We start from the raw sequence: 57,671 nt of genomic DNA, 5'->3' as shown, positions 1-57,671 counted from the left end.
ATTAATATAATAACTCATATCATCGCTACTTAAAGGTAAATCTTCGTTTAAAATTTGAGCATATCCAGATATAACAGCTATTGGACTTTTTAATTCATGAGAAATAGAAGATATAAATTCTCTTCGTAATTCTTCATTTTTCTTTTCATCTTCAATAAGAGTTATTAATTTAGAATTTTTATTTTTTAATTCAGTTAATGTAGTATTTATTTTATTTGAAAGTATGTTTACACTAGTGGCCAAATCACCAAGTTCATCTTTAGTTTTAACAATTATTGGGTCAGAAAAATCTAAATTACTTATTTTTGCAGTTTTCATTGTTATATCTATAATTGGTTTAGTAAATTTTCTTGCAAAAATTGAAGTAAGTAAAATTATTATAAATGTTATTGGTATAAATATATTTAAAAGCAATGTAACAGATTTTATTGCTGCATCATCTATAAAGTTAATAGATATTTGAACAGTAATTTCGAAATCATTAATAGTGCTAATTATAGATAAAAAATTTACACCTGTAGATCTATCATGGATAATTTCTTCAATCATACCATTTTCTAATGTAGTACTTTCAACTACCTGAAATCGATTTAAATGATTGCCCATACCTTGTCCGTTACCATTTTTGTGAGTTGAAAACACAGTTTTTCTAGAAGATAAGTTATTAATTTTAATTTCAACATTATATTTATTTGATATAGAAGGAATAACATTTTCATAGCTAATTGAACTACTATTTTTTAAAGTGTTTTGGATTTCAATACTTGCATTTTGCATATCCAATAGGCGCTCTTTCTTAAAATATGTTTTAAATGTTAATCCATAAATTAAAATACCACATAAAAATATAGTTAAAATTAATAGTATTCCAATTATTAATTTTTGTTTAATAGACTTCATTATTATTCACCTAATTTATAGCCATACCCTCTAATAGTCTGTAGATATGTAGAGTAAGCTCCAAGTTTATTTCTTAAACGATTAATATGTGTATCAACTGTTCTTGTATCACCAAAATAAGTATCACCCCAAATACGAGTTAATAGAGTATCTCGACTTATAACTATATTTATATTTTTTAAGAAATATAATAATATAGCATATTCTTTAGGATTTAAATCAACATTAATATCATCAAGTTTAACTGAATGTGTAGCTTCATCAATAGATATACCTTTAAAAGTTAATAAATTATTATTACTTGGCTTTAATAAACGTTTAATTCTAGCTAGTACTAGTGCAATATTAAAAGGTTTAGTTATATAGTCATCAACACCAATATCAAATCCAAAAAGTTCATCTAAATCACTATCCTTTGCAGTAAGCATAATTATAGGGACATTTGATGTTTTCCTAATTTCTTTACAAACAATCCATCCGTCATATACAGGCATCATAACATCTAATATGACTAAATCAACTTGATAATTCTTAAAACTTAATAAAGCATCTTCACCATTATTTGCAGTTATTACACCATAACCGTTAAACTTTAAATAATCAGATAATAATTTTAAAATTCTTTCATCATCATCTGCAATTAAAATATTCATAACATACACCACCTTAAATACAAAAATTAGATTTTATAACAATTATATAGGAAACTTAACTTTATTAATAATAAAAAATATCGTAAATAAAGCTAAAGTTTTTATATTTTATTTTAAACAAAATGAAAGTATATTATTAAATTTAGATAAATATAATTAAATTTGGTTTTATATACTTAATTTACAACAATATCAAAAGTTAAATTTTACAAGTAATATATTTACAAAATTTATATAGTAGTTTATAATTATACCTAGATTTACTATGTATAGAATAACAAGGTATAGGAGGTGATATTATGGCTATTAATAAAGAACTCATGAAAGGAAGTACATCAATACTTATATTAAGTCTTTTAAATCGAAAAGATATGTATGGATATGAGATGATTAAAGAGATTGAACTTCGGTCAAAAGGTGTTTTTTCATTTAAAGAGGGTACACTGTATCCAATACTTCATGCTTTAGAAAAAGAAAGTTTTATAGAGTCTTATTGGGAATTGAGCGAAGGGGGAAGAAAGAGAAAATATTATAAAATTACTGATGAAGGTAAAACAAGCCTTAAAGAAAAAGAAAATGAATGGAAGTTATTTAGTTCAACAGTAAATGGTGTTTTATGGGAGGGGATTGTATGTCATTAATAGATGACAAGAGAGTTTATGAGTATTTAGAAAATGTCTGTAGATTGATTAAAAATAAATCTGTACATGAAGACATAAAAGATGAATTATTATGTCATATAGAAGATAGAGTTGAAATAGAAATTTCATCTGGAAAATCTATAGATGAATCTATTGAAATTGCAATTTGTAATATGGGGGATTTTAAAACTGTTGGTAAGGAACTTGGGAAAATACACAAATCTACACCAGATTGGTTATTATTAATTATCACAGGAATGCTGATAACTTTAGGAATGGTAAGTTTAGCAATGCCAGATAATAATTATAATAATCTAAGTGAAAATTTTTTTATTAGAAGTTTATCATATGGCATATTAGGTTTATTAGTATTAATTGTATTACAAAAATTTGATTATAAAAGTTTAAAGAAACATTCTGTAAATATTTATATAGGTACATGGGCTATATTAATTTTAACAGTATTATTTTCTACTTACATAAGTAAATTTATAATACTTCATAAAATAGCTTTTAGTTTTATAAATATGTCTCCATTTGTCTTTGTAATTGCATTATGTGGGGTATTCGATAATTATAATTGGAATAATAAAGAATGTTTAAAATGCTTAATTATGTCACTTATGCCTGCTCTATTTTTTATACTTATTCCATCACTTCCAAATGCAATGATATATAGCATATCTATTATGACAGTTGTTATAGTAGCAGGCATGAAAAAAATATACATTTCTTTATTAGGTGGATTTTCTGTTATTCTTTTCTACTTAATGGTGTGGTCACAACCATATAGAATAAGCAGGATTTTTACTTTTTTAAATTATGATCAAGATATAAATGGTCAGGGTTATATTTATAACACAATAGCAAAACTTATAAAATCTTCAAAATTTATAGGTCAAGGTAACATTAGTATATTAGAAACACTACCAAATGCTAAAATAGATTTTGTACTTATTTATATCTTATCTACATTTGGGTGGATTGCTGCTATCTCTTTAATAATATTAGTACTTGCATTCATAATGAGAATTGGAATTGTATACTTTAAAATTAAAAACAAATATGGGAAATTACTAATTATTGGATTGTTTATGTTATTCCTTGTTCAATTTTCAATAAGTATATTAATGAACCTATGCTTATTTCCTATTTTAGGCGTAAATATGCCATTCATAAGTTATGGTATAGCAAACCTTTTCATTAGTATAATTTCAATTGGTATAATAAGTAGTATCTACAAATGGGAAAATGTCAAAGTAGTCGTTGATGAATAAAAGATTAATATAGAATTTAGGTGAAACTATGAGTAATACATTAAATTATTATAATTCTTATTTTGATGAGTATTATGATAAAACAGTTGGTATAGATATGATTAATTTATATGATAAATTTTTAAGATATATGAATTATGGTGGTGATATTTTAGATTTAGGTTGTGGTTCAGGTAGGGATAGTTTTTTCTTTAGTAAAAAAGGCTATAATGTTACTGCAATTGATGGGAGTGAAAATCTTGCAAGGAAAGCTTCTAAGCTTTTAGGTAAGGAAGTTAAGGTATGTAAGTTTAAAGATTTGGATTTAAATAAAGAGCAATTTGATGGGGTTTGGGCATTAGCATCATTACTTCATGTTAGTAAGGATAGTATTGTAGATGTTATTAATAATGTTAGCCATGGTTTAAAAGATGGTGGAGTTTTTTATATGTCTTTTAAGTACGGTGACATTGAATATATAGATTGTAATGATAGATATTTTAATTGCTATACAGAAGACAGCTTTAAAGATGTTTTAAAAGAAGTTAAAAGCTTAAAGATTATAGAAATGTATAAAACAGAGGATAAAATGCTAAATAGAGATAATTTAGTTTGGCTAAATGTTTTATGCATGAAAAACAATAATTAAGATGAAGCCATATTAGTTTATGGCTTTATTTTTTTATGGATAGTATAATGTAAATAATTAGGGGGGATTTATATGAAAAGTAAATGCTATTTTACTTTATCAGTATTATTAATAATAAGTTCAATAATATTAATCTTTGTAGGATTAAAGATTAAATTAACAATTACATTTATTTCATTATTAGGGCTATTTATAGGGGTTATTATGTTAATGCATTGGAGTACAATAAGTTATGAGTGGGTATGTGATGAGTGTAACGAGAAATTCAATATTTCTTTAAAGGATAATGTTTTTGGAGTTAATGGAGGAGTTAACTATAAAAGGTTACATTGTCCTAAATGCAATAAATATACTATGTGCAAAGGAATTAAAAAAGAATAAGAATTTAAATTTATATAAATATGAGGTTAGTATATGGTGATAAATAAAATTTTAGAAACTAATGAGGAATTAATTATAGAAAAGGAAATAGAAATAGGTTCTAATCGTAATGTTAGTACTGGAGATAGAAATTATCTTTACTATAAACTTAAAGAGAGCTTTAAAAGTGCTAAGTCTATTGATATTATAGTTTCTTTTTTGATGGAGTCAGGTGTTAAACTTATTTTGAAAGATTTAGAAGAAGCTCTTAGTAGAAATGTAAAAATTCGAATTTTAACAGGAAATTATCTGAATATAACTCAGCCAGAAGCGTTATATCTTTTAAAAGATAAGTTAAAGAATAGAGTTGATTTAAGATTTTACAATATAAAAAACAAGTCATTTCATCCAAAGTCTTATATGTTTCATAATGATCTAGATAGTGAAATTTATATAGGTTCATCAAATATTTCAAGAGGAGCGTTAACTTCTTCTATAGAATGGAATTATAGATTTTTAAAGTCAGAGCATAAAAGTGATTATGAAGAGTTTCAAAATACATTTGACGATCTTTTCTTTAATCATTCAATTATTATAGATGATGAAGTTTTAGAAAGCTATTCTAAAAGCTGGGTTAGACCGCATGTGTATAAAGATTTAGATAATAGTAGTAAAGAAATGAAGGTTATAGATATTGTGGAGCCAAGAGGTGCTCAAATAGAGGCATTGTATTCTTTAAATAAATCTAGATTAGAAGGGTTTGACAAAGGTCTTGTTGTTGCAGCTACAGGTATTGGAAAGACATATTTGGCAGCTTTTGATTCTAAGAAATATGAAAGAGTTTTGTTTGTTGCGCATAGAGAGGAAATAATAAAACAAGGTGCTGAAAGTTTCAAAATAGTAAATAAAACAGATGATATAGGATTTTTTTATGGTGATAATAAGTCTACAAATAATAGAATAGTTTTTGCTTTGGTTCAAACTCTAGGTAAGAGTGAATATTTGAATTCAAACTATTTTGAAAGAGATTATTTTGATTATATAGTTATAGACGAATTTCATCATGCTACATCAAATAATTATAAAAATATTATAGAGTATTTTACACCTAAGTTTATGCTTGGGCTTACAGCAACACCAGAAAGACTTGATTCAAAAGATGTTTTTGCAATTTGTGATTATAATACAGTTTATGAAGTTAGGCTTAAAGATGCAATAAATAAAGGATGGTTAGTACCTTTTAGATATTATGGAATTTATGATGAGACTGTTGAATATTCAAGTATAGAACTTAAAAATGGAAAATATAATGATAAACAATTAGAAGAAGCTCTAATGATTAATAAGAGAGCTAATCTTATTCTAAATAATTACTTAAAATATAATTCAAAGTCTGCTATTGGATTTTGTACTAGTAAAAGCCATGCAAAGTATATGGCAGATTATTTTAATTCTAATGATGTAAAATCATTAGCTGTTTATAGCGGAAGTTGTAGCGTTCCAAGGGAAGAAGCTCTTAATAAACTTAAAAGTGGAGAAATAAAAGTTATATTTTCAGTGGATATGTTTAATGAGGGATTAGACATTCCATCTATAGATATGGTTTTATTTTTAAGACCAACACAATCTCCAACTATTTTCTTACAACAGCTTGGAAGAGGACTTAGAAAATATAAAGATAAAAAGCACTTAAATGTATTAGATTTTATAGGAAATTATAAAAAAGCAAATTTAATACCATTTTTACTTACAGGAAAAGACAAAGTAGAAAGTGGTAAAACTAGAAGTAATCCCATGACTTATGGTTATCCAGAGGAGTGTGTAGTAGATTTTGACTTTAGACTTATAGATATTTTCAAGAAAATGGCTGAAAAAGAAATATCTATAGCAGAGAAGATAAAAGAAGAGTTTTATAGAATAAAAGAAGAGATTGGACATAGACCAAGTAGAGTAGAGTTCTTCATTAATATGGATAGTGATATTTATGATAATTTAAAAACTAAAGCTAAGATAAATCCACTTAATAATTATATGGAATTTTTATATGAAAATAATGAGCTTAGTGAGGAAGAACTTGAATTATATAACACAATAGGACGAGAGTTTATAAATATGATAGAAACTACATCTATGAGTAAATCATATAAGATGCCTCTATTTTTAGCATTTTATAATTCTGGTAATATAAAAATGAGTATTAATGAAGAAGATGTATATGAAAGTTTTAAGGCTTTTTATGAAAAGGGAAGTAATAAAGTAGATATGTTAAAAGATAAAGGAACAGCTGATTTTGAAAGCTGGGATAAAAAAAGATATATAAAGTTAGCAAAAGACAATCCTATAAAAGCACTTTTAAAAACTCATAGTGACTTTTTTAGAAAAGATGATAATTGTGTATTAGGTTTTTATAGTGATATGAAAATATTTATTAGCAATGAAACATTTAAGAAACATTTTAAAGATGCTATAGATTTAAGAACTTTGAAATATTATGAAACAAGACATAATATAAAAAATAAGTAAAAGGAGGATGCTTTATGAAGATTTATGATAAGCTTGTGAGAGATTTGATTCCAGATATAATAAGTAAGGATGATTCTGTGTGTGATATAAAAATTTGTGATAAAGATGAGTTGTCAAAACGATTAGAGGATAAGCTAAAGGAGGAGGTTAGTGAGTATTTAGAAGATAAAAATCTAGAAGAACTTGCTGATGTTATGGAGGTATTGTTTGGACTTGCACATAGTTTAGGTTATAGTGAAGAAGACCTAATGAAGAAAAGGGAAGAGAAGTTAGCTTTAAGAGGTGGATTTAAGAAGGGGATAATTCTTAAAAGCGTAAGTAAAAAGTAGTGTTAATTTTTTAGGGGGCTATGGGGATGGTTAATATTAAAGTAGTCGATGAAAGTAATTACAAAGCATGTTTCAATATTAAGGTTAAATATGAACAAGAAAAATTTATAACAAATCATATAGAATGCTTAGCAAAAGCATATGTTTATAGAGAATTCGTTTATCCATTTGCTATTTATAATGATGATTTGGTCATTGGATTTGTCATGATTAGATTCAATAAGGAATTTAACAATTATTTTATTTGGCAATTTATGATTGATGAAAAATGTCAAGGTAAAGGATATGGAAAACAATCTATGAATAGAGTTTTAGAATGGATTAAGTCTGATGGGAAAAGTAATGAAGTAGTTATAACTTACATTGAAGGTGATGACATAGCTAAGAACCTATATACAAGTTTAGGTTTTAAGGAATTTCAAAATTTTGATGGTGAAGTTGATATGATTAAAAAAATAGCTAGGTAGAAAATATTCTACCTAGCTATTTTAGATGTGTCGAATAATAAAAAATAATAAAAAAAGCGACAATAAAATTTTAAAAATAGTTTAATACGAAAAATATCAATATAATTTATGAAGACAACTTAAAGGAAATAATAAGTTTGATAAAAAAACCGTATATTCTTATTAAAAGAAATAATTGCAAAAAAAGTGATAAGCAAGCTCTATTGAAAATGATTATCATTGATGATATATTTGTTTTATGGTTAATTTTAATTGTGATTTAGAATAGTTTGAAAGTATATTTAAATATTAGTAATGATATTATTAAAGACATAAATGACTTAGGAATTGAAGATGTATGTAGGAGGTAATAGAAATGATTAGCAATAATATCATTGATATTAGAGATGTTAAAGAAAATCAACTAGATATTGTTGGAGGAAAAGGTGTAAATCTTGGAATAATGATATCAAACAATATACAAGTTCTAGATGGGTTTATAATAACAGCTTATGCTTACAAAAATTATCTTGAATATAATGGTATATTAAAGGATATAGAAGAAAAAATAAATAAATTTAATGAAAATGATATTGAGTTAGAACTAGAAAAAATTAGAGAAAATATCTTAAATGGAGAATTCTCGAATAATATAAAACAAGAAATACTGAAAAAATATGATAGATTTAGCATACCAATTCATGTTGCTGTAAGATCATCAGCTACTGCAGAGGATTTACCAGAGGCAAGTTTTGCAGGGCAGCAAGAAACATATTTAAATGTTACTAAAAAAGAAGAGTTACTTTTATCAATAAAGAAATGTTATGCATCTCTTTGGAGTAATAGATCCTTTCTTTATAGAACTAATAATAATTTTAATCATCTTGAAGTTTCCATTGCTGTGGTTGTTCAGGAAATGGTAAACTCTGAGGCCTCAGGGGTTTTATTTACAGCAAACCCGAGTACAGGAAGCAATGAAATGATTATTGATGCTTCATATGGATTAGGTGAAGCTATTGTATCAGGAAAAGTTAATCCAGATAATTATGTACTTGATAGTGATGGAAAAGAAATTCATACAAAAATAGGGAATAAAAAAATATCTATTGTATACTCTGAGAATGGAACAAAGGAAATAGATAATTCAAATAAAATGAGAGAAGAAAGATGTCTTAGTAAGGACAACCTAAAAGATTTATTTAGTGTATCAATGAATATTAAAAAATTATATAAAAAGCCAATGGATATTGAGTGGGCCATAAAAAATAACAGAGTTTATATTTTGCAGGCAAGACCAATAACTACTATAAAAAAAGTTAAGAAACCACAAAAAAAGTATTCTGACAAGGAAAAGAAATATTTAAATAATATGATTGAACATTTTCCTGTTCATTGTTATCCACTGGATTATGAAATTGCAATGATACTACAAAATATGAAGTTTGAGTTATTTAAGGAAGTTGGGATAAATTTAAAGAGTCCAATTTATATGGATAATGATGGAATTATACAGATGAATAAAATTAAGTTTAATTTAAATTTTAAAATTTTAAAATTTTAAAATTTTAAAATTCCCTAGTGTTTATAGAGATTATAAGAATAATCTTAAAAATATGGAGGAAGGAGAAAAGATTTTAAATTTTTGTAATATAGAAATAAATAGAGTTGAAAAAGAACTTTATAGTAATAAATGCTATTCATTATCAAAAATTAATGAGTATATAAATTTCATCATAAAAATTCATAAAAAAATAGCATATGCACGTTTTAGATATTTTCTTTTTCCAGCAGTAATTGTTGGTGAAAATTTAGAAAAAGAAATTAAAAAAATTAATAAGTCATACACTGAATATGATTTGTTATCAAATTTAAATTATATTACTCTTGATGTAAATAAAAAAATAGATAAAATTGTATTACAAATGGCTAAAAACAAGGTCTTGGTGGATGATATAAAAAGTGGAATTAATTATGAATATTTAAAGTCACACTACCATAAAGAATCAATTATAATAAAAGATTTTTTAAAACAGTATGGATGGAAATCTGATTATTGTTGCATTCCATTTTCATCTACATCATGGAATGAAGATCCCAATAGATTATTAAAAATTTTAAAAATATCTATGTCGTCATTAGAAAATGAAAGTAATGATAGTAATTATAAAAAATATGAATATATTCTTAAAAATTTAAAAGCTAATAATAAAATAAATAAGTTTAATAAACTTAATAATGAGATTTCTTATTATAGATTGGCACATGTAAGAAGAGAAGAAAGTCAATATACTTGGGAAAAAGGGTTTGGACTGTTAAGATGGTTGTTAACTAGTATAAGCCAAATAATGAGTATTCCTTATGAGGATTTGCTATATTTAAGATTAAATGAATTACAAAAAGTGTTGGTAGCAGAAGAAATAAGTAAAAAATATAAAGATATAATTTCTCATAGAAAATCACTTAGAAGTCAAGCAGAGATTACTTGGGAACAGTTATCAATAGATGCTTTTAGATATGATGATAAGAATGTTTTTCATGGAGTTAGTGGTAGTTTAGGAAAAGTTAGAGGTAAGGTTTGTATTGTAAATAATCATAATGATTTTAGTAAATTAGAAAAAGGAGATATACTTGTATGCCCATATACTGACCCAGAATGGACTCCGTTATTTAAAGTAGCAAAAGCCGTAGTTTCAGATACTGGAGGTGCACTTTAACATGCAGCTATTGTAGCTAGAGAATATGGTATTCCAGCAGTATTAGGTGTTGGTAATGCAACTTCAAATTTAATTGATGGTGAATATATTGTAGTTGATGGTGATAATGGAATTATAAAAAAAATTATGGAGGAGTAACATGAGAGGTAATGATAAGTATTTAAAATTTACTAAAGAATCAATACCTAAATTAATAATACAAATGGCTATTCCTTCGACTCTTGCTATGTTTGTAGGCATAGCTTATAGTCTTGTAGACACATATTTTGTATCTAAAATAAGTACTGATGCTATGGCAGCAGTAGGACTAGCATTTTCATTTATTAGTGTTATTCAAGCATTAGGACTTTTATTTGGACATGGATCTGGTAACTATATTTCTAGAATGGAAGGTGCAAAGAATAGAAAAGAGTCATCTAAAATGGCAATAACAGGTCTTATAGTATCATTTTTTATTGGACTTGTAATTATGATACTAGGGAATGCATTCATAATAGATTTAGTGTATTTTTTAGGTGCAACTAAAAAGTTAGAATTTTTAACAAGAGAATATCTGCAAATCTTATTAATAGGAACACCTTTTATGATAGCATCATTAACAATGAATAATCAGTTTAGATTGCAAGGGAATGCAGGGCTAGGAGCAATAGCTATTATGCTAGGAGCAGTTAGCAATTGTATATTAGATCCAATAATGATTTTTGGATTAGATTTAGGTATTAAAGGAGCTGCATATGCAACCATAATTGGTGAAATAATAGGATTTTTAACATTAATTATAGCAAGTAGATTTAAAGATAGTGTAAGGTATAACATTAAAGATTTTTGTGTAAACAAAGTTATAATTAGAGAACTTTTTTCTGGTGGCATACCTAATTTTTTAAGAGAAATATTTATTGCATTTTCATTAGCTATACTAAATAATAAACTAAAAGCATATGGAGAATCTTATATAGCATCATTTACTATAGTAAATAGACTGATACTTGCTGGAACATATATTATGGTAGGTGTTGGTCATGGATTTCAACCAATTTGTATATTTAATTATGGAGCTAATTTATATGAAAGAGTAAAAAAATCACTAAATTTTACATTAAGATTTGCTGTTATATTTATGGTTTTTATTGAAGTAATATTTATTGTAAAAAGCCATGGACTAATAAGGAGCTTCAGAAATGACAATAGTATTATTAACATTGGGTCTAAAATACTAAAAATACAATCATTTACGTTGCCTTTAATAGGATATACAACTATATCTGGAATGTTTTTGCAAGGTACTCATAAATTTAAAGAGGCAACGATAATAACTACAGCTAGGCAAGGATTCATTTATATTCCAATGATTTTTATACTTCACTATATATTTGGATTAAATGGCATATTATATGCACAACCTGTATCAGATCTGATAACATTTATAATTGCAATTGTATTAGTTAAAAGAAGAAATTTAGAGTTAGTAAAAAATCAATGTTTAAAAGTATAACTATTAAAAATAACAAGGAAAAATATATTTTACCTTGTTATTTTAATTTTCTAATGTTTCACCTTTTATAACAACTCGTCCATTATCAGGGCATCCCATTTCAAACTTCTTAGCTTTAGTATTACCATAGTCTAAAATTCCACCATTTAAAAGAGTATACACATTTGGATATATACTGTTCCAGAGTTCATGACAAATTGGAGGACATATATCCTCTACAATAAAAGTATCTCCAGTTTTAAAATAGTTACATCTGCAGTTACTTTCTAAAATAGTTAATTTAACTTTAGGCATTTAAAATACACCTCCTAAATATAAGAAAATTATAACATTATAAATTCATAATATAAACAAATGATATATTGAAAGAAAATAGAGTGGAATATTAATAAGATGTTTTTTTGCATTTTAATTTTCTATAGATAAAAAAATACTATTAGTTTTTTATATTGGCAATTGCAATAGTATAATGATAAAATTATTATGAATATTAATGACAAATTTCGACTTTTGAAATTAAGTCTATAAATTTATAAAATAAGGAGTACGTTATGAAAAAAACAACTAATAAAAAGAAAAGTTGGGTTGGAAAGATAGTAATAATTTTATTATTTTTAACTGTTATTTTAAGTTATTTATTCATTCCAGTTGTAAAAAATTCAACTAATAACATATTTAAGATGTTTGCTACGGGTGATTTTACAGTAATTAAAGAGTTTGTAGAGTCTTATGGTGCATATGCAGCAGTCATATCGTTTTTATTAATGATTTTACAATCCATAGCTGCACCATTACCAGCATTTTTGATAACTTTTGCCAATGCAAATTTATTTGGATGGTGGAAAGGAGCATTACTTTCATGGACTAGTGCTATGGTGGGAGCAGCAATATGTTTTTATATAGCAAGAATACTTGGTCGTGATGTTGCTGTTAAGTTAACAAGTAAAACTGGGCTTGACCAAATAGACGTGTTTTTTGAAAAGCATGGTAAGATGAGTATATTAATTGCAAGATTATTGCCATTTATGTCTTTTGATATAGTTAGTTATGCAGCTGGTCTTACATCAATGTCATTTGGGTCATTTTTAATTGCTACAGGGATTGGACAATTGCCAGCTACTATTATCTATTCTTATGTAGGTAGTATGTTAACTGGAGGAGCTAAGTTATTTGTAACAGGACTTTTAAGTTTATTTGCATTATCAGCATTAGTTATATTATTTAGACAAATATATGTAGAAAAACAGAAGAAAAAATCAACTTTAAAATAGAAAAGTGTGTATTTAGAAATATAAGAGAAAAGGAGAAAAAAATGAAATCAAGAAAAATTTTATCAGGTTTAATAGCCACAACTTTTGCATTATCACTTGTAGCTTGTGGCAATTCTTCAAGAAAAACTTCAACAGAAGATACTAATGCTAAAACATTAGTAATTAATAAAAATACTAAAGAAATAAAGATGTTATGTGAAGTTAATGGAAAGTACTTTACAGAGTCTACTCGTCATGGAATTGTTTTTAAAGATGGATCAAATGGAGAAAAGTCAGTTCTTCGAGGACTAGCAGATGAAAAAAATTTTTACGATGCATTAATTGAACTTGGAGCTAAAGCTGGAAACAATTTAACGGCAGAAGATATGAAGGCTAAAAAAGATAATGGAAAATCTGTTGAAGGAGATAAGTTAGAGGCTGTAGTAACTTGGGAAGGGCAAGAAAAAGAAATTCCTTTTGAAGATATTATAAAAGCTAGTGAAGAAAGACCTATGGATTTAAGATTTGGTGGCAATATAGAAAGTGCTAAAAAAAATAATACTGGTTGTGTTCTTTGTTTAGATAGTTGTGCAACAGGTATAACAAGTGATGCTTCCTATCCAACAGGAACAACTCAAAATAATGTTGTTAAATTTTATGGTGATGAAAAAGTATTACCTGAAGATGGAACAGTCGTAACGGTTACGTTTAGAACTATAAAATAAGTAAATTTAAAGGTGTTTTATGAAGTATTTAAGTAGTGTATATAACAGTTTTATATGGTCTATGATTATTGCAATTAGCAGTTTTAAAATTGAATGGTTAGAAATGAGAGTAAACATAGGATATATTTTTTTTATATCATTAATAATTTTATCAATAAGTACAGTGATAGCCGTAAAAAAAGAAAAAATTAAATTTAATAAGATATTTACAAGTTTAAATTTAGTTATATGTTCTATATATGGTATTACACTTTATGGATTTAATAGGATTAAAATAGTACCAGCATCTATTATTAGAGAAGGAATTCATAAAAATAAACTTTCTTTTTCTAGTATAAATACAATTTTATTACTTATAATAATTATAGGGTTGTTTATGATTGTTATCTTAGATAAAATGAATAAGAAAAAAACTAATTAATTTAGTAAATAAAATAATGAAAATGGTTCAAAAAGTGTACAAGCTTTATTTTGAGCCATTTTTAAATTTAAAAAACAAAACATATTAAATCATATTTAAGGTATTTAATTAGCAATACAAATAAACGACAAATATATTCAAAAATATATTTTAAAATGCATTTTTATTAAAATTAACAGGATATTTATTAAAAAATTTACAACATATACTATTTTAAGCTATAAATAGTATTGATTTTACGTTTAAATAGTATATAATTAAAAGTAAGTATTTGTTTTAGATAAATTTGTGAATTATATTGGCATTCTTTTTATTAAGTTATTTGCAAAAGCTATAATAAAAGGGATGTTTTTATTATTTGACTTTCATATAAAAATTCTAATTTAATTATAAATACACATAAATGCAAATCTATTAATTAATAATTTATCAAGTAAAAATCAAATTAAGTATATAATCTTGTTTGAAAAGCCTCCATACATAAAATTATAAATTTATATATAAATAAGTTTTATTTTTTCATAACAATTTGAATAATAAGTTCAATATAGATTGATATGAAAAATTCAATATACAAAGCTCTAATTTAAATTTTCTCAAAAGGTTCATAATTATATAAATTGTAATTATGGAACCATATAGTGAATATATGATGAAGTTAATATATCGTATTTAACTTCTTAGTTTGATGATAGAGAGGAATGATTAAGTTTGGAAAAAGATGTTTTTAACTACTTAGGAAAAAATTATAGATATTTAAATAGATATATAAGTGAAATTAATAAAACGGTAATTATTTCACCACAAAATTCAATGATTAAAGGCAAGTTATATATTGAGAATTTGACAAAGGAATTATGCAATTTGGAAAATTATGGACTTATGAGTAAAGTTACACAAGAAGAAAGATTAGCTAAGCTTTATGAAGATAAAATTATAAATGAAGATATAAATAGTCTATTTAAATCAATTAATAATACAATAGTAAACTCTAATATTAAAGGTGATTTAGAAGAATCATTAAATATGCATAAGAAAATATATGAAATTACTGCTTGGTTTATTTATAAATATATAGATTCTAAATTTGAAGAGGTTCCATATAAGGTACCCAAAAAAGCTTTAGTTAATGTTAAAGAAGAAGATTTAGAATCAATAAATAAAATAATAAATAAAGTGGAAAATTCAATAGTTGAAAGTAATGTAAATGATAATGAAATTATTAAAAATGAGGTGCATGTGTCTCACGATAGTAATGAAATAAAGAAGGATATCAAATATGAGTTGCTAATTGAAAGTATACTAAATAATAATGTAGATAAAAAGTGTCTAATTCAGGAACTTTTAAGATTAAAAAAATCTTCAAATGAAATAGTAGAAGGAAATAATGAATTTACACCTTTTAAGAAATATATGCATATAGAAAGAGCAATTCAAAGGGATTTAGAAGAGGTAATTTTAAAAGCTGAAAAATCAAAAAAAGCACAATTAATTTTACTTTGTGGAAATGTTGGAGATGGCAAATCTCATATAATATCTTATTTTAATAATAAATATTCTGATATTATGGAAAATTTTAAAATTTATAATGTTAATAAAGAAAATCTATCAAAGAATATAAGTGCAGTAGATAATCTAACTAAAGCTTTACATAACTTCAATGATGATAAAATTAATAAAAGCAATGATAAGGTTATAATAACACTTAATATAGAGACATTAGAGAAATTTATAAAATCTGAAAATGTGGAGAAGTTTTCTATTTTAAATAAATATATTGAAGATAATAAAATTTTAAAAACTAGTAGAGATATCAATAATTTTGATGAAGATAGTTTTTTAAAATTTATAAATTTTAGTGATTATCATATGTTTACATTGAAAAATGGAAAAGTTGAACCTAATTATATAGAACTTTTAATAAATAAAATTACTGATTCGTCAGAATATAATATTTTTTATGATTCATATAAAAAAAATTGTATTGAATGTAAAAATTCAAAATGTTGTCCTATTAAAGGAAACTATGAATTATTAAGTAATGAAAATGTAAAAAAATCAATAGCACAATTATTAGTTCAATGTAGTATAGAGAATACAATAGAAATTTCAACTAGGGAACTATTAAATTTTATTTATGAACTATTAGTGCCAGATTTATCTGTGGATAGTGATTCAGAATTATTCAAAAAAACTATTCATAAACTTAATAATTTAGATTATATAAATGCACTTTTACCTAATAAAATTTTTAGTAATAAGGAAAACTCTTTTATATTTGAGGCTTTAAATAAATTAGATCCTACAAATATCAGCACTTTAGAAATAGAGGATATAAAAGAGGATTTTGAAAATTCTATTGATGTATTTGATTATTTTAAAAAACTTTTAGATTATCCTAATGGATATATGGATAAAATTTATAAAATAGATTTTGAAAAATCAAAGTATAGAAAAATAAGAGCTGAACTTTTAAAATTCTTTATAAGAAGTTATTATTTTTGTGGCAAAGGAGATATGCTTTATTTAAAAGATTATGATTATGAAAATTATATGAAGAATGTATATCTATGGAACAAAGGTGAGGTAAAAGAGCTTAAGCCTTTATATATTAACATGATGAATGGACTAATGAAGTTAAATGATAAAAATCAAGGGAAAATTCATGAAACTATTAATATAAAAGGTAATATAACCAATATACCTATGAATAGTAAAAATAACCTTGAAAAATTTAATACAACATTAGAATTAAAATATGATGTAAATGAAGCGAATAGTGCATATAAAGTAGATATCGATTTTCCACTATACAAAACATTAACACAAACAATTAATAGAAATGAAGAAAATAATAAATAAAATTTAAAATAGAAATGCTTGCTCTCATATGCAAGTATTTTTATTTTTTATATAGAAAATTATGGCCTTATAAAATAATCAAAAAATTCAAAAGGTCATTATTTTACATAGATAACATATGTTTTTATAAAAAATATAGTAGTATATCCTATATAAATAATTAAATAACATAAAAATACTTAAATATGTATTATAATGTATTTAGAATAAGTTTAGTCATATGGAGGTGATATTTATGAAAAAAAATACTAATAAAACTAAAAGAATTGTTTTAAGTGCTATGTTAATAGCTATTGGAATAGTTGGATCTACTTTATTTATACCATTCGTAGGTGGTAAAATATTTTTTATGCAACATTTTTTAAATGTTATTGGAGCGGTTTTACTAGGCCCTCTATATACAGTAATTAATGCGTTTTGCATATCATTAATAAGAAATATTATGGGAACAGGTTCTCTTTTAGCCTTTCCAGGTAGTATGATAGGTGCGTTTTTAAGTGCAATTATTTATAAAAGAATTAATAAATATTATTGTGCAGTTATAGGTGAAATTATAGGAACAGGTATTATAGGGGCGATGGCATGTTATCCAATAGCTTCAGTATTACTTGGAAAAGAAGCTGCAATATTTACATATGTAATGCCATTTTTACTTAGTTCAATTAGTGGTTCAATTTTGGCACTTATAGTGCTTAAAGTACCTATATTTGAAAAAGTAATAAAAAAACAAAAAATTGAAATTAAATCAATGTAGATTAATTCTAAAAACTTAAATTAAGGAGGATGAATTTTGAATAAGAAGAAATATAGTACGGTGATGCCTATAGTAATTATAACTATTATGAGCTTTTTCATAGGTGCATACACTGGTAAGTTACTTAAAGTAAAAGATATTTCACCTTTTATTTTATTCCCAGTTGTAATTGTAAGTATTTTTATATCGTTATTTATACAAGTAATAATTCATGAAATAGGACATGCGATACTTGGAATGATAGCAGGATATGAATTTAAAGAAATTAAAATTTTAAACTTTAAGATTTTTAAAAAAGATGGAAAGTTAAAATTTGAGAAGAATAATGAATTAAAAGGTTCTGCATATGGTGGACAAACCGTATTAAATATAACAAAAGATAATTTTGAAAAGACAAAGATGATAAAACTACTTGTAGGTGGTGGATTATTTAATGTAATATTTTCAATAATTACTTTTGTTATAGCTATGTTTGTAGAAAATCAATATATAAAAATTTTTTGTTCCATAAATGTTATCATTGGTATTTATCTGTTTATTATGAATCTAATGATATTCAAATCTAAATATCTTATAAATGATGGATATTGGATATATTCTTTGATTAAGGATACTAATGGTGTAAGTTTATTGGAAATAGATGTTGTAAGTGATGATTTAGAACCAAAAGATTTTGACAAAAATTATTTATATAATGATAAAATTGATGGTGTTTCAGAATATTGTAATGTTGCTATGGATTATTATAGATATTTAAATAATTTAGATTTAGGGGATATAGATAGTGCCAAGAAAAGTATTGAAAATGTCATAAGTTTTGATAAGAAATATGATATAACACCATTAGTAGGAAATATGTTTACTTTTACTCATGATATTTTCTATTATTACTTAATTATAGAAAAAGATTTAGAGAAAGCTAAAACCTACTATAATGTTAACAAAAATATGATAAAAAGTAGTGATGCAATTACAAAAGCAAGAGCTTTGGTATCATATGAATTACTAATTGAAAATGATAAAGAAGCTGCTATGAGCATATATGAATCAGAAATGAAAAGAATAAAAGACAGGAAAGAACAAGGAATGATAAGATTTGAAAAGAAAACTATAGAAAGCTTGTTAAATCTTTATTAAATCAATTTACAATAAAAGTGTTTAAGTTAGTTTGCAATTTAAACACTTTTTTATGTTTTATTTCACTAACTTTTCATTCTTACTTCTTACTTTGTTCATAATATAAAAATAGCAATAATATTTAAGCTTAGGAATATCATTTGATAAAGATGCTATTTGAACTTGGAACCCTATAGATGGGTTATCATAAAGGAAATTTAGTTAGAAAATTTAAAATTATTAATTTAAATAGTAACCATTAAAAATTTTTATAAAAAAGTTAGTAGAATTTTTGTCAATTAACTGAAAATTGATGTATAATATAAGTATACTAATAAATAATATAAAATTTAAAACTTATGTAAACCTTAAAATATAATGTAAGGACATATTTATTATAAATTTATAAGTCATATTTAAAGATAAATAAGTTTAGAAAAAACATTTTGAAAGCTAAATTTATTTATGAAAGGGTGATTAGATTATGAATTCTACAAAAAAAGATCTTATAATATCATTTATTATATGGATACTTATAGTAATAACACTACCAAGTGAGGCTACAAATAAATTTTTATTATATTCAATAGTAGCTGGACTTACATGTTTAGTAACTTTAAAGTTTCAAAGATTTATGAGTTTAAGAAGATCTTAAAATTAGAATCACTTTAAAAAGTTTAAAATATTTGTTGACTCTGACCTAAGGTGTTAGATTATTATAATTTTTGAGGGGGTGATTTCTTGAAAATTAGTGAATTTGCTAAAAAGTCAGGGGTAACTGTAAAGACATTAATACACTATGAAAAAATAGGTCTTTTAAATCCAAGTGATAAAACAGAAGCAGGATATAGAATTTATACTGAAAAAGATTTTTTAACACTTCAACAAATAATTACTTTAAAATTTATAGGACTTTCTTTGAATGAAATAAAAAATATTTTATATAATAATGAAGAAAATATAGAAGAGATGATTAAGTTTCAAAAGGAAGCCCTAGAAGAAAAAAGAAGACATTTAGATACAGTTATAGAAGTATTTTTAAAGGCTGAAGATAAAATTAGAAATACTGGACTTTTAGAAGTTGAAAATCTCATTGATATAATCAAGATAACAAATATAGAAAATAAGGTTAAAAAACAATACGAAAATTCAGAAAATTTTAAAAATAGACTTAGTCTTCATAGCTATAATATTAATAAATCACCATGGAATAGTTGGTGTTTTGCAAATATTGTTTTTAAAAATAATATGAAAGTATTAGAAATTGGTTGTGGTACAGGTAAATTTTGGAGTGAAAACCAAGGAAATTTAAATAAAGATATAGAAATAGTACTATCAGATTATTCAAAAGGTATGTTGGACACTACTAGGGAAAACTTAATCAATTTGAATAGAAATTTTATATATAATAATTTTAATGCAGAACATATACCATATGATGATGATAGTTTTGATATAATAATAGCGCAACATATGTTATATTTAATTCCTAATATAGATAAAGCTTTGTCAGAAATTAAAAGAGTTTTAAAAAAAGATGGAACATTTTATGTAACTACAAATTCTTGTGAAGCAATGAAAGAGCTAAATTCGCTAGTAGAAAAATTTGATGTATCTATGGGACTTCATAGTAATGGAATGTGTGAAAGATTTAATTTAGAAAATGGAAAAGATATTTTAAAAAATCATTTTAAAGATACAGATGTTAAAGTTTTGAAAGGGAAAATTATAACTTCTGATGTAGAGGCAGTAGTTTCATATAAATCATCTAGTATAAAAGGTACAGAAATTTTAAAAGGCAATAAGAAGAAGGAATTTACAGAATATATAAGGAGTTATGTGGACAAAAATGGGACTTTAGAAATAACTACTAAAGCAGGAATGTTTATATGTAAGAAATAAGAAAGGATGAGTTTATTCATCCTTTCTTTATTTTTAGTATATATTAGTTATAAAAGTTCAAAAATTCAATTACTCTTATTTCAGTGATAAATAGAGATGTAAAATATTGCACAAGAATTAATAATGAAATATAAAAGTGATTAAAACAATTCTTAGCTAGTCTCGCTTTTGAGGGTGTCCAAGTTTTGAAAGTAATAAATTAAAAGATGAAATTTGAACCATATAATTTTTAGATTTTTTTATTCTTAAATATTATAAAAAATAAATTTAAAGGAAAATATATGTTTAAATCAATGTAATTATTATAATAAAAGCGAAAAAGAAAGCTAATCAAATAATTTGAATAAAGAATAATTTGATTATCAAAACAAAATAACATATAATTAATTCATAGTAAATTTTAGAATAAAGAATCATAGCTCATGTGAGTTTTAGGAGGATTTTTAAATGAAAATAAAATTAATAACAGATTCAGCAAGTGATTTACCATTAGAATTTGTAAAAGATAACGATATAGATTTTGTGCCTCTAGGAGTAAATATAGATGGAAATTTTATTTTGGATGATTTAGGTGAAAATTTTAAAATGGATGAATTTTATAGTTTAATTAGACAAGGTAAAATGCCATCAACATCTCAAGCAAATGTATTTGCCTTTGAAGAAATTTTTGAAAAGCATGTAAAAGAAGGATATAAGATAATATATATAGGTTTATCGAGTGCTTTAAGTGGAACTTTTAATAGTTCTGTAATTGCTAGAAATAGTGTATTAGAAAAATATAATAATGCGGATATATCGGTAATTGATTCTAAAAGTGTATCATTAGGAGAAGGACTTCTTGTTTATAAAGCGTGTGAGTTAATAAATCAAGGGTTAGATAAAGATGAAATAGTTAATTTCATAGAAAATATTAAAGAAAAAGTTATACATTCAATTGTTGTTGATGACTTAGCTCATTTAAAAAGAGGTGGACGTATTTCAGGTGCTACAGCTACAGTAGGTTCAATTTTGAATATTAAACCTACATTAACTCTTGATAATGAAGGAAAGGTAGTTGTAAAATCTAAAATTAAAGGAAAAAAGAAAGCAATAAAATACTTAGCTTCAGAAATTAAAGATAATGCTATAGATTTAGAAAATCAGACTATATTTATTTGTCATGCTGATTGTTTGACGGAGGCAGAAGAATTAAAGAATATAATTTTAGAAGAAAGTACTGTGAAAGATGTAATAATTAATTCAATAGGTGTAGTAATTGGAACACATGGAGGACCAGGAACTTTAGCAGCTGTATTTATAGGAAAAGAAAGAATTTAAGTTTTCATAAAAGAATGGTTTTGACTATTATAGAAGCGTGATAAAAATACGCTTCTATTTGTATATACTATAATAATCTTCGCCCCAATATTTTTTTATAAATTCATCTCTTCCTGATTTAGTACGATCCTTTTTATACTCTATTTCATTTTTTATATAAAAATTTTGATGATATTCTTCAGCATTATAAAATTTAGAAAATGGAAGAATTTTAGTCACAATAGATTTTTCAAACCTTTTTGAATTTTCAAGAGCTATTTTAGAATTTTCAGCTAAAGCTTTTTGACTTTTAGATGTATAAAATATGGCAGATCTATAAGATGATCCTCTATCTTGAAATTGTCCTTCATCATCAGTTGGATCAATTTGGCGCCAAAATGCATCTAATAATTTTTCATATGAAATAATTTTAGGATTATACAAAATTTTAATAGCTTCATAATGACCAGAATCTTGAGACTTTACATCTTTATATGTTGGATTTTCAAGAATGCCGCCAGTATATCCAGATACAACTTCTATAATTCCATCTAAAACATCAAATGGAGAAACCATACACCAAAAGCATCCACCAGCAAAAACAGCAATTTCACAGTTATTACTTAAATTATTCATAAAATCATATCCTTTCAAATTCATAAAATATACATTTATAATAACATGATAATAAATGTATATATACTTATTTTGTTAAATTTATAGTAGTATTTATAAAAATTTAATTATATAAAGTTTAGCTAGAATTAATGCAAGAATATATTCAAAAACTTTCTTATTATGACAGTTTGAACAAATTTTACAGTAGAATTTATCTTAAAATGTAGCAAATATGTATACATTACATAAATTAAATTAGTAGGGAAATGATTTTTAAAAAAATATTAAATTCATATATACATGATATTGGTATAGGGGGCGAAACTTCATGGATGAAAAAAGATTAGCTTTAAGTAGAAAAAGTGGAGAAATAACTAATTTATTGTATGCAATGATGTGTGTTGAAAGTGAAGATGAAAAACGTAAAATTTCTAAAAAAATAGATAAAGCTAAAATTGAGTATGAAAATTTAAAAAAAGATGTTGAATAAATTAGAAGGAGATGCTTAAAATATGGCATCTTCTTTTAATATTAAAAGTTAATTAAATGAATATAAATTTTTATATAAAAATATGTTAAACATATTTTGGAACATATATGAATAAATTCATACTTTAAGGTTGATAATGTAGATGATTTTGAAATATAATTTATATATTAGATAAATTTATTGACTTTAAAGAGTATTAATAATATTATAAGTAAATTAAATGAGTTTAAAGCAATTAGTTATTTTCAAAAGGAGAATTAAGTTATGTCAGTTATACCAAAAGAAATTGAAGATAGATATTATAATATAATAGATTTAATAAAAAGTTTTTGTGATAGTTATTTAAATGATGAATATAAAAAACTTTGTATTAATTTATGTGAAGAAGTATGTAGAAAAAATCCTAAAGGAATTAGCAGAGGGAAAATAGATGTTTGGGCACCCTCTATAATACATGTAGTTGGTAAAGTTAACTTTTTATTTGATCCAAGCGAAGCAATACATATAAAAGCTAAAGATTTATATTCTTATTTTAAGGTTAGTGGAAGTTCTGTATCTTCTAAGTCTAATAATATATCAGATTTATTGGATATAACACCTTTAGACTTAAAGTGGACTATTCCTAGTAATTTAAGCAAAAACCCTTTAACTTGGCTTGTAAATTTGGATGGTTTTATAACCGATATAAGATATGTACCAAAAGAAATTCAAGAGAAAGCATTAAAAGATGGAATTATATCACATATACCAGAAGAGAAAGATATTAATAATGACGATATTACAATAGATATTGATGATGATGAGATTGATATAGAAAATTTATCAAGTGAAGATATAGAAGAATTCTTAGAATTAAATTCTCTTATAGAAATGCTAGATAATAATAATTTAGACAATATAATTAATAAGTGTCATTTATCTAAGATAAACAATTTAAGAGATATGGAAGAAATGCTAGATACTTTAGAAGCAGAAGATGATGAATATGTTCCAATGCCTAAGTGCAAGATAATACCATTTCCCAGTAAGAAAAATTAAATTTATAAAAAATATAAAGTGCTAGAGTTTCTAGCACTTTATATTTTATTTATCTATCCCATTTCTTGAAAGTACACCCTTATAATAATAATGTTTAACTTCAGTCATATCTGTAACAAGATCTGCTAAATCAATTAACTCATCGGGTGCATATCTACCTGTTATTATAATTTCAGTATTTTCAGGTTTAAATTTTAAAACATTTAGTACATCATCTAATGTGAATAATTTAAAATACATTGCAATTGTAAGTTCATCTAGAACAACAACATCATAGGTATTATTTATAAGTATTTCTTTTATTTTAGATAAGCCTTCTTTAGCACTATCTATATCTTCTTGTTCTGGAGCTTTTGATATAAAACATCCTCTTCCAAATTGTTCGAATTTTATATTAGGCAAATAGTTTTCACAGTTTACTTCATTATATTTCATACCTTTAACAAATTGACCAAAGTATACTTTTTTCCCGGCACAAACAGCTCTCACAGCAAGTCCAACCGCTGCAGTAGTTTTTCCTTTTCCGTTTCCTGTGTATACATGAATATAACCTTTTTCCATAGTAAATCATCTCCAATAAAATATGTTATAGTATAATTTTACTTTATATGAGATTTATTGTCTATAATATTAATATGGAATACTTGCAATATAAAATTATATTGACAAAAATTCAAGTATAATTAATAATAAACTATAAATTTAAATATGAGGAGAGATAAATGAAAAAAATTAGAGTTTTAATTCTAGCTATTTTTTTAACTATTTTTTTAGTAGGATGTGGAAAGGTAAATTTAACTACAGTAACAGAAATAAATAAAGATGGTACTGGATTTATTATGGGGAAAATAAAATATGATAAGTATGTAAGCAAAGTTATAGATCCTATATTATCAAATGAAAAAGATATATCATCTCAAGGGTTTCAAGTTAAGAGATATGATGAAGATAATATGAAAGTAATAGAATACAAATATACTTTGTTTAATTTTGAAAAAGTACACAATAGAGAGAATATAAAACAGTATATAGATTTACAAGAGAAAATAATCCCAGGTATATTAAAGAATAAAGTAGCATTAAATATAAAAGTTAATAAAAATATATTAAAAGATGCATTAGCTCAAGTATCTAAGGAAAATTATAATTTACTTACAAGTCAAGTAAGTAAAGTTATAAGAGATATAGATTATGAAAATGTAATAAAAGTTCCAGGAGCTATATTAGAAAGCAATTCTACAGAAATTGTTAATTCAAATACTGCTAAATGGAAGTATAAGCTAAGTGATATAGAAGATGGTACCGAGATGACCATTGTTTATGAACAACCTCAGTATCCATATATAATTTTACTCTATTTAGCAGTCATTATTATATTAATAGCTATCGTTAGTTACGTATATATAAGAAAGAAACATGATAAAAAGACTTGTTAATTGCAGGTCTTTTTTTACTTTTAATGATATATTAGAAAACATATAATGTATAATATGTAATATATGTAAAAGGAGGAATTTAATATGGAGAGTTATCAAACGAATAGATTAATTTTAAAAGTTTTAGATGATTCAAATAGTTGTATTGTTACAGAATACATAAATAGAAATGTAGATTTTTTTAGTGATTTTGAACCATTGAGAGATAAAAAGTTTTATACTGAAAATTTTCAGAAAACTCAATTAAAAACTGATTTGAAATTTATTCAAGATAGGTTAATGTTAAAGTTATGGATATTTAAAAAGGAAGATTTAAATAAAATAATAGGAGAAATTACATTTTATAATATAGTTCCATTTGCATTTTTATCTTGTCATGTTGGATATAAGTTAGATAAAGATGAAACAAATAAAGGATATATGACTGAAGCCTTAAAAAAAGGCATAGAAATTATGTTTAATGAGTATGGTATGCATAGAATAGAGGCTTATATACGTGAAGAAAACACTTCATCTTTAAATTTATGCAAAAGATTAAACTTCATAAATGAAGGAATAGCACATAATTTTTTAGAGGTAAATGGTGAATGGAAAGATCATGTTAGAATGGCTTTAATTAATGATATATAAAGAATTATAAGTGTGGGGGAGTTTATGTTAACAAAGATAATTTCATCAATAGTAATTATAATTAGTATGGGGGTATGTTATACATTGAAAAATAATGAGCTTTTAGAAGTTTGTCTTTTAGGAGTTAATCCTATAATCTTTTTGACACAAGGAGTTTATATATCTAGAAATACTAAAAATGGACTAATTAGTCTAATTTTATCTATGACAACATATATTATTTTAGCTTATTTTTTAAAATTAGAGTTTATAAGATATTTAATTTTTTATTTAGTTATTTTAGTAATAGCTTTTATATGTAAGAAAGATATTAAATTTAATTAATATTAACAAAAACTTAATAAAGTATAGTTCTATAAATACGAAGGTTAAAAAGATATATGTAATTTTAGAATTTCAAAAATTTGTTATAATGGAGTGTGATATATAATTAATAAGGAATGGTAATTATTATAATAATAAATTTATATTATGAAAAATTAAAGTAACCGATTATTATAAGTTTTATTATATGTATTAATTTTACATAAGAAAAGATATTTAACATTGAGGTGAAAAATTTGAAAAACAAAAGATTAACACTTAGAAAAGAAATTATAAGAATGGCAATGATTGTTTCTATAATACCTATTATATTAGTAAATGTTATAACATTGTATTCTGTAAGAAATAATGTAAAAAATGAAATAGAGAATGCAAGTCTTTATGAATTAAATATTATAAATGAATCAATAAGTTCATTTTATAACTCAGTAAAACAAGACTTAAACTTTTTAACTGATGATGCAAATGCTAAAGGATCATTAGAAAATAAATTTAATGAAAGAAGCTGGTTTGAAAAAACACTTGCTAGCTATTTAAAAAATAGGGAACACATTTTATCAGTATACATAGCATTAGAAGATGGATATATAGTAGATTTACCTGATAATTTTGCAATTAAAAATAATTTTGATTTTAAATCAACTAAATGGTATCAAGATGCAATAAACAATAAAGATTCTGTATGTTTAACTGATCCATATAAAGATAATATAACAGGAAAATTTGTAACAACATATTCAAAAGCAATTATAGGTAATAGTGGAAATGTTATAGGTGTAATAGCTATAGATCAAGATATAGATAATTTAAATGAAAAACTTGATACAGGATCAGAAGAATTTAAATCCATGCTTATTTCTAGAGAAGGGTTAATTGTTTCTGCTACTGACAATGAATTTATAGGAAGTGATTCAAGTGAAAAACCTTGGATAAATGAATTGTTATCAATAGAAAATAACAGTTTAGAAACTATATCTATTGATGGAACAAATTATGTGGTTTCAACACAAAAACTTAATACCTCTAATTTAATTTTAGTTAATATGACAACTAATAGATACATATTAGATAAAGAAATTAGTCAAATAGCACCATTTGCTATATTATTTGTCCTAATTTTGATAATTGTTTTTATAGTATCAAGAAAGATTTCTTCAGGAATATCAAAAGGAATTTCAGATTCTGTTCATATACTTGAAAAAATTAAAGATGGTGACTTTACAGAAAAAGCAGAAGTAAATAGTAAATATAATGTAGAGGTTTTAGCTATAGTTGAAGCAGTAAATTTACTTATAGATGATATGGCTAATGTACTGAATGGTGTAAAAGCATCATCTAATGAAGTTAAAGCTGGTGCAGAAAATTTATATTCTATAATGCTTGAATCTAGTGAAAGAAGTGAAGAGGTTGCAAATGCAGTTCAACAAATTTCACAAGGAGCAAATGAGCAAGCTGAAAGATTAGATGAAAGTGTAAGAAATACACAAATGTTTGGTGTGGAATTAGATAAATCATTACTAAGTGCTAAAAATATGCTAAGCATTTCAGAAAAAGTTGAAGATGCTTCAATTGAGGGTACTTCAGCAATAAATACTTTAATAAATAATTATACAAAGAATGAAAAATCTAATAATCATATAGCAAGTAAAATAGAAAATTTAAAACAAAATTCAAATGAAATAGGTAAAATAATAGATGTAATTGAATCTATAGCAGAAGAAACAAATTTACTATCGTTAAATGCAAGTATAGAGGCTGCAAGAGCTGGTGAACAAGGAAGAGGCTTTGCAGTTGTAGCAGAAGAAGTTAGAAAACTTGCAGATCAATGTGCTCATTCAGCTAAAGATATATATGCAGTAATTGAAAAAATTAAAAATGATATAGTATCACTTAATAAGGAAATGGAGAGTAATAAATCACTTAACGAGGTTACAAATGAAAGTGTAAGAATAACAGAAGATAAATTTAACTTAATTGTTTCAAACATTAAAGAACTTAAAGAAAGCATAGTAGAAGTGGATAGTTCATTATTAAGTATTGAAACAAGTAAAGATGATTTAAGTAAAAAAATATTAGAAGTATCATCCATTTCTGAGGAAACAGCAGCCACATCTGAAGAAGTTAGTGCTTCATCTGATGAACAAGCTAGAGGAATTGATGAAGTTTCAAGTGAAGCTATGAAATTAAAAGAGTATGCAGAGTATTTAAATTCATTAATTGAAAAGTTTAATATAGAAGATACTACAACTTAATTAGATGAGTTTAACAAAAATTAAGTATTGATGAGAAGTGAGTTTACTAAAAGTGAACTCACTTTTTAACTTGGACAAATAGGTATAAGGTGATATATTTATATATAGGTTAATTTTGTAAAAACGAGGTGAACAGATGAAAAAAATATTTAAAATTATATTATTAGTAATTAGTATAGTTTTAATAATGATTACTTTTTTATTTTTTTATAATTTTGGTATAAATAAAAGTATAAACATGAATAATTTAGATATGAAACATTACATGGATATGGCAGATAAGATAGGAGATAAGAAAGTTCAATTAGATTGGAAACAAATTGCAGCTATAGCAGCAGTACAAAATAAAAATAGTTTTAATTCCATAGATGATAAGGTTATAACTAAAATAGGTAAAACTTTTATTATAACGTACAGAGGTGAATATAAGATTCTTCCTTTAAAAAGTGTAATGGAGAAGTTAAACTTTGATAATAATCAAAAAAGAAAAGTACATAAATATATAGAAAAATTAGGTAAATATCAATTGGAAATGCTAAAAGAAGAAAAAGAAGATAAAAATTTATCACATGAATTAAAATTTATAAATAAAATAAAAGAAGATGCAATTAAAAATTATAATACATATGGGGTACTTCCATCTATAACAATAGCTCAAGCTATATTAGAATCTGACTTTGGTAGATCTGAACTTTCTGTAAAGGGAAATAATTTGTTTGGAATTAAAGCAGATGCAAATTATAAGGGAGATTATATAAGTTTTAAAACACAAGAGTTTCATAATACAATAATTAATGCTAACTTTAGAAAATACAAAAGTATAGACGAATCAATAAAAGATCATGGTGAATTCTTAGTTGTAAATTCAAGATATAAAGAAAATGGACTATTTGAAGCAAAAACATATATAACTCAAGCACAAGCACTAGAAAATGCAGGATATAGTACTGCTGAAAATGAATTTGGTGAAAAAATTTATGCAGATATTTTAATTGAACTTATAAGAGAATATAGTCTTCAAAATATAGATAGTATAGTGCAAACCAAAGAATAATTGTATGTTAAGGGGTGTTAATAGATGTTTAAGAAAAATAGAAAATTAGGTGTAGATACAAATCTTAAATTAAAAAACAATGGAATGATATTTACTGTTATTGGAGAAAACTTTAAATTCAAATTAAAAAAGATACAAAGGAAAAATACTTGTATAAAAAAAATGTTATACATAAAAAAATAGATAAAAAGTATCAGCAAAAGATTATTAAAATCATTGCTGATACTTTTTATTTTAAAATAAATCAATGCAATAGTATTTAGAATAATTTTAAAATTTCAAATTATGTGTTAAAATATAAATTATTACCAACAATTGAATGAAAATAAAACTAAGGTGGTGTGCATGTGGATTTATTTAACTTATATAGTGATTTAGTTTGTAAGAATATAGAATATAAGCCTAATGTAAGTTTTAATCTTCTTAAAGCTGGTTATTGGCTAGAGGGAAATGTTTTAAGTAAATTTAAAGAAAAAGATTTTTTGAATTCGCAGAAGTATTTATCTAAAATATCTATGGATTTTGTATTAGAGCCAATGCAGCATTCTAGTAATTCGGCATTGGTTAATATATTTACACCCTGTGAATTTTTACATGCAATGAACATATATCCACAATTTATAGAGGCATTTTCATCTTATTTATCAGGAGCGGGTTGTGAAAGTGCATTTATAGATTTTGCAGAAAAAAAAGGAATTAGTGATAACTTTTGCTCATATCATAAAGCTTTTTTAGGTGCAGCTACTTCAAAAGTTTTGCCAGCACCTAAATGTGCAATAACAACTTCACTTGCTTGTGATGCCAATATAAATACTTTTAGGGCAATATCTAAAGAGTGTGGAATAAATAAATATGTAATAGATGTTCCTTATGAATACTCTAAAGATGCTGAAGAATATGTAGAAATGCAACTTAAAGAAATGGTATCTTTTTTAGAAGACAATTTTAATAGAAAATTTAATGAAGATAATCTAAAAAAGATTATTTTAAATGAAAATAAATCTATAGATTATTATAAGAAATTTTTAGATAAATTAGCATATAAATATTATCCTAATACACTAACATTAGAAATGTATAGAATTTTTGCAACACATGCTTTTTTAGGACATGATAAAGTTTTAGAATATTATCGTTTTTTATTAGAGGATATTGATAAATGTAGAGAGGTAGAAGGAAATAGAATTTTATGGACACATTTAATTCCATTTTACTCTGAGCCGTTAAGAGAAATTTTTAACTTGAATGAAGATAATCAATTAGTTATTTGTGATTTTAATTTTGATTCACTTATAGAATTAGATGTGGACAATCCTTATAAGAGCATAGCTAAAAAATTAATTTTAAATCATTTTAATGGTGGATATGATAGAAAAGTAGATAACATACTAAAAATGTGCAATAAATTAAGAATAGATGGAGTAGTACATTTATGTCATGTAGGATGTAAACAGTCCTTTGGAGGTGCTTATATTCTAAAAGAAAAATTAGAAAGTAACAATATTAAAACACTTATAATTGATGGTGATGGTATTGATAAAAGAAATGGTAACGATGAGCAAATCAGAACTAGAATGGAAGCATTTTTAGACATAGTAGAAAAGGAGAAAAGACATGATAGGATATGTTTGTAAATATACTCCTAAAGAACTTTTTAAGGGTTTTGATGAAGAGGGAATAAAAATAGATTTTGAAGTGGAAAACTTTGATGTGGCTCATAGTGTAACTCATAATAATCTATGTAGTTATTGTAAGACTATACTTGAAAATGTTAAGAAAATGAATATAGATGAAGTATTACTTATAAATTGTTGTGATTCATTAAGGAGAGTTAAGGATATATTATGCAAAGATGAAAAAATTAAATTTTGTTACATTATTGATATTCCGAGAAAAGTAACACCTTTTTCAATACAAATATTTAAAAATGAACTTTTAAAATTTATAATCTCATATGAAAATTACTCATCAAAAACTTTTGATTTAGAAAAGTTTAAAGAGAGTTTTAGTGTAGAAAAAGAGGAAAAGAGTGACTCTAATTATATAAGTGTATTAGGAGGACGTATGAGTCCTAATCTTTATGAAGAGATAAAGAAAATATCGTCATTATCAGTAAAAAACTGTAGTTGTACAGGCTATAAAAATAAATTTTCAAATTGTTATAAAGATTTAAATTTATTAGATGATGTTATGGAAATATACGCAAGTGATTTACTAAATCAAATGTCTTGTATGAGAATGGAAAACATAGAAAATAGAAAAACACTAATTAAAGATGATAAGTTAAAGGGAATAATATACAACACTGTTAAGTTTTGTGATTATTATGGTTTTGAATATGCAGATTTAAAAGATAAAGTTACAGTGCCTATGGTTAAAATTGAATCAGATTATACTAAAGGTAATTCAGAACAAATGAAAACTAGAATTGAAGCACTTTTAGAGGAAATAAATGATTCAAAAACTAAAACTAAAAAAGATAATAAAAGTGGACAGTTTGTTGCAGGAATAGATAGTGGATCTACATCCACTAATGTGGTTATATTGAATGAGAATAAAAAGATAATATCTTATTCAATTGTTAAAACAGGTGCTAAGTCTATAGAAGGAGCATATAAGGCATTAGAAGAAGCTTTATATAAAGCAGCTTTAAAAAAAGATGACCTAAAACTTATAATATCTACAGGGTATGGAAGAATTTCTATTCCTTTTGCAAATAAAAAATTAACAGAAATAACTTGTCATGGAAAAGGGGCAAATTTTTTAAATAAAGATATAAGAACAGTAATAGACATAGGTGGTCAAGATAGTAAGGTAATTAGAATAGATGAAAATGGAGATGTAAAAGACTTTGTAATGAATGATAAATGTGCTGCTGGAACAGGACGATTTTTAGAGATGATGGCTAAAACATTAGAGTTAGGATTAAAAGATATGAGCAAATTAGGATTAGAATATACTAATGATGTAACTATTTCTAGTATGTGTACTGTATTTGCAGAATCAGAAGTTATAGGATTAATTGCACAAAATGAAGAAATAGAAAATATTGTTCATGGAATTAATAAAGCTGTAGCATCTAAAGTATTGTCACTTGTAAATAGGGTAGGAAAAAATGATAAGTTTATGATAACAGGTGGAGTGTCTAAAAATAGAGGAGTAGTAAAAGAAATAGAAAAATCTTTAAGTACTAAGATAATTGTACCAGAAGAAGGGCAAATATGTGGAGCGTTGGGTGCCGCCTTATTTGCATTAGAAGAATAGAAACTATATAAATCACTAATAAACTATAAAAAGTAATCATAGTATTTTAATGAAATGATTTTAATAAGAGGGGGGCAAAATGATTTTAAAAGATGAAAAATTATTTTTAGAAACAAGACAAAGCAAGAAATTACCTAATTTTATTTTAGCAGTAATTTTAGCTTATGCATTTGTATTTGTAGGTCAATTTATTGGAGGTATAATTCTTCATATACTTTTTAGTTTGGATTTAGGATGGGATTTTAATAATGCATTACTGATGCAATTTTTAAATCTTACTATAGGTTTTGTATTTATTATTATTTTAGTATTTTCAGTAGTTAAATTCATAGGGAAAAGAAGTGTTACTACTATGGGACTAAAAAAAGAAAATTTACTATTAAATTATTTAAGAGGATTTGGAGTTGGAATACTACTTATGAGTGCAGTTGTAGCACTTTTATATTTGGCAGGATGTGTTGAAATAGAAAAAAATGTTCTTCAACCTGTAGGTAAATTTGCTATTTTAAATGTTCTAATTATTTTACCAGGATGGATAATTCAAAGTGCAGCAGAAGAAATTGTTACAAGAGGATGGCTCATGAATGTTTTAGGTGCTAGATATAATGGCGTTATAGCACTTATAGTTTCAGCATCACTTTTTGGATTATTACATTTAGGAAATCCCAATATTAGTTTTATAGCAATATTAAATATAATATTATCAGGACTTTTATTTGGATTATATGTTATAAAAACAAAGGATTTATGGGGTGCTTGTGGAATTCATGCAGCCTGGAATTTTGCACAAGGAAATATTTTTGGATTTGAAGTAAGTGGACTTCCAATGAAAGCTGGTTCAATTATAGATTTAAGATTAGTAGGAAATGATATGTTTTCAGGAGGTATCTTTGGACCAGAAGCTGGATTAGCAGGAACTATAGTATTAGGAGTTTCAATATTGGTACTTATATATATGATAAAAAAGGAAAAAGAAACATTATCAAATAGTAAAATTACAATGTTTAAATAAATATATATTTTTTTAATAGAAAAAATTGACAAAAATATGTAAAAATGATACAATTTGTATAAAGGGTGTATCGGAAGAAACGAGGTGGAAATTTTGCATTTTTTAAATGGAAGCGAAAAAATCTTATATCTAAGAAAAAAAGCAAGAATTACACAAGAAGATTTAGCGACAACAAACTTATCACGAGGATATATTGGATTAATGGAAAATGGCAGGCGAAATATTACAGAAGAAGCATCGAAAGTTTTAACTATGCAATTTAAAAAAGTGTTAGCTGAAAAAAACTATAATTTAGATATAGATGATAGATACTTTTTGAGAACAAGGGAAGAAGAAGCTGAAAAATATTGCAAAGAAAAATTAGAAAATGACAAAATCACATTGGAAGAACTAGATATAATAAAAGATATTGCAGAAGAATACAACTTAGATACATATATGTCTAAAGCATTTATGTTGATAGGAGATATTTACTATAATAAAAATGAATATAAAATAGCTTTTGAAAATTATTTTTATTCTTTAGATTTATTACAATACAAAAACGAAAATATAATTAAAAAATCTTATATATATAATAAATTAGGGATGTGCAAATATAAATTATTAAATTATCATGAAGCAATAATTTACTATAATAAAGCAAAAGATAAAGCAAAAGAGCTTAAAGATGAAAAAATATATTATTATGCAGTATATAATTTGTCTATTTGTTATAAAAACATAGAAAAATATGAAAAAGCAATAAATGAAGCTCAAATATTTATCAACAAATATTGGAAAAGCAAAGACGCTGAGGATATTAATAATGTTATATATGCAAAAGGTATACAAGTTAGTTGTTATGAGGCTAAAGGATATATTGATTATGCTATTAATATTATTGAAGACATTATAAGTAATAATAAAAATTTAGATAAAAAAGTTTTAGGGCATTTATATAATAATTTAGGATATTTATATTTTAGAAATAAAAAGACAGAAGAAGCAATTTTTTATTACAGTGAAGCTCAAAATATTAGATTTAAACATGATAAAATGCTTTTAGGACATACATTAATTGAAAAAGCACAAGTATATTTAGATTTAAATTTATATAATGAAGCTATAGTATTACTGCAATTAGGTATTGAGTATTCAGACATATATAATGATAAACAATATGCAATTGAAGGATATAAGTATATGAAGAATATATATGAAAATTTAGGTTTAAGAAATAGAGAAAAAGACATAATTAAAAAGATAATAGATTTATTAGAAAATAATATTTTGAAAATTAAATATTATAATGAATTGTCAGAATTATACTTCAATGATGAAGATTATAAAAGTGTACAATTATGTAGTAATAAAATTAAAGAACTTATAGGAAGTGTTCAAAATATAAGCTAATAATATTAAAAAATATTATAAATAAATATTATATCTATATAAGGAGGTAAATTTATATATGAAAAAAAGAATTACATCATTAATAGTTACAGTTTTAGTTCTTGTAGGGACAGTTGGTATAGGAATGTCAACATACTTACGTTCAGAAGATCCACCTTTATTAGGAGTGAACACAGAAGTTTCAACATTATCACTAACATCAGAAGATCCACCTGTGTTAGGATAGTTATTTAAATTATTCAAGTTTTACACAAATTAATAAAAACAAAAATATATGCTAGTCAAGAAGTTCTAGCATATATTTTTTTATACAAATTTAAATTTTAAATACATAATTATATAAAACGTTTAGAAGTAGTGTAGCATTGATAAATACAAAAATTATAAGTAAATTTAATAGTATACTAATAGTTGGGAATTATAAAAAAATTATTCATTTTAATGGCACTAGTTAGATTTAAAATACATCTTATTGATATAGATGAACGAGTAAAATTATAACTTTATAACTATAATTACGAATTTAAACTAAAGAATAATATGAAGTGAGTGGAGTTAATGAAATTAAAGTATATAATATATTATATATGGCTCTTTTTATCTGCAATATTTATGTCGTGAAATGTAAGTTTCACGACATAACGCTATATTTTGTGATATAATATAATTATTATACATATTAGTTATATATTCTCTACTTATATAACTATATTAAGGAGGAATTTATGTCAAGTTTAAAATGTAAAAAGCCCTATTATGTTGAAGATTTTTTAAATTATATGAGAACTGTTAAAGGTCTTTCAAGTAGTACTTTAACTGCATATACATCTGATATTAATCTTTTTCTTAGGTTCATAAAAATCCATAAAAATTTATCTAAATCTAATGTTACCTTTGATAATTTAGATGATTTGGAAATTGATGACATATCCATTGATATTCTTAAAAATTTAAGTATCAGTGATTTATATGCATATATATCCTACTTAGATAATTTTAGAAATAATGGGTCTAGTTCAAAAGCAAGAAAAATAGCTAGTTTAAAATCTTTATTTAATTATTTGACTAATAAGATAAAATTAATACCTTATAATATAACTCTAGAATTAGAGTCGCCTAAACTTCCAAAGAAGTCCCCTATTTATTTAACATTAGATGAAAGTAAGGATCTTTTGAATGTAACTCAAAACAGAGATAAAAATTCAGAGAGAGATTTTTGTATAATAACATTATTTTTAAATTGTGGTTTAAGACTTTCTGAGTTATGTGGCATAAATTTATCTAATATTAAGGGTGATACATTGAAAGTTATAGGTAAAGGAAATAAGGAAAGAACAATATATTTAAATAAAGCCTCTTTAAAAGCTATTATGAAATATATGCCTATGAGAAATGAAATCAACTTTAGAGTAGCAAGTGAAGATAAAGATGCCTTATTCATAAGTGGAAAGTATAGAAGAATAAATAAAAGAACTGTTGAAAGAATAGTAAAAAAATATATAGGTTTAGCAGGACTTGATAAAGATAAATACACACCACATAAATTGAGGCATACTAGTGCAACTTTAATGCACAAACATGGAAATGTAGATGTAAGAACTCTTCAACAAATACTAGGACATGAAAATGTGTCTACAACTCAAATTTATACACATGTCGATGATGAAACATTAAGAATTGCTATAAATAAAAATCCTTTGAGCGATGAATAAAAATAAAAAAATATATGTAAAGTGAGATGTGAATAATGATAATTACATCTCACTTTATTTTTTATAATTTTATCTTAAAGTAAATGTATACAAAATACTCCTCTATATAATATTATTTCTAAAATATGAATAAAACCTCTTTATTATTGATATATTGTGAACAAATGTTTAATTAAGTTTTAAATAAATCATAAATTATTGATTTATATGTAAAATACATGATAATATTTGAAAGTATTTCAAATATATATTGAAATACTAAAACTTAATAATGATGAGGATTATTAGATTGTTTTGTACAAGCTGTTATGTTAATGATAAAAAAGTATAAAGGAAAATAATTATGAGGTTATCCCCTTTTCTTTTATATTTTTATATTTATATATGATAAGAACAAAGTCTAAATTTATGCTTATGCTCAAATAAATATTTTAAATTTTTATAAGCTTTGAACTTTTTTATTAAATTTAGATTTTTTATCTTAAATTTTAGATTTTTAAACTAAGGAGGAAAATAACATGGCAGAAAAGAAAAAACTTTCCCACAATGCCTATGGTGGAATTAAAGGTGAAGATTATGTACCTTTCGTCCCTACTGATGTGGCAATGCCAGAAGTAAGTGCTATATCTATAGTTGTTGGTATTTTATTTGCATGCATATTTGCGGCAGCAAACGTATACCTTGGATTACAGGTTGGTATGACGATTGCAGCTGGTATTCCAGCATCTATTTTAGGAGCAACATTACTTAAGGCAGTATTTAAAAGAAATAACATTTTAGAGGCTAATATGATTCAATCAATTGCCGCTATGGGTGAATCTATCGCAGGAGGTATCATATACACATTACCTGCAATAATTATTTGGGGAATGGATTTAAAATTATCTACAATAGTTTTATGTACAGCATTAGGTGGACTTTTAGGAGTTGTTTTTGTTATACCATTTAGAAAATACCTAATTGTTGAACAACATGGTGAGTTAATATTCCCTGAGGGAATGGCTGCAGCTGAAGTTCTTGTTACAGGAATGGAAGGTGGAAGCGGACTTAAGACAGTTCTTACTGGTATAGCTGGTGGAGCAATATTTAAATTCTGTTCAGCAGCTCTTAAGATATGGCAAGAGGCTCCAGAATGGGTTATTAAACCATATCAAGGAGCAATTATTGGAGTTAATGCTATGGCATCACTTGTTGGAGTTGGTTTCATAGTAGGAATAGAAGTTGCATTATATATGTTTGGTGGAGCATTAGTTGCTTGGTTTGGACTTATACCTTTAATAAAATATGTTGGAGCAGGACTTGCATCACCACTATTCCCTTCTACTCAGTTAATAGCTGATATGGGAGCTTGGGACATATGGAGTCAATATATAAGATATATTGGAGCTGGAGCTGTTGCTGCTGGTGGATTCATAAGTCTTGCAAAATCACTACCTACTATAATAAAATCATTTAAGACTGCAATGAAAGGTCTTGGCGGTGATAAAGGTTCATCTGCTCAAAAAAGAACAGATGTAGATACTCCTTTAACTTGGGTATTAGCAGCAGCTATACTTGTTTTTATAGGTGGAGTTTTCTTACCAGGAATAAAAATTGGAGTTGTTGGATCAATACTTGCTGTATTATTCTCATTCTTCTTTGCAGTTGTTTCTGCAAGAATGGCTGGTATCATAGGAGTTTCTAATAACCCAGTTTCAGGAATGACAATTGCTACGTTATTATTTGTAACAGGAGTTTTAAAATTAGTTGGATACAAAGGTAACGAGGGAATGCTTGTTGCTATCACAGCTGGAGCTGTAGTTTGTATTGCAATTGCAGTTGCAGGTGGAGTTTCTCAAAGTTTAAAAACTACTTACATAATTGGTGGTACTCCAAAGAAAGTTGAATGGGGTATGTACTCAGGAGTATTTATTGCTTCATTAGCTGCAGGTGGAGTTTTATTATTACTTCACAATACATATGGTTTAGGATCAGAAGCATTAGCAGCACCTCAAGCAACACTTATGTCAATGGTTGTTGAAGGAGTTATGACTGCACAACTTCCTTGGGCACTTGTTATAGTTGGAGCTATTATAGGAATATTCTGTGCCCTTGCAGGACTACCAATACTTCCAGTTGCACTTGGATTATACTTACCAATTCACTTAAGTGCTGCAATATTAACTGGTGGTATTATAAGAAAACTTGTTGAAAAGAAATTTAAAAGTAATGAACCTCAAGCTAAGCTTCAAACAGAAAGAGGAATACTTCTTTCTTCAGGACTTGTTGCTGGAGATGCATTAACAGGTATTGTAATAGCAATACTTACAACATTAAAGTTAGATTCAGCAATTGCTATAGGACCAAAGTTCTTACCAGCACTTGCAAATAGTCCATGGACAGCGTTAGTTGCATTCTTAATATTAGGATTCCTAGTTTATAAGTTTGCATCTAAAGTGGAAGAAAAAGCTTAATGTTTTAAAAGTAAGGGTGAGAGTTAGTGCTCTCCCCTTTTTATAATTTTTATATTAATAAAATAAATATGAAATGGATAAAATAATATAAATTTTTATAAATGTGAAAGGAAGAAATTTAATGTCTAAAAAAGAAAAGAGCAATGATAAGGATAACTTTCTATTATATATTCCAGTTATAAAACATAATGATTGGGAAATTAGAAATGGTTTTGTTTATCTTATATTTTATCATAATAAATTTGCAGAAAAAGTATTACAGTGGTTAGCTAAAAAACCCTCAGTTAGTGATGTGAAATTAGATAGGCTTGGAAGCAGTGTTTGGCAAAATATAAATGGAGAAAATAATGTTTATGAAATTGGTAAAATATTATTAAATATGCCAGAATTAAAAAAAGAATATAAAGATATAACAGAAGATGATTATATAGAAGGTTGTCATCCTATTTATAGTAGACTAATAATGTTTTTAAGGTATATGGTTAAAAAAGGTTGGATTAAATTTAAAGTAGCAGAAAATCATGAACAAAAAAATGATGAATTAGAATAGACAGGAATTATATAGTTATTCCTGTCTATTTTATTATTATAAAGTGTTTAAATACAATTAAATAGATTTAGTTATAGTAAAATAAATAAATTAAAACTTGCAAAATTTGATTAAAGAAATAGTTACTAAATAAAAATTAAATATCCAATAAAAGTAATAAAATTCGAGTTTAATATTAAAAAATAAAATAATATCTAAATTAAGTATCAAATTTACTAAATAATATTAATGAAACAATTATTGTTAATATATTAACAATAATTCAAGTCGAAAAATATCAAAAAATATGAACAAAATTATTCAATTGAATATAAAATTAGTCAAATTATAAAATTATTAAAAATACAATTAATGAAATTATTCTAAATTTAATTAATTTTACATATTAATCAGTAAATTTTAAAAAATTATTTAATTTTCTTGAAAGAAAAAAATAAAAACTGGTAATAATAGTTATTTAAAAATATATGAGGATTTTAAAATAAATTTTTTAAAAAATACATATGAAAATTTATTCAATACACCCCTATTTTAAATTATTAATATTATTGCTAATTTCCTAAATTTAGAACAATATTTAGAAATTTTAAATATGTATAAATATGATATTGAATTGAATTTTTATAAAAAAATAAAATTCAATTCATTTTTTATTCAAAAAAAGTTCACAAAATGTATTGATTTTATTTTTTACATTTGATATTATGTGTAAGGAAATTGAAAACATTGTTAAATTTTTATTTTATACGTTAATATTCTATTAATACCATTTAATAATTTTAACTTTGTTATGTTTTACATTTTAAAAATAGATTTTGAATTTATTTTTTAAAATTTGAAACCGATTCCATAATAAAATCATAATGTACATTTAAATTTTAAAATAATAATTAATCAAATTTTATTATTTAAATGGCAAATTAAAAACTAAATAAGGGAGATGAAGACAAAATGGCAGAAAGTAAGAAATTATCTCATAATGCCTACGGTGGAATTAAAGGCGAAGATTACATGCCTTTCGTTCCTACTGATGTAGCAATGCCAGAAGTAAGTGCTATTTCTATTGGTATTGGTATCATATTTGCTTGCATATTTGCAGCAGCTAATGTTTATTTAGGATTACAGGTTGGTATGACAATTGCAGCCGGTATTCCAGCATCTATTTTAGGAGCAACATTACTTAAAGCAGTGTTTAAGAGAAATAACATCTTAGAGGCTAATATGATTCAAGCAGTTGCTGCTATGGGTGAATCTATCGCAGGAGGTATTATATACACTCTACCTGCAATAATATTATGGGGAATGGATTTAAAACTTCCAACTATAATACTTTGTACAACATTAGGAGGATTATTAGGAATAGTTTTTGTTATACCATTTAGAAAATACCTAATTGTTGAACAACACGGTGAATTAATATTCCCAGAAGGAATGGCTGCAGCTGAAGTTCTTGTTACAGGAATGGAAGGTGGAAGCGGTCTTAAGACAGTTCTTACTGGTATAGGTGGAGGAGCAATATTTAAATTCTGTTCAGCTGCCCTTCAAATTTGGAAAGAATCACCTGAGTGGGTTATAAAACCTGTTCAAGGAACTATCATTGGAGTTAATGCTATGGCATCACTTGTTGGAGTTGGTTTCATAGTTGGAATTCAAGTTGCTTTATACATGTTTGGTGGAGCTTTAGTTGCTTGGTTTGGTCTTATTCCATTAATCAAGTATGTTGGAGCAGGTCTTCAAACACCTCTATTCCCTTCTACTCAGTTAATAGCTGATATGGGAGCTTGGGATATTTGGAAGAACTACATAAGATACATAGGAGCTGGAGCTGTTGCTGCTGGTGGATTTATAAGTCTTGGTAAATCATTACCTACTATAATAAAATCATTCAAAACAGCTATGCAAGGTCTTGGTGGTGATAAAGGTGGAGCTGCTACAAAAAGAACAGAAGTTGATACTCCACTTAGCTGGGTATTAGTAGCTGCAATATTTGTATTTGTTGCTGCAATATTCTTACCAGGTTTAAAAATTGGTGTTGTTGGATCTTTCCTTGCTGTTTTATTCACATTCTTCTTTGCAGTTGTTTCTGCAAGAATGGCTGGTATCATAGGAGTTTCTAATAACCCAGTTTCAGGAATGACAATTGCTACATTACTATTTGTAACAGGAGTTTTAAAACTTGTTGGATACCAAGGTAAAGCTGGTATGCTAGTTGCAATTACTGCAGGAGCTATAGTTTCAATTGGTACTTCAGTTGCTGGAGGAGTTTCTCAAAGTTTAAAAACTACTTACATAATTGGTGGTACTCCAAAGAAAGTTGAATGGGGTATGTATGCAGGAATAGTTATTGCATCTGCTGCAGGTGGAGCAGTACTATTATTACTTCACAATACATATGGTTTAGGATCAGAAGCATTAGCAGCACCTCAAGCTACATTAATGTCAATGGTTGTTGAAGGTGTTATGACTGCACAACTTCCTTGGGCACTTGTTATAGTTGGAGCTGTAATAGGAATATTCTGTGAACTTGCAGGACTTCCAATACTTCCAGTTGCACTTGGATTATATTTACCAATCCACTTAAGTGCTGCAATATTAACTGGTGGTATCATAAGAAAACTTGTTGAGAAGAAATTCAAAAGTAATGAAGATCAAGTTAAACTTCAAACTGAAAGAGGAATACTTCTTTCTTCAGGACTTGTTGCTGGAGATGCGTTAACAGGTATCGTAGTTGCATTAATAACTACATTTGGAGTAGCAGACAAAGTTGCTATAGGTCCAAAAATGTTACCAGCGCTTGCTAACAGTCCATGGACAGCATTAGTTGCATTTGTAATTCTAGCATTCTTAGTATACAAATTTGCATCTAAAGTAGAAGAAAAAGCAGAATAATATATTTGAGGGTATGAGTTTAAATCTCTACCCTCTTTTATTAAAAGAAAGGGATGATTTTATGGCAAAGGATAAAAAAATAGATGAGAAGGAAAACTTTCTTTTGTATGTTCCAGTAAAAAAACATGAGGAATATGAAATTAGAAAAGGAAATGTTCACCTTATATTTCATCATAAGAAATTTGCAGAGAAAATACTTCAAAAGATAGCTAAAAAACCAGCAGTAAGTGATATTAAATTAGATAGGCTTGGAAGTACTGTTTGGCAAAACTTAGATGGTGAAAAGACAGTATATGATATTGGTCAAATTCTTTTAGATATGCCAGAATTAAAAAAAGAGTATAAAGATATAAAAGAAGAAGATTATGTAGATGGATGTCACCCTATTTATGCTAGACTTATAATGTTTTTGAGATATATGGTTAAAAAAGGTTGGATTAGTTTTAAACTTTCAGATATGGTACTAAATAAAGAGAATGAGAAATAAAACAGGCATAATAAATTATGACCTGTTTTTTCTTTATTAAAGTTATTTGTTTGTACTACCAAAGCCCCCTACTCTTTCTTCTCCTATGAAATCATCATTATCTGCAAGAAGATATTTTCTAAATACACCCTGAGCTATTGCATCGCCTTTTTTTACTTCCCAAGTTTTAGAACCTTCATTTCTAAGTTTTATAAAATAATGACCTTCGTTACTTTCACAATTGTAGTAATCACTATCTCCTAAACCTATTGTATTTGCAATTCTTATGTAATATTTGAATCCCATACTACTTCTTGGATATAATTCTAAACTTTCATCTTCTAACATGTAAGCTTTAAACCCTGTAGGTAATTTTATGTCCTCTCCTGGTTCAAGTTTAAAATCTATAGTTGAATATATATCGTAACCAGCTGCTCTAGCAGTTGCTCTTTTAGGTAATTTTAGTTCTGAATAGTTAATATCAATATCTTGAAAATCCTTTTCAAATTGATTTTCAGAAATTAGCTCAAATCCTCTAGTTCTTTTGTTCATTAAAATTTCTCCTCTTCTATTTTAAACTTAATATATATTTACGGTTAAATATAATTAATAAATAGTAAATATATATGATAATTATACACAAAGAGTATAATATTAACAACGTTTTAAATACATATACGATGAGAAGATTTATTTAGTAATGCAAATTTAAAAAGTAGTATTTAAATTTATATTTAAATGCTATAAAATGAAATTTTAAAGAAAGTTATATGTCAAAGATAACATAAAAATGAAAAAATATACGGGGATATATCTTTGAATTGACTAAAAAATGAAATATCTGACTTTGCTTAATATCAAAAAAATGTTAAAAAACATAAAAAATACTATTCAAATTTGTATTAAACTTATAAAAGTGAAATAATATTCATTTTTAACGATAATTTATAAGAAGATATCTACATAATAGTGGTTTATTTTATTGAAAAAAGAATTATAAGGATGTATATTAATTCAAAAAATACATTATTATTAAAAAAATACCGTATAAAACACTTTGAATATGATCTAAAATTGCAATTATATCAAATATATACATCAAAAACTAGAATATTAACTATGAATATTTATAACGTTGTAATTATAAAAAATATAAAATATGCTTTGTATAAAATAGATATTTTTGTATAAAATTATATTCTGCTATGATTAATTATTAGTTGAATTTTAAGTTAGATTTGAAAAATAAATAGATAATGAATTTAATGTAAAGTTATAAAATAAAAAAGGTCTTTTTACTTTTAAAATGATAAAATATATAAAAGGTATATTATGTAAGGTGGTGAAAATATGACATTTAAAAATTTTTTGGAAAGTTGTATTTTAATTTCACTTATAATATTGTTTTCAATTTTTATTAGTCATTTTGTAGGATTTAAATTAATGTTCTTTATATTATCTATTTCATTTATGATATTATCTATTTTATTAAAAACTAATATTAAATTTCACGAGTATTTTATAAAGAATACTAATAAAGATGAGTATAATAAATATTTGATAAGCAATGATATGAAAAGAAAACGAGTTAAAGAAAGTAATGTGGTATTTTGTTATGCATGGGCAGCTATTTTCTTATTAAATGGTATAACAATTTCTTCAAATCTTAAAATCGAAACTGATTTATTGAAGTATTTTGCTTTTAATTTACTTTTAATAATTTCTATAGCATCTTTAGGTATAATGCTTTTTAAAAAATGTAAGAATAAAAACTTGTATATAATAAGTTCTGTTATAATTATTATGATATTAATTTGTGTTATTAGTGTCCCTTTCTTATTATATAGGTTTGGATAAAAAAATATAAATTAAATAAAGGAAAGATAATGTTTTGTTTCTTATCTTTCCTTTATTCGAAATTGCATCTCTTTTGTAAATTTAATTAATTCAAAGATACATATATAGTGTTGTAAATATAATAGCAAAGCAAAAAGATTATTAGACAAAAATTTAATTTAAAGCATACACTTATTTTAACATTTAATAATTTATAAGTATTAAGTTAAAAATAAGAACATTTTTAACACATCAAAATAATCATTTGATTTATATTTTATAGTTAAGCCATCTTTAATAGTAACACCTGGATAAAAACTAGCTTTATAAGCATTATCATGATTGTTATATTGAATTTCTATGTTGAATTCTTTAGGTAACTCATTTAGATATTCAGTTAAATTATTAGAATTAAATATTGTTTCTGTTAAATTTAAAATGTTATCTTCTATAGTCTTTGGATGTAAATTTACTGCACTGCCACCTATTCCTTCTTTGGTTACTATAGTTTTTATTTTGCTATTGGTTCTTTTAACTTCGTCACATAGGTTTTTATCCCCAGTTACAAGCACTAAAGGGACGCCTATATATAATGAAGTATAATAGTTTATTTTAAATTCGCTTGCAATTTCTCCGTTTATTTTAATATATGAAATTTTAATAGGATCCATGGTATGTGCAAGAGGACTACCATTAGTTCCAGCAGCAGAATGATATCCTATAAAAATAGAAGCATTAAAAGTATTATCTAAACCTTCCATCATCAAATAAGGATGATATGCCCACCCTGTTATTAATGTTGTTTCTTTAGGTAAATCTCTATGAATTATATTTCTAGCAGAATCATGAGCATCTTTTATAACTATATGGTTAACTCCTGCATTTAAAGCTCCTGTGCAAGCTGAATTTACTTCTCTTGTTAATTGTAATTTAAAATCATTATAATCTTCTTCGCCTTTAGTCGTTTCTTTCCAATCGCAAATATCACTTACGCCTTCTATATCAGCACTTATAAATAATTTCATTGTTATTCCTCCCTCTAGATACTTTAAAATACTTTTTAATATTCTCCATTTCTTATAATTTCATCAGATCCTATACTCCTAAATTCCTTTATATGATTATAAGCTCCTTACATTTAAAGTTTAAATAATATAATTTAGATGACCATTTTGTTTTGCAAATTGCTTTTAATATTTAATAGGATTTGTTATAAAATAATTATGCTTCCTCTTTTTGCTTACCCATTATAAGCTTTCTTATAACTTCTCCATCTTCTTCTCTTTTCTCCATAAGAGTCATTATCTTTCCGTTTAATTCATTTTCTCTTAACGTTAGTTTTTCTTTATACTCTTGTTCTAAATTTAAAAGTTCTCGTTGAAATTCTAAGTTTAACTTTTCTTTTTCCATTTGTGAAATAGAAGTATTTTGACTTTTTAGATTTTCTATATCTTTTTCATATTTGCCCTCTAATGCATTTAATTTATCTTTAGTTGATTCTAATAAAATATCTTTTTCTTTTATACTAGAATTTAGATTCATTATATCTTTCTCTAAGTTTGATATAAACTCCTTCATCTTAACTTCATTTTCTTTTATAGAATTAACTTCAAAAACTGCTTTTTCCATTTCCTTATTTTTTTCTTCTAACATTTCATTAAAGCCTTTTAATTGATCTAAATCTCTATTTAAAGATTTTATTTTTTCGTCTCTCTTTTCAATTTCTTTATTTAATTCTTTAATTTTCTTGTTTTCTTCTTTAAGTTTATTTACTTCCTCTTTTAACTCTTCAATTTCAGTTTCTTTTTTAGAATTAAACTCCTTATTTAAATTATTTAACTCTAATTCTTTTACTTTAGTTCTTTCTACTGAATTTATAAAAATATCAACCATTCTATTAGTTAATGCTTGTAATTCATTTATATCTTCTGAAATATTTAGACTATCATCTTTAATAGAGTTTAACTCATAGAACTTGATCATGGTTTCCATGAATTCTTTATTGTTAATCCCCTCTTTAATAGCTAAATTATTAAATTTATCCTTTAACTCATCACTTATTCTTACACTGAAAGTTGTATCCATAAAAAATCCTCCTAAAATCAAAACTTATGTACACTTTTTATATAGAAATATTTATTGTAAACATTAAGTTTACTATGTAAACTTAATGTTTACAATAAATATTATAACACAAACAAGTAAACTTTGAAAAGAAAAACCTAAAATAATGCAATAAAACAATCTAACTCAATATAACTTTTATTATATTGAGTTAGATTTTATATAGAAAAATATATAGAAATTTAAAATAATAAAAAGAGGAAGTAATTTTCTAGAAAAATAGCAAATTTAATAATTTAAGTTTTTTTCAATGAAAATTAAGTAGAAAAAGAGGAAGCAATCTAAAAAAATAAATACATCCATTTAAATTTCAAAAATGAAAAAAAGTTTTTTGTAAATGTATAAATACTAGTTTGAAATAATTTTAAAAATTAAACAAAAAAATAAAGGCATATATTGATTTGCCTTTATTTTTAAAATTTATGTTAAAAAATATATTATAAAACATAGTAGTGATATCAATATATAAATGAGGAAGTATCTTTTCCATGCATTGTTTTTATTATTTTTAAGATACTCATTTATAAATAATATTATTTCATTTATATCTTTCTTTTCAAATTTTAAATCACTTTTAAAGTTAAGAGAATTTTTGTTTATATTTGCTGTAACAAGAGTTCCTTTTAAATACAAATTTAAATAAAAGAAGTTGTTATTTTTAAATTCTCTATATCCAATATTATGTGAATTAAATACATTAGTTATAATATCTTTTAATTCAACGTCTTTTGGATGATAAATAACATAATCTTTACAAAATAAGCTCATTAAAAAAATCATCAAAATCATTTCTATTAAATAGCCTAAAGAATATGAATCATTTACTACAAATTCTGTTATTATAAGTGGGATTATAAAACAAATAAATGTATTAAGTTCTATTACAGAGTTTTTCTTAAATAATATTAAAAATGAGTATATTAAAGAACCTACACCTAATGTAAAAGCTAGAACTCTTATTGCATCAATAAAACCTAACACGATGTTAATTGTATATTATGTGAACAATCTAAGGCTTCTTTAGCATTATAAGAACTTCTTACAAGTGGTGAGGAAGCAATATATTTAAATCCCATATCCATACCGATTTTTTTATATTTTTCAAATTGTTCCGGTGTTACATAGTCAATTAATTCTGCATGTTTTTTTGATGGTTGAAGATATTGACCTATAGTTACGATATCACACTTATGTTCTTTTAAATCTTTAAGAAGTTCTATGACTTCAGCTTCATTTTCACCAAGACCAACCATAAAACCAGATTTAGTTAAAATAGAATCATCTAAATCTTTTACTTTTAAAAGAAGATCAAGAGAACGTTTATATACTGAATTAGGTGTTATACTTTTAAAAAGTCTTGGCACTAACTCAATATTATGATTTAAAATTTCTGGTTTTGCATCAGTAATAATTTTTAAAGCATCAAAGTTTCCTTGCAAATCAGGAATCAAAACTTCTATAGTTGTATTAGGATTTAACTCTCTTATAGCATATATAACATCTCTAAAGTGACTAGCACCTCCATCATCTAAATCATCTCTAGTAACAGATGTTATTACAGCATGCTTTAATCCTAATTTTTGTATTGCTTTTGCTACATGAAGTGGTTCATTTTTATCAACTTCATTAGGTTTTCCAAAAGAAACGTTGCAAAATCTACAATTTCTAGTGCAAATAGAACCTAAAATCATAAATGTCGCAGTTCCTTTATTATGACACTCTAATCTATTAGGACAATTAGCTTCTTGACATACTGTATTAAGATGAAGAGATGAAGTAAGTGCATTTATTTTTTTCAAATTTTCCCCATGTTCAAGTTTAATTTTTAACCATTCAGGTTTTCTTTTATACATAATTAATGTCCCCCTTTATTTTTAAAAAAGAAGTTCTAATAAATCTTCTTTTTCCATATCATTAATATAAGCTTGTACATCTATTTTATCTAAAAGACAATTAATATTATTAAAATCATGTTTTATATTTAAAAAGTTTTTTTCTAATTTTGATATATTGTCTTTAAAGAAAAAATCACCATAAAATTTTAAATCGTTTATGTATCCATTAACAACATTAAAATTAACTTCTATTGTACCACCTTTAAATCGAATTTCTTTTCTAAATTCATATTCAGGATTTCTACCAAAATTCCAACTGAATTTAGAAAATCTATCTTCCATAATTATATTTATATTTTTTAAATCATAGTCTGTAAAATTATATAAATTTTTTTCGTTAAAGTAATCCATTACGAAACTTGTTATATAATTTTTAAATTGTAAGACGTCCATATCAGTGTTTAAATAGTTACGTATGTTTGTAACTCTTGCACTAACAGAGTTGACACCTTTAGATTTAATTTTTAATGGATTTACTTTAAGAGCTTCAGATAAATTTGATATTGAACTAGAAAATAGCAATGTTCCATGATGTAATACTTTATCTTTGTAATAATACTGAGCATTTCCAGAAATTTTTTTTTCATCTATAGTTATATCATTTCTGCCTGAAAAACTTGCATTTATACCTAAAGAATCAAGAGCTTTTAAAATTGGAAGTGTGAATTTTCTGAAATTAGAATTTATATCACCTTTATTTTTAGAAATAAAAGTGAAATTTATATTGCCCAAATCATTGAAAACTGCACCACCACCAGTTAATCGTCGTACAACTATTATGTTATTTTCTTTTACATAATCAGTATTTATTTCGGCAAAAGCATTTTGATTTTTCCCAATTAATATACATGGTGAATTTCGCCATAACATAAAACATTCATCATCAAAATTTTTAAGTACATATTCTTCTGCGGCATGGTTAAAATATGGATTTATATTATTATGATTAATAAATAACATCAAACTACCTCTTTTCTTTTAAGTATTGATTATTTGAATCTAACATAGTGTAATTGCTGTTCAAATTTGCTTTTAAATATTTTATAATATTTAAAAATATATCAGTTTCAAAATTATTATCATCAATAAATATATTTATACAGAATAAATGTTTAGTTAATATTATATTAATTACTTTATAATCTACATAAACTACAAATTTATTATCTAAAAATTTATATTTAAAATTTTTAGAATCAAAATAATTATTAAGTAGTTCAATTACTGTGTTTAGGTTTACATTATACAAGTTAAAATTTATATCTTGAAATGTAGAATAATAACATAGAGCCATTACAATAAAAATTACTATATTATATGATTTTAAAAGAGTATTATTAAAAAAAGCATATGAAAAATATATTACATTGATAAATGACATAATTATTGAAGATTCAGTTGAATTTTTTATAACATAGGCTTTATTATACTTTTGTAAATTCATAAGGGTAATCACCTCTTTTAAAATTAAATATGTATCAAAGTTATTGTATTATATTTACATTTTTAAGTCAATGATCAAGGTAATATTTTAAATCATTATGTTAAACTATTATATAAACTATAAAAAAATAAGAATCCAATTAAATAAATGAATTCTTATTTTAAAGGATTATTATTATAAGTTATTATCTTTAAGTATAATAGCTATATCATCTTTATTTAAGTTTTCACCATTATAAGATATAAGTGGTGATATTTCAATTACATTGTTTTTTAAGATGTTTTTATCTAAACCTGCTTCGGTTAACCATTTTTTATGCAAATTTAATGTTAAATCTCTAGCAGTTTTAGGACTATCATCTCCATCTGCATTTTTTACAGGAGCGAATTCTTCTTCACGTAGCACTTCTAAAACAGCCATATCATCTAATAATTCGAAAGTATCAAATAAGAAATATTCAAATTTATAACCATTTGGCTTACATGGTTCTATTTTTTCATTATTTTCATTTATGTATTTTATTTTTTTATGTGCAGTGTGAAGTGGCAAATCTTTATCTACTATTTCATCAATAAATTTAATATTTAATAAGTGATTTAATATATTTGCATTTGAATATACAATTTTACCATTTGAATCTATTTCATCAGATAATTCTCTTGGAAGTTCTGAATATTCAACAATGGAAGGTTTATTATTTTTATAGCATAACACCCCTACTTTTTCTGTTGCATGTTTTTTAGCAACCACTTTACTAGCAGCTAATTGATTTGAAGAAATAGTGAATCCAATAAAATATGGATCTGCTATTTTTACTAGGGCATTATCTACTCCATATAGAAAAATCCACTCAACACCTTGATTTTTCATATTTTTTAATGCACCAGATTCTTTTAAAGATATAAAGCATCCACCATTTCCATTAGCACTCATATTTATTTTATTTTTATTAGCTAAGCATATTTTGCCTTCTTCATTTATTGCTGGCATGTTATTTTGCTTAAAAAACATTATTTTATCTTTATCATATCCAAAATAATTATTTTCCTTAAAGAAATTTACTGTGTCACTATAGTTTTCTGTACTTGTCATTATGTAAAATGGAATATATTTACCTACTTGTTTTGATAAATATATTAATCTTTCACATTGAATTTGAAATAACGATTTATTTGAAGGTAATCCAATATTAAAAGTTCCTTTTGGTCCATTATGACCAAGTCTAGTTCCCTGTCCTCCAGCAACTAAACAAACTGCTACTTTATTATCTTTTAAAGCATCTATTCCCATATTATAAAAATTTTCTTTTTCTTCCTTAGAGTACATATTTAGTACTTTTGCAATCATTGGATTAAACTCATTTTTTGTATTAGAGTTATTTGCATCACCTATTTTTTTATATGTATTTTTTATTAATTCAAAATCTATTTCTAATATTTCATCAAGTAATAATTCTTTATCATCTTCATTTAATTCATCATAGAATTTAAGAAGATGCTCTTGATTATATTCTTTTAAAAGTTTATTTACTTTATTTAATTTACAATTCATTAAAAATCGTCTCCATTTCAGAATTTATATATAGTTGTCAATTTTAAATTTATATCTTTAATTAATAGCTATATAATATTTATGTTATTTACTTTTGAATTTTATACCAATCACCAAATTTTTTTATACAAGTATCCTCTTTTAAAGAATCGTAAGTTGAAAATTCTTCTTTAGTAAGTTCAGCTAAAGTTTTGTTGAAATTTTGTGGCTTAAAAATATACCATAAGTCAGACCATTTAATTTCAGTTTCATTTCCTCTAATATTAGTTGATAAAAATCCAGGTGCTTTACTTTCAAAAAACTCGAATTTTGTTCCATCAAAATAAGCTAAACAAGATTTAAACTCACAATATCTATTTTCTACTCCGCTCATTAGCTTTAAAAGACCATTTATTCCTATTGTTTCTAACATATGATTTACATATGCTTTAGGAAATCCATTTAGTGCATGAACAAAGAAACCTGAATCTAGAGCGATACAAGGTTTTTTTACAATTTTATAAGCTTGAATAACCTTTTGTTTTGCGATTTCTTTAATATCATCACTTCTAGGTTCTATTAATTCTGCATTATAAGGTAGTACTTGTATATCTTTAAGTTCTCTTTGAGCTGATGCGATTTTTCCTTTATTAGTTGTTACGAAAATTATATCTTTCAAAATACCCCTCCGTCCAAAATATATCCAATTAGTAAAAAGTTACAAAATTAGATATAATAACTCCATTTTAATTTATATTATATTGTTAAATTTACAAGTAGACAAGAGCTATTTTAAAATTTATTAATAATATTATAAATACTACAAAACAAATTTAATTTTAAATAAATTCATTTTGTAGTATTTATTTATTAAAAGTTTAATAAATCTTCTATATTATTTATAGCATAATCATACTCATTTACATTTCCAAAACCATAGTTTGCATATATAAATGGGATATTAGCAAATTTGGCTGCTTCTAAATCACTAGTAGTATCGCCTACATACACAGGATTTTTCAAATTATTTCTTTTAATTATTAAATTAATGTTTTCACCTTTACTTAGATTTGTTCTTCCTGGATTTTCAAAATCTATAAAGTATTTTTCTAATTTATGATATTTAAGAAAAGTTTCTATATATCCAACTTGACAATTACTAACTATAAATAACTTGAATTTTCTTGATAATTTCAAAAGAGTTTCTTCTAAATTTGGATATAATTTGCCACCATTTTTAGCCAAATAATTTTGTTCAACAATGCAAAACTCTTTCATTATACTATTTCGATCAGTTTCATTCAAATTGTTAAAAAATTTTTTGCTTATATCATCTAATTGCATTCCCATAACACTTTCAAAATCTTTTCTACTAAAGTTCTTTTTTATATCAGGATGATTTTTTAAAACATCATTACAAGATAAAACCAATGTATCAATAGCATCCCAAAGAGTTCCATCTAAATCAAAAATGAGACTATCTATATTAATATTCATAAATTCACCTCTTAATATATTTTAATTCTATTTAATATAGGTTTTAATATTACTCCTTATTTTATACTTATTTATTAATTATATAAAACATAAACTCTAAGAAAAATCATTCTTAGAGTTTATGTTTTAATTATTCTTTATAAGTAACTAAAGGTTTTAATTTAGCAACTACCTTTATAAGATTAAAATTAACTAAATCAGATATTATAGAATCTATATTTTTATATGCTTCTGGAGCTTCTTCATAAATTAAATTCTTATTTTTACATACTAAGTTATAATCAAAATTATTACTTTTAATGTCTTTTCTTAAAAATTTACCTTGTAATTTTTCTTTGCAACTTTTCCTAGCCCATTTTCTTCCGGCACCATGAGATATAGAAAAACCACTTTCTAAAGATGAATTTATAGGTTTTACTATATAAGATGGTGTTCCACGGGAACCAGCTATAATAGCATAGCCATCATTACTACTTGAAGCACCTTTTCTATGAATATAGTATTCATCTTTTACTTCAATACCATTATGAATATTATCTATAATTATTTTATCTAAAGCTACATTACAAGTATTGCACATATTTGTAGCTATAACTTGTCTACTTTCTTTTGCAAAAGTTATAGCTTTATTATGATCATTCATATAGGAAGTAAATTCAGAACTTCCTTCTACAAAGCCATCTTCAAGAGCATATTCTTTTATATACCTGTTAAGTATAAATTCACCTAAGCCTCTTGATCCACTATGAACTAATAAGTAAATTTTGTTTTTATCGAAATTTAAAATATTATATTCATTTTCATCTAATACTTTATCAATAATTGTAAACTCACAAAAGTGATTTCCACCACCTATAGATCCTTTATTAAAATCATTATATTCACTTAATGTTTCTATACTATTTAATGTTTTCATAACTTTATCTATTTTAAATTTTCGTTTTAAAGTAGATGTTTCAAATAAACTTATAGAACATCCAATATCATTACCTATAAGATTGGGATATATAATTTTCTTACTAATAAATGATATACCTACAGGAGTTTTACCAGGATGTAAATCAGGATAGCCAACTACATATACAGCTCCTTTTAAATTACATAATCCTTTTACACTATCTACAGCTTCACTTTCCATCCATGTTTTTTCACTTGCTAAAATTTTATACATTAATATCTTCTCTCCTTATTTATAAATTACTATTATTGAGAGAAGTAATTATTTTTACTACTTTTTTATTAAACTTCTCTCACCTTTATAAATAACATCATATTAATCACGTCCTTTTCATAAAATAGTTTATTTAATTATTCTTGTTTCTACTATTTTAGCATTACTATATAATTCAAGCAAATTTTTAGCATTGTTTATATAAGATTCCATATTAATATCACCATTGAATGATATTATATTCATTAAAATACTTTTAGTATCTTTAGTTATCATTGCTCTAGTAGAATCTGAAGTAGTACTGCCAAATTTACCTATAGCATCTTCAAATACTGGTAGATTTTCTAAATTGATTTCACCCCTACCAATACCTTCATATCTTTCTCCTTCATGACCTAGAGTGAAAATTATATTACCATTCACTTTATCTAAATCATAAGTACCAACAGAATTGTTAGTTTTTAATGATATAAGATTATTAATGTCAACAATAGTATTTACCTTATAAAGTCCTAGCCCTTTAACAATTCTTCTTAGTAGTGATTCAGAAGATAATCTATATTTGCTAGGATCTTTTTTGAATTTTTTATATGCATCTCTAGATGCTTTTATATTTTCAAGAGTTAAAACATCTTTAATTTCTAGTGAGTTTTCTATATTAGTGCACTCCTTTGTTATCTCTTTCCATAACTCTTCATTAAAATCGTTTACTTTTACATTTGCAATTATACATCCTAAAGTTAAGTTAGGACATTTTTCTTTTAAAATGTTATCTATTGTTATATTTATCATAATTTCTCCTTTGCTAATAAATTATTATTTATCTATGATTTCTCTTAGTTTAATAAGCTGATATTTTAAAATATCTTTATTACTTCTCCAAGAGAATATTTCACCTGGCCCACCATATTCAAGAGTAACTATGTTAGGAGAAGTATTATTTAAAGTCCATTTAAGGATTTCATAATCATCATCGTTCATTTCAATATGTTTATCTCTTAATTCATTACACACTTTTTCGGAACCTGAAACATGAATTTCCTTCACTCTATTAAGTGGCAACTTATTTAAATATGAAAATATGTCTTCACCTCTATTAAATGAAGCAACTTTAGCATGCGATAAATCTAGTAATAAATCAACATCACATTTAGATATAATATCATTAATAAAGTTAGCATCTGTACAAAATTTAATTACTCCAAATTCTTTTTCATCATAATCAGAATAGGGAGCATTTTCAACTAACAGAGGTATATTGCAATTTTGTTTCCAAAAATCAACAACTTTCATTATATATTCTATCATGTTATTAGTTTCAGAGGTATCAAAAAAATCATCACTATGAGCTAGTAGGTGTATTGCATAATGAGGAGATTTAAAAACCTTAAAGGAAGTATTAACATAATTCCAATCTATTTGTTCAATATTTTGCATACTAGCACGTTCACAAAAGCCTAGTCCATGTAGTAATATAGGTTTAAATGAAAGAGCTTCTTCATAAACTCCATTATATAAATCATATAATCCTAGCTTTATGTAATCAATATCAACAGTTCCTTCTTTAAGTAATTCTATTAACTCGCTTGAATAATTACATCCCAATAACATTTAAATCCTCCTAAAAAATATAAACATATTATTATTTTAATTTGGTATAAGATAATTAAATTTATCTAAATTATTAAGAGTAATATAGGTTTCAAAGTTTAAGCAACATTTTTATTAAATGATAATTTTAGAGTTACAACTTATTAATGTTTTCACATTCACTATCCATTGTCAATTTTAAAAATAGATATTAAAACTTAGAATTAAAATTATCAATTGAAATATGCATAACTTAAAGTTTAAACTTTGATTCCTATGAAAGATATACAAATTAAAAAGTTAATTTGTATACCTTTAGTAATTATATATACTTATTTATTTAAAAGTAATTTATTACAATTTTATTAATTATATATTAAACGAAATAATTTTTCAACTTTTCTGAAAATATTTCATATTATATTGTTTAAAATTTTAGGTATGTGTTCTAGTACATCTTTTAAATAAACTCTTTCTGTATTTTCATGAAGATTCCTTCCAAATGGTCCAATATTTATAGATGGTATATTTAATTTTGAAATTTTTTCAAAATCTATATTATATAGATTAGGTGATACTATTAAATTATCTAGCATTTGCTTTTCAGAAAATGGATCTGTACATGATGTATAACTTAAATCAGAACTACCCATAAAATACGGTTGAATTTCTAAATTTAAATCATACTTAATTAGTGTTGTTTTAATAATAT

56 protein-coding genes and 1 pseudogene (2 of these 57 cut by a window edge) are annotated in these 57,671 nt (G+C 24.8%); 38 read left to right on the top strand and 19 right to left on the bottom strand.

Annotated elements, in window-relative coordinates; genetic code table 11:
- Both AC07E4_RS10170 and AC07E4_RS10165 read right to left on the bottom strand, forming a co-directional pair.
- On the bottom strand, nucleotides 1–900 hold the 5' portion of the coding sequence (locus AC07E4_RS10170) for a sensor histidine kinase (RefSeq protein WP_478216312.1). It extends 543 nt beyond the left edge of the window; the window shows 900 of its 1,443 coding nt (coding positions 1–900); the start codon lies at nucleotides 898–900; its stop codon lies off the left edge, out of view.
- A 2-nt stretch (nucleotides 901–902) separates the two neighbouring features.
- Nucleotides 903–1,553: a response regulator transcription factor gene (locus tag AC07E4_RS10165; RefSeq protein WP_040328905.1), complete on the bottom strand. Its 651-nt coding sequence runs from the start codon at nucleotides 1,551–1,553 to the stop codon at nucleotides 903–905.
- A gap of 299 nt (nucleotides 1,554–1,852) precedes the next feature.
- Here AC07E4_RS10165 and AC07E4_RS10160 point away from each other — a divergent pair, with 299 nt between their 5' ends.
- From AC07E4_RS10160 to AC07E4_RS10115, 10 genes and pseudogenes are all read left to right on the top strand, one after another.
- Nucleotides 1,853–2,194 (top strand): PadR family transcriptional regulator, encoded by a 342-nt coding sequence (locus tag AC07E4_RS10160; RefSeq protein WP_040328906.1) that lies wholly within the window; start codon nucleotides 1,853–1,855, stop codon nucleotides 2,192–2,194.
- Entirely contained in the window at nucleotides 2,185–3,471 is a 1,287-nt protein-coding gene (locus tag AC07E4_RS10155; protein ID WP_478216311.1) for an FtsW/RodA/SpoVE family cell cycle protein, read from the top strand. The genes AC07E4_RS10160 and AC07E4_RS10155 overlap by 10 nt, the downstream gene beginning before the upstream one ends.
- Nucleotides 3,472–3,499: 28 nt before the next feature.
- Nucleotides 3,500–4,099: a class I SAM-dependent methyltransferase gene (locus AC07E4_RS10150; RefSeq protein ID WP_478216310.1), complete on the top strand. Its 600-nt coding sequence runs from the start codon at nucleotides 3,500–3,502 to the stop codon at nucleotides 4,097–4,099.
- Between the two features lie 72 nt (nucleotides 4,100–4,171).
- Entirely contained in the window at nucleotides 4,172–4,480 is a 309-nt protein-coding gene (locus AC07E4_RS10145) for a hypothetical protein (protein WP_478216309.1), read from the top strand.
- A 33-nt stretch (nucleotides 4,481–4,513) separates the two neighbouring features.
- Nucleotides 4,514–6,982 (top strand): DEAD/DEAH box helicase family protein, encoded by a 2,469-nt coding sequence (locus AC07E4_RS10140; RefSeq protein WP_478216308.1) that lies wholly within the window; start codon nucleotides 4,514–4,516, stop codon nucleotides 6,980–6,982.
- A gap of 14 nt (nucleotides 6,983–6,996) precedes the next feature.
- Nucleotides 6,997–7,311, top strand: a complete 315-nt coding sequence (locus AC07E4_RS10135) for a phosphoribosyl-ATP pyrophosphohydrolase (protein WP_430829252.1) — start codon at nucleotides 6,997–6,999, stop codon at nucleotides 7,309–7,311.
- A gap of 26 nt (nucleotides 7,312–7,337) precedes the next feature.
- A complete protein-coding gene (locus AC07E4_RS10130) occupies nucleotides 7,338–7,778 on the top strand; it encodes a GNAT family N-acetyltransferase (protein WP_478216307.1) in 441 nt (146 codons plus the stop codon).
- A 355-nt stretch (nucleotides 7,779–8,133) separates the two neighbouring features.
- Nucleotides 8,134–9,318: a PEP/pyruvate-binding domain-containing protein gene (locus AC07E4_RS10125; RefSeq protein WP_478216306.1), complete on the top strand. Its 1,185-nt coding sequence runs from the start codon at nucleotides 8,134–8,136 to the stop codon at nucleotides 9,316–9,318.
- A 52-nt stretch (nucleotides 9,319–9,370) separates the two neighbouring features.
- Nucleotides 9,371–10,609, top strand: a pseudogene (locus AC07E4_RS10120) (PEP-utilizing enzyme).
- Between the two features lies 1 nt (nucleotide 10,610).
- Nucleotides 10,611–11,963 carry an MATE family efflux transporter gene (locus tag AC07E4_RS10115; RefSeq protein WP_478216305.1) on the top strand — a complete coding sequence of 451 codons (1,353 nt, stop codon included), beginning with the start codon at nucleotides 10,611–10,613 and terminating at the stop codon, nucleotides 11,961–11,963.
- A 42-nt stretch (nucleotides 11,964–12,005) separates the two neighbouring features.
- On the opposite strand, the gene AC07E4_RS10110 is transcribed toward AC07E4_RS10115, so the two are convergent.
- The gene (locus AC07E4_RS10110) at nucleotides 12,006–12,257 is read right to left on the bottom strand and encodes a TIGR04076 family protein (protein ID WP_040328917.1); all 252 of its coding nucleotides are present in this window, start codon (nucleotides 12,255–12,257) and stop codon (nucleotides 12,006–12,008) included.
- Nucleotides 12,258–12,514: 257 nt separating this feature from the next.
- Between AC07E4_RS10110 and AC07E4_RS10105 the strand changes: the two genes are divergently transcribed.
- The 9 genes from AC07E4_RS10105 to AC07E4_RS10065 all read left to right on the top strand — a co-directional run bounded on the left by AC07E4_RS10105 (nucleotide 12,515) and on the right by AC07E4_RS10065 (nucleotide 22,310).
- Nucleotides 12,515–13,234, top strand: a complete 720-nt coding sequence (locus tag AC07E4_RS10105) for a TVP38/TMEM64 family protein (protein WP_478216304.1) — start codon at nucleotides 12,515–12,517, stop codon at nucleotides 13,232–13,234.
- Between the two features lie 41 nt (nucleotides 13,235–13,275).
- Nucleotides 13,276–13,938: a YdjY domain-containing protein gene (locus AC07E4_RS10100; protein ID WP_478216303.1), complete on the top strand. Its 663-nt coding sequence runs from the start codon at nucleotides 13,276–13,278 to the stop codon at nucleotides 13,936–13,938.
- Nucleotides 13,939–13,957: 19 nt separating this feature from the next.
- On the top strand, nucleotides 13,958–14,359 hold the full coding sequence (locus tag AC07E4_RS10095) for a hypothetical protein (RefSeq protein ID WP_040328921.1): 402 nt from the start codon (nucleotides 13,958–13,960) through the stop codon (nucleotides 14,357–14,359).
- 711 nt (nucleotides 14,360–15,070) lie between these two features.
- Nucleotides 15,071–17,221 (top strand): DNA phosphorothioation-dependent restriction protein DptF, encoded by a 2,151-nt coding sequence (gene dptF / locus AC07E4_RS10090; protein ID WP_478216302.1) that lies wholly within the window; start codon nucleotides 15,071–15,073, stop codon nucleotides 17,219–17,221.
- 235 nt (nucleotides 17,222–17,456) lie between these two features.
- A complete protein-coding gene (gene thiW, locus AC07E4_RS10085; RefSeq protein ID WP_040328922.1) occupies nucleotides 17,457–17,975 on the top strand; it encodes an energy coupling factor transporter S component ThiW in 519 nt (172 codons plus the stop codon).
- Between the two features lie 36 nt (nucleotides 17,976–18,011).
- Complete coding sequence (locus AC07E4_RS10080) at nucleotides 18,012–19,112, top strand: site-2 protease family protein (RefSeq protein WP_478216301.1); 1,101 nt, start codon at nucleotides 18,012–18,014, stop codon at nucleotides 19,110–19,112.
- Nucleotides 19,113–19,575: 463 nt separating this feature from the next.
- The gene (locus AC07E4_RS10075; protein ID WP_158644488.1) at nucleotides 19,576–19,746 is read left to right on the top strand and encodes a hypothetical protein; all 171 of its coding nucleotides are present in this window, start codon (nucleotides 19,576–19,578) and stop codon (nucleotides 19,744–19,746) included.
- Nucleotides 19,747–19,832: 86 nt separating this feature from the next.
- Nucleotides 19,833–20,993: a MerR family transcriptional regulator gene (locus AC07E4_RS10070; RefSeq protein ID WP_478216300.1), complete on the top strand. Its 1,161-nt coding sequence runs from the start codon at nucleotides 19,833–19,835 to the stop codon at nucleotides 20,991–20,993.
- Nucleotides 20,994–21,440: 447 nt separating this feature from the next.
- Complete coding sequence (locus tag AC07E4_RS10065; RefSeq protein WP_430829242.1) at nucleotides 21,441–22,310, top strand: DegV family protein; 870 nt, start codon at nucleotides 21,441–21,443, stop codon at nucleotides 22,308–22,310.
- A gap of 54 nt (nucleotides 22,311–22,364) precedes the next feature.
- Here AC07E4_RS10065 and msrA read toward each other — a convergent pair whose 3' ends face one another.
- Nucleotides 22,365–22,925 carry a peptide-methionine (S)-S-oxide reductase MsrA gene (gene msrA / locus AC07E4_RS10060; protein ID WP_430829241.1) on the bottom strand — a complete coding sequence of 187 codons (561 nt, stop codon included), beginning with the start codon at nucleotides 22,923–22,925 and terminating at the stop codon, nucleotides 22,365–22,367.
- Between the two features lie 310 nt (nucleotides 22,926–23,235).
- Here msrA and AC07E4_RS10055 point away from each other — a divergent pair, with 310 nt between their 5' ends.
- Both AC07E4_RS10055 and AC07E4_RS10050 read left to right on the top strand, forming a co-directional pair.
- Entirely contained in the window at nucleotides 23,236–23,397 is a 162-nt protein-coding gene (locus AC07E4_RS10055) for a hypothetical protein (protein WP_430829240.1), read from the top strand.
- Between the two features lie 264 nt (nucleotides 23,398–23,661).
- Nucleotides 23,662–24,435, top strand: a complete 774-nt coding sequence (locus AC07E4_RS10050; protein ID WP_051540365.1) for a DUF6398 domain-containing protein — start codon at nucleotides 23,662–23,664, stop codon at nucleotides 24,433–24,435.
- A 45-nt stretch (nucleotides 24,436–24,480) separates the two neighbouring features.
- Here the strand turns inward: AC07E4_RS10050 and cobO are convergent, their stop codons facing one another.
- Nucleotides 24,481–24,996, bottom strand: coding sequence for a cob(I)yrinic acid a,c-diamide adenosyltransferase (cobO, locus tag AC07E4_RS10045; RefSeq protein WP_040328932.1), 516 nt, complete (start codon nucleotides 24,994–24,996; stop codon nucleotides 24,481–24,483).
- A 161-nt stretch (nucleotides 24,997–25,157) separates the two neighbouring features.
- Here cobO and AC07E4_RS10040 point away from each other — a divergent pair, with 161 nt between their 5' ends.
- The 16 genes from AC07E4_RS10040 (at nucleotide 25,158) to AC07E4_RS09965 (ending at nucleotide 43,893) form a co-directional block, all read left to right on the top strand.
- Entirely contained in the window at nucleotides 25,158–25,871 is a 714-nt protein-coding gene (locus AC07E4_RS10040) for an LptM family lipoprotein (protein WP_430829238.1), read from the top strand.
- 84 nt (nucleotides 25,872–25,955) lie between these two features.
- Nucleotides 25,956–26,501, top strand: a complete 546-nt coding sequence (locus AC07E4_RS10035; protein WP_478216299.1) for a GNAT family N-acetyltransferase — start codon at nucleotides 25,956–25,958, stop codon at nucleotides 26,499–26,501.
- 24 nt (nucleotides 26,502–26,525) lie between these two features.
- Complete coding sequence (locus AC07E4_RS10030; RefSeq protein WP_478216298.1) at nucleotides 26,526–26,825, top strand: hypothetical protein; 300 nt, start codon at nucleotides 26,526–26,528, stop codon at nucleotides 26,823–26,825.
- A 236-nt stretch (nucleotides 26,826–27,061) separates the two neighbouring features.
- On the top strand, nucleotides 27,062–29,077 hold the full coding sequence (locus tag AC07E4_RS10025) for a methyl-accepting chemotaxis protein (RefSeq protein ID WP_478216297.1): 2,016 nt from the start codon (nucleotides 27,062–27,064) through the stop codon (nucleotides 29,075–29,077).
- Nucleotides 29,078–29,213: 136 nt separating this feature from the next.
- Complete coding sequence (locus AC07E4_RS10020) at nucleotides 29,214–30,131, top strand: glycoside hydrolase family 73 protein (protein WP_430829234.1); 918 nt, start codon at nucleotides 29,214–29,216, stop codon at nucleotides 30,129–30,131.
- A 24-nt stretch (nucleotides 30,132–30,155) separates the two neighbouring features.
- Nucleotides 30,156–30,314, top strand: coding sequence for a hypothetical protein (locus AC07E4_RS10015; protein ID WP_158644490.1), 159 nt, complete (start codon nucleotides 30,156–30,158; stop codon nucleotides 30,312–30,314).
- Nucleotides 30,315–30,478: 164 nt separating this feature from the next.
- Nucleotides 30,479–31,765, top strand: a complete 1,287-nt coding sequence (locus AC07E4_RS10010) for a 2-hydroxyacyl-CoA dehydratase subunit D (RefSeq protein ID WP_478216296.1) — start codon at nucleotides 30,479–30,481, stop codon at nucleotides 31,763–31,765.
- Nucleotides 31,746–33,395 (top strand): acyl-CoA dehydratase activase, encoded by a 1,650-nt coding sequence (locus tag AC07E4_RS10005; protein ID WP_430829233.1) that lies wholly within the window; start codon nucleotides 31,746–31,748, stop codon nucleotides 33,393–33,395. Before AC07E4_RS10010 ends, AC07E4_RS10005 begins: the two co-directional genes overlap by 20 nt.
- Nucleotides 33,396–33,474: 79 nt before the next feature.
- Nucleotides 33,475–34,407, top strand: coding sequence for a CPBP family intramembrane glutamic endopeptidase (locus tag AC07E4_RS10000; protein ID WP_430829232.1), 933 nt, complete (start codon nucleotides 33,475–33,477; stop codon nucleotides 34,405–34,407).
- Nucleotides 34,408–34,500: 93 nt separating this feature from the next.
- Nucleotides 34,501–35,802 (top strand): helix-turn-helix domain-containing protein, encoded by a 1,302-nt coding sequence (locus tag AC07E4_RS09995; RefSeq protein WP_478216295.1) that lies wholly within the window; start codon nucleotides 34,501–34,503, stop codon nucleotides 35,800–35,802.
- A gap of 58 nt (nucleotides 35,803–35,860) precedes the next feature.
- A complete protein-coding gene (locus AC07E4_RS09990) occupies nucleotides 35,861–36,028 on the top strand; it encodes a hypothetical protein (RefSeq protein WP_430829230.1) in 168 nt (55 codons plus the stop codon).
- 499 nt (nucleotides 36,029–36,527) lie between these two features.
- Nucleotides 36,528–37,514: a tyrosine recombinase XerC gene (locus AC07E4_RS09985; protein ID WP_040328946.1), complete on the top strand. Its 987-nt coding sequence runs from the start codon at nucleotides 36,528–36,530 to the stop codon at nucleotides 37,512–37,514.
- Between the two features lie 518 nt (nucleotides 37,515–38,032).
- Nucleotides 38,033–39,967: an OPT family oligopeptide transporter gene (locus tag AC07E4_RS09980; protein ID WP_430829229.1), complete on the top strand. Its 1,935-nt coding sequence runs from the start codon at nucleotides 38,033–38,035 to the stop codon at nucleotides 39,965–39,967.
- A 121-nt stretch (nucleotides 39,968–40,088) separates the two neighbouring features.
- Nucleotides 40,089–40,517: a PqqD family protein gene (locus AC07E4_RS09975; protein WP_430829228.1), complete on the top strand. Its 429-nt coding sequence runs from the start codon at nucleotides 40,089–40,091 to the stop codon at nucleotides 40,515–40,517.
- Between the two features lie 951 nt (nucleotides 40,518–41,468).
- Nucleotides 41,469–43,406: an OPT family oligopeptide transporter gene (locus AC07E4_RS09970; protein ID WP_040328950.1), complete on the top strand. Its 1,938-nt coding sequence runs from the start codon at nucleotides 41,469–41,471 to the stop codon at nucleotides 43,404–43,406.
- A 61-nt stretch (nucleotides 43,407–43,467) separates the two neighbouring features.
- Nucleotides 43,468–43,893, top strand: coding sequence for a PqqD family protein (locus AC07E4_RS09965; RefSeq protein ID WP_430829227.1), 426 nt, complete (start codon nucleotides 43,468–43,470; stop codon nucleotides 43,891–43,893).
- A gap of 42 nt (nucleotides 43,894–43,935) precedes the next feature.
- On the opposite strand, the gene AC07E4_RS09960 is transcribed toward AC07E4_RS09965, so the two are convergent.
- A complete protein-coding gene (locus AC07E4_RS09960; protein ID WP_430829226.1) occupies nucleotides 43,936–44,424 on the bottom strand; it encodes a dCTP deaminase/dUTPase family protein in 489 nt (162 codons plus the stop codon).
- Between the two features lie 798 nt (nucleotides 44,425–45,222).
- On the opposite strand from AC07E4_RS09960, the gene AC07E4_RS09955 reads away from it, so the two are divergent.
- Nucleotides 45,223–45,729, top strand: a complete 507-nt coding sequence (locus tag AC07E4_RS09955; RefSeq protein ID WP_478216294.1) for a hypothetical protein — start codon at nucleotides 45,223–45,225, stop codon at nucleotides 45,727–45,729.
- A gap of 200 nt (nucleotides 45,730–45,929) precedes the next feature.
- On the opposite strand, the gene AC07E4_RS09950 is transcribed toward AC07E4_RS09955, so the two are convergent.
- The 13 genes from AC07E4_RS09950 to AC07E4_RS09890 all read right to left on the bottom strand — a co-directional run.
- On the bottom strand, nucleotides 45,930–46,733 hold the full coding sequence (locus AC07E4_RS09950) for a M55 family metallopeptidase (RefSeq protein WP_478216293.1): 804 nt from the start codon (nucleotides 46,731–46,733) through the stop codon (nucleotides 45,930–45,932).
- A 196-nt stretch (nucleotides 46,734–46,929) separates the two neighbouring features.
- On the bottom strand, nucleotides 46,930–47,793 hold the full coding sequence (locus tag AC07E4_RS09945) for a BfmA/BtgA family mobilization protein (protein WP_478216292.1): 864 nt from the start codon (nucleotides 47,791–47,793) through the stop codon (nucleotides 46,930–46,932).
- A gap of 459 nt (nucleotides 47,794–48,252) precedes the next feature.
- Nucleotides 48,253–48,813 (bottom strand): hypothetical protein, encoded by a 561-nt coding sequence (locus AC07E4_RS09940; RefSeq protein ID WP_478216291.1) that lies wholly within the window; start codon nucleotides 48,811–48,813, stop codon nucleotides 48,253–48,255.
- The gene (gene lipA / locus AC07E4_RS09935; protein ID WP_478216290.1) at nucleotides 48,807–49,685 is read right to left on the bottom strand and encodes a lipoyl synthase; all 879 of its coding nucleotides are present in this window, start codon (nucleotides 49,683–49,685) and stop codon (nucleotides 48,807–48,809) included. Before lipA ends, AC07E4_RS09940 begins: the two co-directional genes overlap by 7 nt.
- Nucleotides 49,686–49,706: 21 nt before the next feature.
- Nucleotides 49,707–50,687 (bottom strand): lipoate--protein ligase, encoded by a 981-nt coding sequence (locus AC07E4_RS09930; protein ID WP_478216289.1) that lies wholly within the window; start codon nucleotides 50,685–50,687, stop codon nucleotides 49,707–49,709.
- Between the two features lie 4 nt (nucleotides 50,688–50,691).
- Nucleotides 50,692–51,171, bottom strand: coding sequence for a hypothetical protein (locus AC07E4_RS09925; protein ID WP_478216288.1), 480 nt, complete (start codon nucleotides 51,169–51,171; stop codon nucleotides 50,692–50,694).
- A gap of 174 nt (nucleotides 51,172–51,345) precedes the next feature.
- Nucleotides 51,346–52,722, bottom strand: coding sequence for a UTP--glucose-1-phosphate uridylyltransferase (locus tag AC07E4_RS09920; RefSeq protein ID WP_040328962.1), 1,377 nt, complete (start codon nucleotides 52,720–52,722; stop codon nucleotides 51,346–51,348).
- 88 nt (nucleotides 52,723–52,810) lie between these two features.
- Nucleotides 52,811–53,380: a non-canonical purine NTP pyrophosphatase gene (locus AC07E4_RS09915; protein ID WP_040328963.1), complete on the bottom strand. Its 570-nt coding sequence runs from the start codon at nucleotides 53,378–53,380 to the stop codon at nucleotides 52,811–52,813.
- Nucleotides 53,381–53,571: 191 nt separating this feature from the next.
- Nucleotides 53,572–54,192: an HAD family hydrolase gene (locus AC07E4_RS09910; RefSeq protein ID WP_430829527.1), complete on the bottom strand. Its 621-nt coding sequence runs from the start codon at nucleotides 54,190–54,192 to the stop codon at nucleotides 53,572–53,574.
- A 136-nt stretch (nucleotides 54,193–54,328) separates the two neighbouring features.
- On the bottom strand, nucleotides 54,329–55,369 hold the full coding sequence (locus AC07E4_RS09905) for an RNA ligase RtcB family protein (protein ID WP_478216287.1): 1,041 nt from the start codon (nucleotides 55,367–55,369) through the stop codon (nucleotides 54,329–54,331).
- Nucleotides 55,370–55,498: 129 nt separating this feature from the next.
- Complete coding sequence (locus tag AC07E4_RS09900) at nucleotides 55,499–56,161, bottom strand: B3/B4 domain-containing protein (RefSeq protein WP_430829220.1); 663 nt, start codon at nucleotides 56,159–56,161, stop codon at nucleotides 55,499–55,501.
- A gap of 24 nt (nucleotides 56,162–56,185) precedes the next feature.
- The gene (locus tag AC07E4_RS09895; protein WP_040328966.1) at nucleotides 56,186–56,980 is read right to left on the bottom strand and encodes a multinuclear nonheme iron-dependent oxidase; all 795 of its coding nucleotides are present in this window, start codon (nucleotides 56,978–56,980) and stop codon (nucleotides 56,186–56,188) included.
- 392 nt (nucleotides 56,981–57,372) lie between these two features.
- Nucleotides 57,373–57,671, bottom strand: the 3' portion of a protein-coding gene (locus AC07E4_RS09890; protein WP_478216286.1) for a M20/M25/M40 family metallo-hydrolase. Its footprint extends 1,309 nt past the window's final position; the window shows 299 of its 1,608 coding nt (coding positions 1,310–1,608); its start codon lies beyond the right edge, outside the window; its stop codon occupies nucleotides 57,373–57,375.

It is taken from the genome of Clostridium amazonense (assembly GCF_056431285.1).
This window is presented reverse-complemented; position numbering and strand designations above follow the sequence as displayed.

Coding starts and splice junctions, on each gene's coding strand:
- AC07E4_RS10130 (WP_478216307.1), top strand. CDS start 7,338: ATGGTTAATATTAAAGTAGTCGATGAAAGTAATTACAAAGCATGTTTC.
- AC07E4_RS09905 (WP_478216287.1), bottom strand. CDS start 55,369: ATGTATAAAATTTTAGCAAGTGAAAAAACATGGATGGAAAGTGAAGCT.
- AC07E4_RS10050 (WP_051540365.1), top strand. CDS start 23,662: ATGTCAGTTATACCAAAAGAAATTGAAGATAGATATTATAATATAATA.
- AC07E4_RS10055 (WP_430829240.1), top strand. CDS start 23,236: ATGGATGAAAAAAGATTAGCTTTAAGTAGAAAAAGTGGAGAAATAACT.
- AC07E4_RS10145 (WP_478216309.1), top strand. CDS start 4,172: ATGAAAAGTAAATGCTATTTTACTTTATCAGTATTATTAATAATAAGT.
- AC07E4_RS10095 (WP_040328921.1), top strand. CDS start 13,958: ATGAAGTATTTAAGTAGTGTATATAACAGTTTTATATGGTCTATGATT.
- msrA (WP_430829241.1), bottom strand. CDS start 22,925: ATGAATAATTTAAGTAATAACTGTGAAATTGCTGTTTTTGCTGGTGGA.
- AC07E4_RS10115 (WP_478216305.1), top strand. CDS start 10,611: ATGAGAGGTAATGATAAGTATTTAAAATTTACTAAAGAATCAATACCT.
- AC07E4_RS09900 (WP_430829220.1), bottom strand. CDS start 56,161: ATGATAAATATAACAATAGATAACATTTTAAAAGAAAAATGTCCTAAC.
- AC07E4_RS10125 (WP_478216306.1), top strand. CDS start 8,134: ATGATTAGCAATAATATCATTGATATTAGAGATGTTAAAGAAAATCAA.
- AC07E4_RS10135 (WP_430829252.1), top strand. CDS start 6,997: ATGAAGATTTATGATAAGCTTGTGAGAGATTTGATTCCAGATATAATA.
- thiW (WP_040328922.1), top strand. CDS start 17,457: ATGAAAAAAAATACTAATAAAACTAAAAGAATTGTTTTAAGTGCTATG.
- AC07E4_RS09925 (WP_478216288.1), bottom strand. CDS start 51,171: ATGAATTTACAAAAGTATAATAAAGCCTATGTTATAAAAAATTCAACT.
- AC07E4_RS09990 (WP_430829230.1), top strand. CDS start 35,861: ATGAAAAAAAGAATTACATCATTAATAGTTACAGTTTTAGTTCTTGTA.
- AC07E4_RS10030 (WP_478216298.1), top strand. CDS start 26,526: ATGTTAACAAAGATAATTTCATCAATAGTAATTATAATTAGTATGGGG.
- AC07E4_RS10020 (WP_430829234.1), top strand. CDS start 29,214: ATGAAAAAAATATTTAAAATTATATTATTAGTAATTAGTATAGTTTTA.
- AC07E4_RS10015 (WP_158644490.1), top strand. CDS start 30,156: ATGTTTAAGAAAAATAGAAAATTAGGTGTAGATACAAATCTTAAATTA.
- AC07E4_RS09950 (WP_478216293.1), bottom strand. CDS start 46,733: ATGAAATTATTTATAAGTGCTGATATAGAAGGCGTAAGTGATATTTGC.
- AC07E4_RS10155 (WP_478216311.1), top strand. CDS start 2,185: ATGTCATTAATAGATGACAAGAGAGTTTATGAGTATTTAGAAAATGTC.
- AC07E4_RS09895 (WP_040328966.1), bottom strand. CDS start 56,980: ATGTTATTGGGATGTAATTATTCAAGCGAGTTAATAGAATTACTTAAA.
- AC07E4_RS10040 (WP_430829238.1), top strand. CDS start 25,158: ATGAAAAAAATTAGAGTTTTAATTCTAGCTATTTTTTTAACTATTTTT.
- lipA (WP_478216290.1), bottom strand. CDS start 49,685: ATGTATAAAAGAAAACCTGAATGGTTAAAAATTAAACTTGAACATGGG.
- AC07E4_RS10150 (WP_478216310.1), top strand. CDS start 3,500: ATGAGTAATACATTAAATTATTATAATTCTTATTTTGATGAGTATTAT.
- cobO (WP_040328932.1), bottom strand. CDS start 24,996: ATGGAAAAAGGTTATATTCATGTATACACAGGAAACGGAAAAGGAAAA.
- AC07E4_RS09980 (WP_430829229.1), top strand. CDS start 38,033: ATGGCAGAAAAGAAAAAACTTTCCCACAATGCCTATGGTGGAATTAAA.
- AC07E4_RS09930 (WP_478216289.1), bottom strand. CDS start 50,687: ATGTTATTTATTAATCATAATAATATAAATCCATATTTTAACCATGCC.
- AC07E4_RS09955 (WP_478216294.1), top strand. CDS start 45,223: ATGACATTTAAAAATTTTTTGGAAAGTTGTATTTTAATTTCACTTATA.
- AC07E4_RS10065 (WP_430829242.1), top strand. CDS start 21,441: ATGAAAATAAAATTAATAACAGATTCAGCAAGTGATTTACCATTAGAA.
- AC07E4_RS10105 (WP_478216304.1), top strand. CDS start 12,515: ATGAAAAAAACAACTAATAAAAAGAAAAGTTGGGTTGGAAAGATAGTA.
- AC07E4_RS10140 (WP_478216308.1), top strand. CDS start 4,514: ATGGTGATAAATAAAATTTTAGAAACTAATGAGGAATTAATTATAGAA.
- AC07E4_RS10110 (WP_040328917.1), bottom strand. CDS start 12,257: ATGCCTAAAGTTAAATTAACTATTTTAGAAAGTAACTGCAGATGTAAC.
- AC07E4_RS10035 (WP_478216299.1), top strand. CDS start 25,956: ATGGAGAGTTATCAAACGAATAGATTAATTTTAAAAGTTTTAGATGAT.
- AC07E4_RS10075 (WP_158644488.1), top strand. CDS start 19,576: ATGAATTCTACAAAAAAAGATCTTATAATATCATTTATTATATGGATA.
- AC07E4_RS09985 (WP_040328946.1), top strand. CDS start 36,528: ATGTCAAGTTTAAAATGTAAAAAGCCCTATTATGTTGAAGATTTTTTA.
- AC07E4_RS09975 (WP_430829228.1), top strand. CDS start 40,089: ATGTCTAAAAAAGAAAAGAGCAATGATAAGGATAACTTTCTATTATAT.
- AC07E4_RS10005 (WP_430829233.1), top strand. CDS start 31,746: ATGATAGGATATGTTTGTAAATATACTCCTAAAGAACTTTTTAAGGGT.
- AC07E4_RS09965 (WP_430829227.1), top strand. CDS start 43,468: ATGGCAAAGGATAAAAAAATAGATGAGAAGGAAAACTTTCTTTTGTAT.
- AC07E4_RS09945 (WP_478216292.1), bottom strand. CDS start 47,793: ATGGATACAACTTTCAGTGTAAGAATAAGTGATGAGTTAAAGGATAAA.
- AC07E4_RS10000 (WP_430829232.1), top strand. CDS start 33,475: ATGATTTTAAAAGATGAAAAATTATTTTTAGAAACAAGACAAAGCAAG.
- AC07E4_RS10165 (WP_040328905.1), bottom strand. CDS start 1,553: ATGAATATTTTAATTGCAGATGATGATGAAAGAATTTTAAAATTATTA.
- AC07E4_RS10160 (WP_040328906.1), top strand. CDS start 1,853: ATGGCTATTAATAAAGAACTCATGAAAGGAAGTACATCAATACTTATA.
- AC07E4_RS09920 (WP_040328962.1), bottom strand. CDS start 52,722: ATGAATTGTAAATTAAATAAAGTAAATAAACTTTTAAAAGAATATAAT.
- AC07E4_RS09970 (WP_040328950.1), top strand. CDS start 41,469: ATGGCAGAAAGTAAGAAATTATCTCATAATGCCTACGGTGGAATTAAA.
- AC07E4_RS09960 (WP_430829226.1), bottom strand. CDS start 44,424: ATGAACAAAAGAACTAGAGGATTTGAGCTAATTTCTGAAAATCAATTT.
- AC07E4_RS10100 (WP_478216303.1), top strand. CDS start 13,276: ATGAAATCAAGAAAAATTTTATCAGGTTTAATAGCCACAACTTTTGCA.